This is a genomic window from Ruegeria arenilitoris, from assembly GCF_013030985.1.
Classification (GTDB): domain Bacteria; phylum Pseudomonadota; class Alphaproteobacteria; order Rhodobacterales; family Rhodobacteraceae; genus Ruegeria; species Ruegeria arenilitoris_B.
Map to the genome: position 1 here is coordinate 1,128,057 of NZ_WPYP01000001.1, position 46,771 is coordinate 1,174,827.

44 protein-coding genes (1 of these 44 running past the window's edge) are annotated in these 46,771 nt (G+C 60.5%); 26 read left to right on the forward strand and 18 right to left on the reverse strand.

The features are described 5' to 3' along the window. On the forward strand, positions 1-694 hold the 3' end of the coding sequence (locus GOX88_RS05625) for a glucan biosynthesis protein (protein ID WP_170400158.1). It extends 806 nt beyond the left edge of the window; 694 of the gene's 1,500 nt are visible here — the last part of the coding sequence; its start codon lies beyond the left edge, outside the window; its stop codon occupies positions 692-694. Next, complete coding sequence (gene mdoH, locus GOX88_RS05630) at positions 691-2,559, forward strand: glucans biosynthesis glucosyltransferase MdoH (RefSeq protein WP_170400160.1); 1,869 nt, start codon at positions 691-693, stop codon at positions 2,557-2,559. Before GOX88_RS05625 ends, mdoH begins: the two co-directional genes overlap by 4 nt. A gap of 98 nt (positions 2,560-2,657) precedes the next feature. Here mdoH and GOX88_RS05635 read toward each other — a convergent pair whose 3' ends face one another. Beyond that, positions 2,658-3,473, reverse strand: a complete 816-nt coding sequence (locus GOX88_RS05635; protein WP_170400162.1) for an alpha/beta hydrolase family esterase — start codon at positions 3,471-3,473, stop codon at positions 2,658-2,660. Then, complete coding sequence (locus GOX88_RS05640) at positions 3,470-3,943, reverse strand: rhodanese-like domain-containing protein (protein WP_170400163.1); 474 nt, start codon at positions 3,941-3,943, stop codon at positions 3,470-3,472. The genes GOX88_RS05635 and GOX88_RS05640 overlap by 4 nt, the downstream gene beginning before the upstream one ends. Positions 3,944-4,167: 224 nt before the next feature. Between GOX88_RS05640 and GOX88_RS05645 the strand changes: the two genes are divergently transcribed. The 7 genes from GOX88_RS05645 to selD are packed head-to-tail and all read left to right on the forward strand — an operon-like array spanning position 4,168 to position 12,254. Continuing rightward, positions 4,168-7,038, forward strand: a complete 2,871-nt coding sequence (locus tag GOX88_RS05645) for a monovalent cation/H+ antiporter subunit A (protein ID WP_170400165.1) — start codon at positions 4,168-4,170, stop codon at positions 7,036-7,038. Beyond that, on the forward strand, positions 7,038-7,397 hold the full coding sequence (locus GOX88_RS05650) for a Na+/H+ antiporter subunit C (protein WP_170325456.1): 360 nt from the start codon (positions 7,038-7,040) through the stop codon (positions 7,395-7,397). Before GOX88_RS05645 ends, GOX88_RS05650 begins: the two co-directional genes overlap by 1 nt. Then, positions 7,394-8,932: a monovalent cation/H+ antiporter subunit D gene (locus GOX88_RS05655; protein WP_170400167.1), complete on the forward strand. Its 1,539-nt coding sequence runs from the start codon at positions 7,394-7,396 to the stop codon at positions 8,930-8,932. Before GOX88_RS05650 ends, GOX88_RS05655 begins: the two co-directional genes overlap by 4 nt. After that, complete coding sequence (locus tag GOX88_RS05660; protein WP_170400266.1) at positions 8,932-9,429, forward strand: Na+/H+ antiporter subunit E; 498 nt, start codon at positions 8,932-8,934, stop codon at positions 9,427-9,429. The genes GOX88_RS05655 and GOX88_RS05660 overlap by 1 nt, the downstream gene beginning before the upstream one ends. Then, positions 9,426-9,695, forward strand: a complete 270-nt coding sequence (locus GOX88_RS05665) for a K+/H+ antiporter subunit F (protein WP_170400169.1) — start codon at positions 9,426-9,428, stop codon at positions 9,693-9,695. Before GOX88_RS05660 ends, GOX88_RS05665 begins: the two co-directional genes overlap by 4 nt. Positions 9,696-9,702: 7 nt before the next feature. Then, complete coding sequence (locus GOX88_RS05670) at positions 9,703-10,089, forward strand: Na+/H+ antiporter subunit G (RefSeq protein WP_170400171.1); 387 nt, start codon at positions 9,703-9,705, stop codon at positions 10,087-10,089. A gap of 5 nt (positions 10,090-10,094) precedes the next feature. Beyond that, complete coding sequence (gene selD, locus GOX88_RS05675) at positions 10,095-12,254, forward strand: selenide, water dikinase SelD (RefSeq protein WP_170400173.1); 2,160 nt, start codon at positions 10,095-10,097, stop codon at positions 12,252-12,254. Here the strand turns inward: selD and mnmH are convergent. Continuing rightward, positions 12,245-13,297: a tRNA 2-selenouridine(34) synthase MnmH gene (gene mnmH / locus GOX88_RS05680; RefSeq protein WP_170400175.1), complete on the reverse strand. Its 1,053-nt coding sequence runs from the start codon at positions 13,295-13,297 to the stop codon at positions 12,245-12,247. The two genes, selD and mnmH, sit on opposite strands and share 10 nt — an antisense overlap. Positions 13,298-13,341: 44 nt before the next feature. Continuing rightward, positions 13,342-14,007, reverse strand: a complete 666-nt coding sequence (locus tag GOX88_RS05685) for an SOS response-associated peptidase (RefSeq protein WP_170400177.1) — start codon at positions 14,005-14,007, stop codon at positions 13,342-13,344. Between the two features lie 55 nt (positions 14,008-14,062). On the opposite strand from GOX88_RS05685, the gene GOX88_RS05690 reads away from it, so the two are divergent. Further along, positions 14,063-15,715, forward strand: a complete 1,653-nt coding sequence (locus GOX88_RS05690) for a tetratricopeptide repeat-containing sulfotransferase family protein (protein ID WP_170400179.1) — start codon at positions 14,063-14,065, stop codon at positions 15,713-15,715. A gap of 64 nt (positions 15,716-15,779) precedes the next feature. Here the strand turns inward: GOX88_RS05690 and GOX88_RS05695 are convergent, their stop codons facing one another. Next, a complete protein-coding gene (locus tag GOX88_RS05695; RefSeq protein WP_170400181.1) occupies positions 15,780-17,357 on the reverse strand; it encodes a bifunctional metallophosphatase/5'-nucleotidase in 1,578 nt (525 codons plus the stop codon). Between the two features lie 108 nt (positions 17,358-17,465). Here GOX88_RS05695 and GOX88_RS05700 point away from each other — a divergent pair, with 108 nt between their 5' ends. Genes GOX88_RS05700 through arsC form a run of 4 tightly spaced genes read left to right on the forward strand, consistent with a single transcriptional unit; the run spans position 17,466 to position 19,625 of the window. Beyond that, on the forward strand, positions 17,466-17,804 hold the full coding sequence (locus tag GOX88_RS05700) for a DUF952 domain-containing protein (protein ID WP_170400183.1): 339 nt from the start codon (positions 17,466-17,468) through the stop codon (positions 17,802-17,804). Further along, on the forward strand, positions 17,801-18,232 hold the full coding sequence (locus GOX88_RS05705; RefSeq protein WP_170400185.1) for a DUF1330 domain-containing protein: 432 nt from the start codon (positions 17,801-17,803) through the stop codon (positions 18,230-18,232). Before GOX88_RS05700 ends, GOX88_RS05705 begins: the two co-directional genes overlap by 4 nt. Continuing rightward, positions 18,229-19,287 (forward strand): quinone-dependent dihydroorotate dehydrogenase, encoded by a 1,059-nt coding sequence (locus GOX88_RS05710; RefSeq protein WP_170400187.1) that lies wholly within the window; start codon positions 18,229-18,231, stop codon positions 19,285-19,287. Before GOX88_RS05705 ends, GOX88_RS05710 begins: the two co-directional genes overlap by 4 nt. Then, positions 19,284-19,625 carry an arsenate reductase (glutaredoxin) gene (gene arsC / locus GOX88_RS05715; protein ID WP_170400267.1) on the forward strand — a complete coding sequence of 114 codons (342 nt, stop codon included), beginning with the start codon at positions 19,284-19,286 and terminating at the stop codon, positions 19,623-19,625. The genes GOX88_RS05710 and arsC overlap by 4 nt, the downstream gene beginning before the upstream one ends. Here arsC and GOX88_RS05720 read toward each other — a convergent pair. Genes GOX88_RS05720 through GOX88_RS05730 form a run of 3 tightly spaced genes read right to left on the reverse strand, consistent with a single transcriptional unit; the run spans position 19,622 to position 21,882 of the window. After that, positions 19,622-20,938, reverse strand: a complete 1,317-nt coding sequence (locus GOX88_RS05720) for an MATE family efflux transporter (protein WP_170400189.1) — start codon at positions 20,936-20,938, stop codon at positions 19,622-19,624. The two genes, arsC and GOX88_RS05720, sit on opposite strands and share 4 nt — an antisense overlap. Before the next feature lie 6 nt (positions 20,939-20,944). Then, positions 20,945-21,463, reverse strand: a complete 519-nt coding sequence (locus tag GOX88_RS05725; RefSeq protein ID WP_170400191.1) for a PaaI family thioesterase — start codon at positions 21,461-21,463, stop codon at positions 20,945-20,947. Further along, entirely contained in the window at positions 21,463-21,882 is a 420-nt protein-coding gene (locus GOX88_RS05730; RefSeq protein ID WP_170400193.1) for a PaaI family thioesterase, read from the reverse strand. The genes GOX88_RS05725 and GOX88_RS05730 overlap by 1 nt, the downstream gene beginning before the upstream one ends. A 113-nt stretch (positions 21,883-21,995) precedes the next feature. On the opposite strand from GOX88_RS05730, the gene GOX88_RS05735 reads away from it, so the two are divergent. The 8 genes from GOX88_RS05735 (at position 21,996) to GOX88_RS05770 (ending at position 29,819) form a co-directional block, all read left to right on the forward strand. Continuing rightward, a complete protein-coding gene (locus GOX88_RS05735; RefSeq protein ID WP_170329415.1) occupies positions 21,996-22,364 on the forward strand; it encodes a MerR family transcriptional regulator in 369 nt (122 codons plus the stop codon). A 283-nt stretch (positions 22,365-22,647) separates the two neighbouring features. Next, positions 22,648-23,049 (forward strand): MerR family transcriptional regulator, encoded by a 402-nt coding sequence (locus GOX88_RS05740; protein WP_170325475.1) that lies wholly within the window; start codon positions 22,648-22,650, stop codon positions 23,047-23,049. A gap of 46 nt (positions 23,050-23,095) precedes the next feature. Further along, a complete protein-coding gene (locus GOX88_RS05745) occupies positions 23,096-24,877 on the forward strand; it encodes an acyl-CoA dehydrogenase C-terminal domain-containing protein (RefSeq protein ID WP_170400194.1) in 1,782 nt (593 codons plus the stop codon). Between the two features lie 53 nt (positions 24,878-24,930). Beyond that, the gene (locus GOX88_RS05750; RefSeq protein WP_170400195.1) at positions 24,931-25,143 is read left to right on the forward strand and encodes a hypothetical protein; all 213 of its coding nucleotides are present in this window, start codon (positions 24,931-24,933) and stop codon (positions 25,141-25,143) included. Between the two features lie 132 nt (positions 25,144-25,275). Further along, positions 25,276-25,914 carry a glutathione S-transferase family protein gene (locus GOX88_RS05755; protein WP_170400196.1) on the forward strand — a complete coding sequence of 213 codons (639 nt, stop codon included), beginning with the start codon at positions 25,276-25,278 and terminating at the stop codon, positions 25,912-25,914. Positions 25,915-25,925: 11 nt separating this feature from the next. Then, complete coding sequence (locus GOX88_RS05760) at positions 25,926-27,137, forward strand: acetyl-CoA C-acetyltransferase (protein WP_170349305.1); 1,212 nt, start codon at positions 25,926-25,928, stop codon at positions 27,135-27,137. Next, entirely contained in the window at positions 27,137-27,625 is a 489-nt protein-coding gene (locus GOX88_RS05765; protein WP_170400197.1) for a cupin domain-containing protein, read from the forward strand. The genes GOX88_RS05760 and GOX88_RS05765 overlap by 1 nt, the downstream gene beginning before the upstream one ends. Continuing rightward, positions 27,618-29,819, forward strand: a complete 2,202-nt coding sequence (locus GOX88_RS05770) for a 3-hydroxyacyl-CoA dehydrogenase NAD-binding domain-containing protein (protein WP_170400198.1) — start codon at positions 27,618-27,620, stop codon at positions 29,817-29,819. Before GOX88_RS05765 ends, GOX88_RS05770 begins: the two co-directional genes overlap by 8 nt. 65 nt (positions 29,820-29,884) lie before the next feature. Here the strand turns inward: GOX88_RS05770 and GOX88_RS05775 are convergent, their stop codons facing one another. Together GOX88_RS05775 and GOX88_RS05780 are read right to left on the reverse strand one after the other, a co-directional pair. After that, entirely contained in the window at positions 29,885-30,643 is a 759-nt protein-coding gene (locus tag GOX88_RS05775; protein WP_170400199.1) for a Hint domain-containing protein, read from the reverse strand. A 256-nt stretch (positions 30,644-30,899) separates the two neighbouring features. Continuing rightward, positions 30,900-31,820, reverse strand: coding sequence for a DMT family transporter (locus GOX88_RS05780; RefSeq protein ID WP_170400200.1), 921 nt, complete (start codon positions 31,818-31,820; stop codon positions 30,900-30,902). A 140-nt stretch (positions 31,821-31,960) separates the two neighbouring features. On the opposite strand from GOX88_RS05780, the gene GOX88_RS05785 reads away from it, so the two are divergent. After that, the gene (locus GOX88_RS05785) at positions 31,961-32,977 is read left to right on the forward strand and encodes a hypothetical protein (protein ID WP_170400201.1); all 1,017 of its coding nucleotides are present in this window, start codon (positions 31,961-31,963) and stop codon (positions 32,975-32,977) included. A 3-nt stretch (positions 32,978-32,980) separates the two neighbouring features. On the opposite strand, the gene upp is transcribed toward GOX88_RS05785, so the two are convergent. From upp to GOX88_RS05820, 7 genes are all read right to left on the reverse strand, one after another. Next, positions 32,981-33,613: a uracil phosphoribosyltransferase gene (gene upp / locus GOX88_RS05790; RefSeq protein WP_170325485.1), complete on the reverse strand. Its 633-nt coding sequence runs from the start codon at positions 33,611-33,613 to the stop codon at positions 32,981-32,983. After that, a complete protein-coding gene (locus tag GOX88_RS05795) occupies positions 33,610-34,596 on the reverse strand; it encodes an adenosine deaminase (RefSeq protein ID WP_170400202.1) in 987 nt (328 codons plus the stop codon). Before GOX88_RS05795 ends, upp begins: the two co-directional genes overlap by 4 nt. Next, positions 34,593-35,804, reverse strand: coding sequence for a phosphopentomutase (locus tag GOX88_RS05800; RefSeq protein ID WP_170400203.1), 1,212 nt, complete (start codon positions 35,802-35,804; stop codon positions 34,593-34,595). Before GOX88_RS05800 ends, GOX88_RS05795 begins: the two co-directional genes overlap by 4 nt. Further along, positions 35,801-37,108: a thymidine phosphorylase gene (locus tag GOX88_RS05805; RefSeq protein ID WP_170400204.1), complete on the reverse strand. Its 1,308-nt coding sequence runs from the start codon at positions 37,106-37,108 to the stop codon at positions 35,801-35,803. The genes GOX88_RS05800 and GOX88_RS05805 overlap by 4 nt, the downstream gene beginning before the upstream one ends. Before the next feature lie 4 nt (positions 37,109-37,112). Then, entirely contained in the window at positions 37,113-37,505 is a 393-nt protein-coding gene (locus GOX88_RS05810; protein ID WP_170400205.1) for a cytidine deaminase, read from the reverse strand. Positions 37,506-37,591: 86 nt separating this feature from the next. Further along, complete coding sequence (locus tag GOX88_RS05815; protein WP_170400206.1) at positions 37,592-38,692, reverse strand: cupin domain-containing protein; 1,101 nt, start codon at positions 38,690-38,692, stop codon at positions 37,592-37,594. Beyond that, positions 38,661-39,359, reverse strand: a complete 699-nt coding sequence (locus tag GOX88_RS05820) for a hypothetical protein (RefSeq protein WP_170400207.1) — start codon at positions 39,357-39,359, stop codon at positions 38,661-38,663. The genes GOX88_RS05815 and GOX88_RS05820 overlap by 32 nt, the downstream gene beginning before the upstream one ends. A 180-nt stretch (positions 39,360-39,539) precedes the next feature. Between GOX88_RS05820 and GOX88_RS05825 the strand changes: the two genes are divergently transcribed. The 3 genes from GOX88_RS05825 (at position 39,540) to GOX88_RS05835 (ending at position 45,510) form a co-directional block, all read left to right on the forward strand. Beyond that, positions 39,540-41,813 (forward strand): NADP-dependent malic enzyme, encoded by a 2,274-nt coding sequence (locus GOX88_RS05825; RefSeq protein WP_170400208.1) that lies wholly within the window; start codon positions 39,540-39,542, stop codon positions 41,811-41,813. A 273-nt stretch (positions 41,814-42,086) separates the two neighbouring features. Continuing rightward, the gene (gene prpE / locus GOX88_RS05830; RefSeq protein ID WP_170400209.1) at positions 42,087-43,976 is read left to right on the forward strand and encodes a propionate-CoA ligase PrpE; all 1,890 of its coding nucleotides are present in this window, start codon (positions 42,087-42,089) and stop codon (positions 43,974-43,976) included. 94 nt (positions 43,977-44,070) lie between these two features. After that, positions 44,071-45,510 (forward strand): amidase family protein, encoded by a 1,440-nt coding sequence (locus GOX88_RS05835; protein ID WP_170400210.1) that lies wholly within the window; start codon positions 44,071-44,073, stop codon positions 45,508-45,510. Between the two features lie 255 nt (positions 45,511-45,765). Here the strand turns inward: GOX88_RS05835 and GOX88_RS05840 are convergent, their stop codons facing one another. Next, positions 45,766-46,527 carry an NAD kinase gene (locus GOX88_RS05840; protein WP_170400211.1) on the reverse strand — a complete coding sequence of 254 codons (762 nt, stop codon included), beginning with the start codon at positions 46,525-46,527 and terminating at the stop codon, positions 45,766-45,768. Positions 46,528-46,771 lie beyond the last annotated feature (244 nt).

Consider the following 46,771-nt stretch of genomic DNA (forward strand, 5'->3'; position numbering starts at 1 on the left):
GTTCGACGATTTCCGCCCCGCCGTGCATGACAGCGACGGTCTACTGATCCGCAACGGCGCCGGAGAGGTGCTGTGGCGCCCGCTGGCCAACCCCACGCGGCTGCAGTTTTCATCCTTTGTCGACATGAACCCGCGCGGGTTTGGCCTGATGCAGCGCAAGCGTGAATTCTCGGACTACGCGGATCTTGAGGCGAATTACCACAAGCGCCCAGGCCTGTGGGTCGAACCCAATGGCGATTGGGGCAAAGGGGCCGTCACTCTGGTTGAGATTCCGGCCGATCAGGAAATCTATGACAACATCGTTGCCTACTGGCGGCCTGCCGAACCCTACGCGGCAGGTAGCCAGGTCGATCTGTCCTACCGCCTGATCTGGGGCGAGGAACCCCAGCGCACGCCGATGCCACGCGTGATCAACACCGCGATGGGTGAGAACACCTTTGGCGAAGGGCGTCTGGCGGTTATCGACTTTGAGGAAAGTGAGCTGTTCGACGACCCCGAGGCGATGACGATCTTTGTCGACTCGCCCCATGCCGAAACCTCCGAAGGCGTACTGCAGCACAACCCGGACACCGGCGGGCTGCGGTTGGCGTTTTCGTTCCAGCCGGGCGACCGCAATCACGTGGAACTGCGCGCGCAGTTGCTGAAAGACAAACAACCGGCCTCTGAGGTCTGGCTTTACCGTTGGACCGCATGACCCAGGATTTGCACATAATGCCCCCCGAGGCACCCCTGGCCATGCCCGCGCAGAATTTCAGCACGGACTTCCGGGATGCGCAGGTGCCAGCGGGCCAGCGCCCCTCGGCCGGGTTCTGGCGCACGTTGGCATTTTCCCCGGCCATGGCGGCCACGCTGGGCCTGCTGTGGGTCATGAGCGATTGGTTCGGGGCCGAAGGGATCAACCTGATCGAGGGCATCCTGCTGGCACTGATCTCGTTCAACTTCTTCTGGATTTCCTTCACGGTCTGCACTGTGTTGCTGGGCATGGTGTCTCTGTCGCGACAGGAACAGCCGAAACGCGAAACCCGCCCGCAGCCACTGCGCGTGGCACTGCTTACACCGGTCTACAACGAGGTGCCGTGGAACGTGCTGGGCAACGCCCGCACGATGCTCGAGGATCTGCGCGCGCGGGGTGGTCAGCACCACTATGCCATGTTTATCCTCTCCGACACCCGCGACCCCGAGATCGCGGCGCAGGAACAGGCCAGTGTCGAGGCTTTGCGCACCACCCTCGCCCCCGGTCTTGAGCTGTATTACCGTCGGCGTGAAGATAACACCGACCGCAAAGTTGGTAACATCGCCGATTGGGTCAGCCGTTGGGGGGCCGATTGGGATGCGATGCTGGTACTGGATGCCGACAGCCTGATGACAGGCCGCGCCATCCTGCGTCTGACGGACTCGCTGGCGCGCGATCCCGGTGCGGGTCTGATCCAGAGCTATCCGCAACTGATCGGCGCACAGTCGGTCTTTGCCCGGATGCAGCAGTTCGCCAACGGCGTCTACGGCATCGCCTTTGCCGAAGGTCTGGCGCGCTGGTGCGGGCAGGAAGGCAACTACTGGGGCCATAACGCCATCATCCGCACACGGGCCTTTGCCACAAGTGCGGGCCTGCCAAAACTGCGGGCCTACAACGGTCAGGAAAAGCTGATCATGAGCCACGATTTTGTCGAGGCCGGTCTGTTGCGCCGCGCCGGTTGGGGCGTGCGCTTCCTGCCGCGTATTCGGGGCTCGTACGAAGAAACTCCGCCCACGCTGATCGATCATGCCCTGCGGGATCGTCGCTGGTGCCAGGGCAACCTGCAGCACCTGAAATTGCTGGGCTCGACAGGTTTCCGTGCCGTGTCGCGCTTTCACATGTTCCACGGTGCGGTCGGTTACCTGATGTCGCCGCTGTGGTTCGCGCTGCTGGTGATGTGGGCGCTGATTGGTCAGGGCGAGGATGCCTCGGTCCTGCATTATTTCAGCCCTGACAACCCGATGTTCCCACAGTGGCCCGAGATGTCGGAAACCCGTCACGTGCTGATCATTCTGGTGATGTACGCGATGCTGCTGGCCCCCAAGGTGCTGGGCGTTCTGGCCCTGCCCCTGAGCGGGGTGCGCTATGCCGAGTTCGGCGGCGGGTCCAAGTTCGTGACGTCCTTCCTGGCCGAGGTGATCCTGTCGATCCTCTATGCACCGATCCTGATGGTGCAGCAGATGATTGCGGTGTTCCGCACGGCGCTTGGCATTCAAAAGGGCTGGTCCCCGCAGGCGCGCGACGGCGGCACCTATACCCTGCGCACCCTGATCCTGTGCCACACATTGGAAACCATTAGCGGCGTCGCGCTGAGCGTTGGTATCCTGTCCGGCCTCGTCTCGGTCTGGCTGGCGCCGATCGCGATCAGCCTTGCGCTGGCCATCCCTCTGTCCGCGCTCAGCGGTGTTTCGGCTGGCGCGGCGCGGCGCATGGTCGGCATGAGAGAGGACTTCCGCGAGCCCGCGATCACCCGCTCGGCCCGGCGTCACCGGGACGAACTGAAGCGTCTGATCGAGGGCAAAGGTGTGATGACCCCGGCAGAGTAAAGCGCTTTGCGTTTCATTCGAGTTTCGTATCGAAATGCGCGTTCGACCGAAGGGAGAGGCAGCGTATTTCGATGCAAGTCATACGCAAAGCGCTTGGATCAACCGCCGGGCAGACCTTCATACCAGTCGACCATCATGTCCGCCCAACCCTTGGGCACACCATGACCGCCGGGGAACAGCGCGAATTCCAGCGCGCTACCCTCGGCGCATCCGGTCCAATAACGTCGCATGAATTGGCCGGTGGTGGAAAACCCGCTGGGTTTGGTGTCGACGCATTCGTTGGCAACGCGCCAAATCTCAAGACCGGCGAAGATGTCCCCTTGATGGAACCGACCGCCGCCCAACAGCCGCCCCTCCAACGGCACCACATTGTCGGTCCAGCCATGGGTGTGGAACATCCGTATCGGGCCTTCACAGGCTTCGGGATGCGGACGCCAGAAGCCGCCCGACACCGGAACATAGGCCGAAAACGTGTCCGGCGCGGCGCAGGCGAGGTAATAGACCATGAATGCACCAGCAGAAAACCCGCCCAGTACCACCCGGTCGGCATCCACCCCGAACCGGTCCGAGGCGTCCTGAACCACTTCGACCAAAAACGTCGTTTCATCGCGCCCTTCCCATCCGGGAAAGAAGTTCCAGCTTTGGCGACCATTGCGCTCGGACCCTTCCGGCGCCATCACAGCGTACCCCCGCGCCAGCAATGGTTCGACCATATTGCGGTTTTTCAGGGTACCGGCGGCCGTGCCGCCATAGCCGTGCAGGAATACCACCAACGGCGGGTTTTCCGCCTCGGGCAGTTCGATGTGATAACCGCCCGAGGCGGTTTTGCACATGCCCTCCTGGTCGGCACACGCGGCAAGGCCAGCCTGCGCCGCCAGCACCAGCCCGGTTGCCAGCGTCAATTCCCGGATCATCCAGTCTCTCCTGTATTGTGCTGAACCGGCAACCCGGCGCGCACCCATCCCGGCCCTGCGGCCGACCCCAGCATCCCCTCAGGCACATCTATGATATTGGTGAATCCGGCCTCGGTCAGCCGATTGCTCAGACGGGCCGAACGCACCCCACGAGCGCAGATCAGCGCAACCGGAATAGTGCGGTCCCCGCCGGTCAGTTGCGCCAGCACCTGCTCGAAATCATCGCGACGCATATCCAGCGGGTACGCGCCCTGGCCAACACCCGTGGCCTTCCACTCGCGCGGGGTTCGGATATCCACCAACAGGACATCGCCCGACAGCGCCTGCTGATGGGCATCCTCGACGCTCAACTGGCCGCCTGTGTAATCCGGAGGGATCAGGCGATACTGCCGGATGGCAAAACCGGTGACGACGACAGCGCCACCTCCCAACAAAACCCACCTTCGGGCTCGGTTCACTGTTTCTGCCATACAGCACCCTCCTGCGCAGACAGGCTGGTTCTATCACAATCGCCGGTCTGGCGCTGTGCTGAAATCCACCCCGAAGATCAAGTTCGCGTCATTATTTCGCACCTGAAACGCCACCTGTTCCATAGCCCTAGAGCGCAGTGAAATTCTTGCAATAGCTGGACAGTCGGAAAATTATCTTTACAAAATCAGGACTACTATTGACCGCTCAGACCGGAGTATCGCACTTGTCCCTATTCCTCATCGCGGCCCTTCCCTTCCTCGGAGCTGTATTCCCAGCCCTCCTGATCCGGGCAGGACGAAACGCAGCCGCCTCGGCGGCGGGCTTGACTACATTCCTGGCGCTCATGGGACTGTTGATCCACATCCCCTCGGTCATGCGCGGAGAGGTCGTGACCGCCCGGTTCGAGTGGATACCCGCGCTGGGTCTGAATGCGAATTTCATGCTGGACGGACTGGGATTTCTGTTTGCCCTGCTGATCCTCGGCATCGGACTGCTGATTATCCTTTACGCACGGTTCTACCTGTCGCGCGAGGACCCGATGGGGCAGTTCTACACCTATCTGCTGCTGTTTCAGGGCGCGATGGTTGGGATTGTTCTGTCTGACAATATCCTTCTTTTGCTTATTTTCTGGGAGCTTACGTCGCTTAGCTCATTCCTTCTGATCGGCTATTGGAAGCACCTGCCCGCAGGTCGTCAGGGCGCGCGGATGGCGCTGGCCGTTACCGGTTCCGGCGGGCTGGCGATGATTGCCGGGATGCTGATCCTTGGCAATATCGTGGGGTCTTATGACCTGAGCGTGATCCTGCAGAACAAGGAACTGATCCAGGCGTCGCCCTATTACATGCCGGCGCTGATCCTGATCCTGCTGGGCTGTTTCACCAAATCGGCGCAGTTCCCGTTCCACTTCTGGCTGCCGCACGCGATGGCCGCACCGACGCCGGTTTCGGCCTATCTGCACTCGGCCACGATGGTGAAGGCCGGGCTGTTCCTGATGGCGCGGATGTGGCCGGTTCTGGCGGGGACCGATGCGTGGTTCTATATCGTTGCGACCACGGGTCTGGTGACCATGCTGATCGGCGCCTGCATCGCGCTGTTCAAGGACGACCTCAAGGCGCTGTTGGCGTTTTCGACCGTGTCGCATCTGGGTCTGGTGACGATGCTGCTGGGGTTCGGCACCAAGATTGCCGTCGTGGCCGCTATCTTCCACATCATCAATCACGCGACTTTCAAATGTGCGCTGTTCATGGCCGCCGGGATTGTGGATCACGAAACCGGAACGCGGGATATCAAGCGATTGGGCGGGCTGCGGCAACTAATGCCGATCACCTTTACCATCGGCACGATTGCCGCCCTGTCGATGGCGGGCCTGCCGCCGCTGAACGGCTTCCTGTCCAAGGAAATGATGCTGGAAGAGACGGTTCACACCACGTGGCTGCACTCGCACTATCTGGTGCCGGGGCTGGCACTGCTGGCGGCGCTGTTCTCGGCGGCCTATTCCTTCCGCTTTGTCAGCCATGTCTTCCTTGGCCCGCAACGCACCGATTACCCGCACCACCCGCATGACCCACCTGTCGGGCTGTGGCTGGCCCCGGCTTTCCTTGTGGTGCTGGTGGTTCTGATCGGGCTGTATTCGGCGGCTATTGTCGGGCCCTTGGTTGCGGTTGTGTCCAGCGCTGTGATCGGTGGTGAGAAACTGCCCTACTACTCGCTGAAACTGTGGCATGGATTCACGCCTGCGCTTTACATGTCGGCCGTGGCCACACTGGGCGGCCTGTTCCTGCTTGCGCTGCACCGCCGGGGAGAGGCGCTTTGGAATGCCCTGCCCCGTCCCGAGGCCAAGACGATCTTTGACGCCGTGATCGGCGCCTTGACCACGCTCAGCCGCTGGCTCACCGACACGTTGCACAATGGTGTGATCAGCCGCTATGCGATCATCCTGATCGCCTTCACCGTCGGACTTGGCTACTACGCCTATACAACCGGAACGATTGGTCCGGAAACGCGCGAGCCCTTGCCGATTCAGATCATCCCGTTCATCGGCTGGATCTGTCTGGTTGCCGCAACGCTGGCGATCATGTGGTTCCACCGCAACCGCCTGTTGTCACTGGTGCTGATCGGTGTGGTCGGCCTGATCGTCTCAATGGCGTTCAACTATCTGTCGGCTCCGGACCTGGCGTTGACGCAGATCTCGGTCGAGGTGGTGACGATGATCCTGTTGCTGCTGTCGCTGAACTTCCTGCCCACCGAAACGCCGTGGGACAGCAGCGCCGCACGACGCTGGCGCGATGCGGCGATCTCGGTCGTGGCGGGTCTTGGCACCGGCGGGCTGATCTATGCGCTGATGCTGCGGGATTTTGCCTTCCCGACGATTTCGGACTTCCATCTGGCGAACTCGTATAAAGGCGGTGGCGGCACCAACGTGGTCAACGTGATCCTGGTCGACTTCCGGGGCTTTGATACCTTTGGTGAGATCATCGTTCTGGGCATCGCCGCCCTGATCATCTTTGCATTGACCGAGGCTGTTCTGGGCTCGAACGTCCGTGCCTATCTGCTGAACCGCAAGCCGCATTGGCCGCAATCGGGGGACTCGCACCCGCTGATGATGGTGGTGGCGACCCGCGTGATGATGCCCATTGCCCTGATGGTTGGTGCCTACATCTTTTTCCGCGGACACAACCAGCCGGGTGGCGGGTTCATCGCCGGGCTGATCGTCGCCATTGCGTACCTGATGCAATACATGGCCAGCGGCTACACCTGGGCCATCGAACGGCAGCGCTTCTATTACCACGGAACAATCGGCTGGGGTGTTCTGATCGCCGCCGCAACCGGTCTGGGCGCGTGGTTCAACGACCGTCCCTTCCTGACCAGCGACTTCGGCTATATCCACTGGCCACCGTTGGAAGAGTTCGAATGGGCGACCGCTATCCTGTTTGACACCGGCGTGTTCCTTGCGGTTCTGGGCGCGGTGATGCTGGCGCTGGACAGCCTTTCGCGCTTTGCATGGCAGCCGGGCATGGCACAGGAATTCCCGATGGATATCAACCCGCTGCGGGATAACCCTCGGGACGAAGAACAAGAGAAGGAGCAGGCCTGATGGAAGCGCTCGTAGCCTCAGCCGTAGGCATTCTGACCGCTGCCGGGATTTTCCTGATCCTGCGCCGCCGGACATTTCCCGTGATCCTGGGCCTGTCACTGATCACCTATGCGGTGAACGTGTTCCTGTTCGCCACCGGGCGGCTGGCGCTGGACGCGCCCGCCGTTCTGAACAAATACGAAGACGTCCCCTATACCGACCCGCTGCCACAGGCGCTGGTGCTGACGGCCATTGTGATCTCGTTCGGGATGACGGCGGTGATCGTGATGATCGCGCTTTCGGCCTACTTGTCCTCGAAGGATGACCATATCGACATGACCGCGCAGGACAGCGTGGACGCGCCGGGAGAAGACGCATGAACCACTGGATCGTAGCGCCGATCGTCCTGCCCGCGATCCTGGCCCCGTTCATCATCATGGTCCTGCGATATCACCTGGACCTGCAACGCATCTTCTCGGTTGCTGGTGTCATTGGCCTACTGGGGATCGCCCTGACCATCACCGCGCAGGCGTCTGGCGGCGATATTCAGGTCTATGAACTGGGCAACTGGCCTGCACCGTTCGGCATCGTGATGGTGCTGGATCGGCTGTCGGCCATGATGGTCCTGCTGACCGCCCTGCTGGCCCTGCCCATTGTGCTCTATGCCATTGCCTCGGGCTGGGACGAGAGGGGCAAGCACTTTCACGCGCTGTTCCATTTCCAGCTTATGGGTGTCTGCGGTGCGTTCCTGACCGGTGACGCATTCAACCTGTTCGTGTTCTTCGAAGTCCTGCTGATCGCATCTTACGGCCTGATGACACATGGCGGTGGTGCGGTGCGTCTGAAGGCGGGCGTTCAGTATGTTGCCTACAACCTGCTGGGCTCGACCCTGTTCCTGTTTGCGCTGGGAACGCTCTACGGTGTGACCGGGACGCTGAACATGGCCGATATGGCAATGCGTGTGGCCGAACTGCCCGCCGACGATACGGCGCTGCTGCGTGTGGGGGCCGTGCTGCTGCTGCTGGTGTTCTGCATCAAAGCCGCCGTTCTGCCGCTGCACTTCTGGCTGCCTGCCAGCTATGCCAACGCGCCCCTGCCGGTCGCCGCACTGTTTGCGATCATGACCAAGGTCGGCGCTTATTCGATCCTGCGGATGTACACGCTGGGCTTCGGCCCCGAGGTCGAGGCGACGCAAGGGCTGATCGGTGCATGGCTGCAACCGGCTGCGCTGGTGACACTGGCCATTGGCACCATCGGCATTCTCGGCACGCAGCACATCGCGCGGATGGTCGCCTTTTGCGCCATCGCGTCGATGGGGACACTGTTGATTGCCATTTCGCTGTTCACGGAAACCGCCACCGCTGCGGCGCTCTACTACATCTATCATTCAACCCTTGCGACGGCATTGCTGTTCCTTGTGGCTGACTTTGTGATGGAGCGTCAGGGCGGCTCCATCGAACCCAAAACACCCATGCCGCAGAGCGGTCTGATCTCGGCCCTGTTCTTTGTCGGTGCCATCGCGCTGGCGGGGATGCCGCCGCTGTCGGGCTTCATTGGCAAACTGCTGGTTCTGGACGCGTCCCGCGACGCGCCGGATGCAAACGCGATCTGGGCCGTGGTTCTGATAGGGTCGTTTGTCACCATCGTCGGGCTGGCACGCGCAGGTTCGCTGATTTTCTGGAAAAGCCACGACGCCCAACACAACCCAACGCCAGAAGCGGAAGAGAAGATCCTCGCCCAACCCGCGCCGGAGCCAAATGCAGGGCTGGCCTTTACGTCCGTCTTTGGGCTGGTGCTGGGCCTTGTCATGCTGACCCTGTTCGCGGGTCCAGCTCTGAATTATGCTGGCAAAACCGCTGAGCAGCTGTTCACACCCGAACACTACATCTCGGCCGTTCTGGGAGGAGAAGAATGATGAGACTTCTGCACCGGATTTTCCCGCACCCTCATCTGACCATCCTGCTGACAATTGTGTGGGTTCTGCTTGCCAATGAACCCTCGCTGAACTCGCTCGTCTTCGGCCTGATCCTTGGGATTATCATCCCGTTCGTCACACAGCCCTACTGGCCCGACCGCCCCAAGCTGCGCAACTGGCCGATGGTGGTGGAATATATGCTGGTGGTGCTGTGGGATATCGTGATTGCCAATATCACGGTGGCAAAGATCATCCTGTTCAAACGCGATGCCGACCGGCAACCCAACTGGATTTGCGTCCCGCTGGAACTGCGCACGCCCGAGGCGATCACGGTTCTGGCCGGAACCATCACCATGACCCCGGGCACGGTCAGTTCGGACCTTTCGGCACAAGGGCATAACCTGCTGGTTCACTGCCTGGATGCGCCCGACCCGGATGCTGTGCGGGATCAGATCAAACAGCGCTATGAACGTCGCCTGAAGGAGATTTTCGAATGATCGAGGTTGCGATCTGGTTTGCCTTCGCCTGTTTTGGTACGGCCATCATGCTGTGCCTGTATCGGATCATTTCGGCCGAAGGTGTCGGCACCCGCGTTCTTGCGCTGGATACGATGGTGATCAATACCATCGCCCTGATGATCCTGTACGGGCTGCATCTGGGAACCGAGATTTTCTTCGAGGCCGCCATGATCATCGCCATGCTCGGCTTTGTTTCAACCGTGGCTTATGCGCGCTTCATGCTGCGCGGCAATATCATCGAGTGAGGGCGGTATGGAGTTCCTTTTTGAAATTCTGATCGCCTTCTTCCTGATCATCTCGGGCATCTTCGGCTTTGTCGGGTCGTTTGGGATGATCAAGCTGAAAGACCCGATGTCCCGCTTGCACGCCCCCACCAAGGCGACCACGCTGGGCGTCGGCGGCGTGTTGCTGGCCTCGATCTGCCACTCGATCCTGATCGAGCAGCACCTGTCGATGCACGAACTGCTGATCACCCTGTTTTTGTTCCTGACCGCGCCGATCACGGCCCTGTTCATTGCCAAATGGCACATTCACCGCCATGAAAAGCCCAGCGATCTGCCGGACGCGGGCGAGGATGAGCTATGGGCCACCCACGCGGTCGAACAGGTCGAAGACGTCCCTGAACACACAGCGAACTGACACACATGCATACCCCCCCACTGCCCCTGACCCGTGATCTGGTTCTGATTGGCGGTGGGCATACACATGCACTGGTGCTGCGAAAATGGGGGATGAACCCGCTGCCGGGGGCACGGGTGACGGTGATCAATCCCGGCCCCACTGCGCCCTATTCCGGGATGCTGCCCGGCTTTGTCGCGGGACACTATGAGCGCGGTGAACTGGATATCGACCTTGTGCGTCTGGCCCGTTTCGCCGGTGCGCGCGTCATTCTCGGCCCGGTCGAAGGGATCGACATTGATCGGCGTCTGGTTCACGTGCCTGATCGCCCTCCGGTGGCGTTCGACGTCGCCTCGGTCAATGTGGGCATCACCTCGGACATGCCCGCCCTGCCCGGTTTTGCCGACCATGCGATCCCGGCCAAACCGCTGGGGCCTTTCGCGGCTCGGTGGGCCTCGTATTTGCAGGGCACCGGCCCCGCGTCGGTCGCGGTAATCGGCGGCGGCGTGGCGGGGGTTGAACTGGTGATGGCTATGGCCCACGCCCTGCGCGCCAAAGGCCGCGCGGCGCGGGTGACACTGATCGACAGCGCCCAAGCCCTGACCGCTACAAAGCCAAAGGCGAGCGCGACCATTCGCAAGGCAATGGCTGATCTGAACGTTGATCTGATCGAAAACACGCCCATTTCCCGCATCGAGGCCGATCATGTTGTTCTGGAGGATGGCAGTGAGATTCCAGCCGCTTTCGTAACCGGCGCCGCCGGTGCCCGCCCCTATGACTGGATCGCCCAAACGGGCCTTGACCTGCAAGACGGCTACATCCGCGTGAACGGGTTCCTGCAATCCAGCGACCCAGTGATCTTTGCCGCCGGGGATTGCGCCCATCTGTCGGAGAACCCGCGCCCCAAGGCGGGGGTTTACGCGGTCCGAGAGGCTCCGGTCCTGTTCGACAACCTGCGCGCCGCATTGGGGGCAGGACGGATGCGGCGGTACAAGCCGCAGAAGGATTACCTGAAACTGATTTCTCTGGGTGGAAAATCCGCACTGGCCGAGCGGCTGGGCACCTCGTTCAGTGGGCCGCTGATGTGGCGCTGGAAGGACCATATCGATCAGACCTTCATGAACAGGTTCCGCAACCTGCCCGAAATGGCGCCCCCACCGCTGCCGCGCTTTCACGCATCGGGATTGCAAGAGGCACTGGGCAAGAAGCCCATGTGCGGCGGTTGCGGTGCAAAAGTCGGGCGCGGCGCGCTGCAAGCAGCGCTGCACGACCTGCCCGCGCCAGCGCGCGCCGACATCACTCCCCTGCCCGGCGATGACGCAGCCCTGCTGACGACCGGCAGAGCGCGGCAGGTTTTGACCTCGGACCATTTGCGCAGCTTCACCAATGACCCGGTGCTAATGACCCGTATCGCCGCCGTTCACGCGCTTGGGGATATCTGGGCCATGGGCGCCAGCCCGCAAGCGGCAACTGCAACAATCATCCTGCCGCGCATGTCGCCGGCCTTGCAGCACCGAACGATGGCCGAGATCATGACCACGGCGACCGAGGTCATGCACGACGCCGGGGCCGAGATCGTGGGCGGTCACAGCTCAATGGGCGATGAGATGACCATTGGCTTCACCCTCACCGGTCTATGCGAGACCGACCCGATCACCCTGTCGGGTGCCCATCCAGGCGACGCGCTGATACTAACAAAACCTTTGGGCAGCGGCGTGTTGATGGCCGCTGAAATGGCGGTCAAAGCCCGGGGCGAATGGGTTGTCGATGCCTTCCGGCAAATGGTTCAGCCGCAAGGAGAAGCCTCCCGCATTCTGGCAGGGGCCCATGCGATGACCGACGTGACGGGCTTTGGTTTGGCCGGACATCTGTTGGGCATGTGCGAGGCCTCGGACTGCGGCGCAATGCTGGATCTGGACGCAATTCCGCTGATGGCTGGCGCGCTGGAGCTGAGTACGCAAGGCGTCCGATCAACGATTTTCGGCGAAAACCGGTCCATTGCCCCTGACCTTCCGTTTGGCGACAAGGCCGATCTGTTGTTTGACCCGCAAACCGCCGGAGGGCTGTTGGCCGCCGTTGCGCCCGATCAGGCGCAGGGGCTGTGCGAAAAGCTGAGGCACGCGGGCTATCCGGCGGTCATCATCGGGCACATATCCGACACACCGGGTCTGCGCCTTCAAAGCTGATCCAAAATCCTCTCGATCCGCGCGGCCGTGTCTTTCTGGCCTGCATCGTCAAGTGTGGCCGCATCGACTTGCGCCACAACCTCGGCCCTGCGGGCCCGGCTGGACTTGGCATAGGACGGGTCATAATGCTGCTCCATCAACGCCTGCGTCAGCGCCTGTTTGTCACCGGCGTCGATTAGGGAAAGCCAGCCATCCACAACTTCATGGCCCCGATGGAACCGCAGCGGAGAAAGCCGGTCTCGCAAACGGTCCGCATCCGACAGAATGTCGTCATAGGCGTTGACCAGATAAGCGGTGCGCGCCTTGATCGAAGCCTGGACCTGAATACGCGGTGCGTTGCGCAGCGCGGTCCACAGACTGGGCGGAAGGATCAGTGTTCCGATTTTTGACGATTCCGCCTCAACCACAACCGGGCGCGCGGGATCAAGCCCGCACAGTGCCGCGGCCAGAGTGGATTCAAACGCCTTCTGGCTGGGTTGCCCACCTGGCATCTCACCCAGCAATGAACCGCGATGATTGGCCAGCCCTTCAAGGTCCAGAACCTGAACGCCGCGCCTATTCAGATGTACTAGAAGGTCTGTCTTGGCCGTGCCCGTATAGCCGTCCAACGCGATCAGACGATGCGGCAAGGGGTCCTGATACAGAAACCGGTTTACCAGGCGCCGATAGGTGCGGTACCCGCCCTTGACCACCTCGGCCCGCCATCCGATCTGTTGCAGCATCCAAGTGAATGACCCCGACCGCTGCCCGCCCCGCCAGCAATAGACCAGAGGTTTCCAGCCACCTTCGTGATGCGCCAGGCTGTGTTCGATGTGGTTGGCTGCATTGCGGAATACCAGCGCCGCGCCCAGTTTGCGGGCCAGAAACGGGCTTTCCTGCACATAGATCGTGCCCACCCGCGCGCGTTCCTCATTGTCCAGAACCGGAAAGTTGATGGCCCCGGGCAGATGATCCTCGGCAAACTCTGCCGGGCTGCGCACATCGATCACCGTATCGAAGTCATGCGCATAGAGGCCGGGCAGGTCGGTGAAGTTCAAAGCCATATCAAGGGTCTATCCTGCAAAGGCTGCATTGAAAAGGCACACTGTCATACCGGGATCGGCTGGATCAGATCAGACCCGCTGGCGCGGTTCGAATTCACTGCCGGGTCAACGCGGTAAAAGTCCAGCACATCCTCGGCACCGGGTCGCATCAGGCGCGCGGCCCCCTTCCCGGCCTCACCCAGCCAGAGCGGCCAGTCGTCAGGTTCAAGGATCAGCGGCATCCGATGGTGAATGGCACTGAGATGATTGTTGGCAGGCGTCGTCACGATGGCACAGGTACCTTGCCGGGCTTCATCTGCGCCCCAGTCCTGCCAGACCCCCGCAAAAGCGATCGGCGCGCCGTCGTTGCGATGAATATACCAAGGCAAGCGCGTGCCCTGTTCGGTTTTGGTCCATTCGTAAAACCCGGTCGCCACGATCAGGCACCGCCGTTCGCGACAGGCGGCGCGGAACGCAGGTTTTTCGGCCAGCGTCTCGGCCCTCGCATTGATCAGCAAAGGACCGGCCGTTTCGGTCTTGTACCAATGCGGCAGAAACCCCCAGCGCAGCGGGTCCAGCCTGCGCCCGCTCTCTCCGGCCCGGACCACGTGCACCTGGTTTGTTGGACAGACGTTGAAATTCGGCACCGGTGGTAGCGTGTTGGCCGGGCGTGCAGAAAACAGCTGCGCCATCGCATCATTGGGAAGGGTTATTGCAAACCGTCCGCACATGGGTAATGAACCATCAATAGTCGTATCAAACAGGCACAAGATGTCACGGGGTCTCATGCAAAATCAAACAGCGAAAACCCTCAAAGGCAAGGCCGTGGCAGCTCTGGAGGCAGGAAAGCTGCAACAGGCGCTGAAAAAGGCACAGCTGGGCGTCAAGAAATTTCCGAAGGATTCAGATTTCCACGCCATCTCAGGCTTTGTTCTGACCGAGATGGAACAGTACAAGAAATCGATCCCGCATTTCGTTGAAGCATCCCGCATGAAACCGGACGATCCGCAATTCGTGGAAAACCTGGCGAATGCGCTGATGCAGACCGGACAGATTTTCAAAGCGCTGGAATACACCGAGCAAAAACTGGAGCAGTTTCCCAACAACAAGGAACTGAACCGCGTTCTGGATGAGATCCACCTAAAGGGTGAAAACTGGCGGATGATCATCGAACATGCCAGCAAAAGGCTGGAAAACGGGCCTGATGATGTGGACCTGCTGGTCAAACGTGCCCGCGCTTATTCGAAGATCGGATTTGTCAACGAGAACTCACGGGACATCGACCGCGCCTATAAGCTGGAGCCGGAAAACACAAAGATCGCGTTCCACAAATCGGTGAACCTGCATCAAAGCGGTGAAAAGGACAGATCGAAAGAGATCCTTTGGCGCATTCTGGATGAAATACCGGATCATGCTGCATCACTGCTGCAATTGTCGATAATAGCTTCCAAGGAGGATGCTCCAAAACTGCTCGACTCTGTCGAGAGCGCTATCTCTCTCAGTGACAATGACAATCTGGAACTGGAATTCGCCAAAGCGCATCTGATCTCGGCAATTGAAGGTTTGGCCGCGGCCATGCCTCAATTTGCGCGCGCCAACGCGATTCAACATGACGGCAACCCCTATAATGTCACCGCGGAAGAGGAAAAACTGGACCGGATCACCGGCCTGTTCCCTGCTGGCGCAAAGCTGCCGGACTCTGGCCTGAGTGACGTGCCGGTTCCGATCTTCGTTCTGGGTCAACCCCGCTCAGGCACCACCCTGATGGAGATGATGCTGAGCTCGCCCCCCGATGTCGCAGGCTGTGGAGAGTTGACGCTAGGCGCTGACTTGTCGCACAAGTTTGGAAACGACGACCAAGTTTTCAAAGTCACAGATGCCACGGAAATCGCCGAGCAGTTCCGCGAGCTGATGCCACCGGTCCCCGAAGGGTCTGTCGCCTTTGTCGATAAGATGCCGCACAACTATCAGCGCGTCGGCTTCCTGTTGGCCGCATTCCCCAATGCCAAAATAATCAACATGCTGCGGGATCCGCGCGACGTCGGACTATCGAAATGGATCAGGAGGTTCCCGGCGGGCGGGATGCGTTATGCTTCGAATCTCGCCTCCATTGCCCATTCGGCGAATATGTATCGTCGCTACATGGCCCACTGGGACGCCGTGTTCGGAGATCGCATTCTGACCGTGCCATACGAAAAACTGGTGGCTGACCCGAAAACCTATAGCCAACAGGTGGCTGCCTTCTGTGAGCTGGAATGGACTGAGACCATGATGCGCCCCGAAGAAAACAAAAAACAGGTCAGAACCGCCAGCATCGATCAGGTCCGCAACAAGATTTCGACCAAATCGATCGGTGGATGGCAGAGCGTGTCTGAACATCTAAGCCCGATGCTGGACGGATTCGACCCGGCGCTCTGGCCGGAATACGACCTCGGCTGAGCACGCTGGAATAAGCAAAGGCCGCATCGGGTGATGCGGCCTTTGTTGTTAATGGGTCGCAGAGTTATTTCTGCTTGATGCGGCCGTCCAGATAGGGCTGATACGGCGCGTTTTCGGCCAGGTATTCCGCCGTCACATCGGCCAGATCAGGCCCATAGTCGTAGGCGTTCTTGTCATCGCCTTCGAACATGGAATAGCCATCACCGCCGTTGCGGACATAGTTGTTGGTGACCACCAGATACGTGGCAGACGGATCGATGGGCACAAACCCATCCCCTGCGGCCACCATCACCTCGGTGATGCGCCCTTCGTTCGGTGCAACCGACGGATCCCAGGTGAAGGTCAGGCCAGCAACCTGCGGGAAGCGGCCCTTGACCTCTTCGACCTGGCTGACGCCGTTTTCCAGCGCGTCGATGACGGTCTGACCGCTGATCTCAAAGGTCGAAAGCGTGTTCTGGAAGGGCAGCACGGTCAGCACCTCGCCCATTGTCACGTCGCCCGGATCGATCGAGGCTCGCAACCCGCCCGAGTTGGCTATCGCGATCTGCGCGCCCTGATCGGCAACCCGCGCCAGCATGGCGTCGGCGACCAGATTGCCCATCTCGCATTCCTGCACGCGGCAGACAGCGCGGTCACCTTCGATTGAATCCGCGGCATTCGCCACCACCTTGTTGCGGATTTCCTCCAGCGGAACGGCCAGTTCCGCGATGCGGTCCAGCGCGGCCTGATCCTCTGTCACGGTGTTGTCCATGATCAGCGGCTCGCCCACGGCTTCGACCACGTTGCCGTCATCATCGAAGGTCACGTTCAATTCACCCAGGAACTTGCCATAGGCATAGGCCTGCACGATCTGAACGCCATTGACGAGGGTCGGATACGGACCAGCCGCCTTGTCAGATACGTTCGACAGGTAGGTGTTCGAATGGCCGCCCACGATGACATCCACGCCGGTGGTTTCCTGCGCCACGCGTTGATCGACACCATAGCCCGAGTGGCTGAGCACGATAATCTTGTTCACCCCCTCACCGGTCAGTTTGTCGACCTCGGCCTGCACCGCCGGAACCGGATCCGAGAAGGTGATGTTGGGCCCGGGCGAGGCAAGATCATGGGTGTCTTCCGGGGTCAGACCGATCAGACCGATCCGTTCTCCGCCCACCTCGATAACCGTCGATTTCTTGATCTTGTCGGTCAGCAGTTCTTCGTCACGTATATCCGCGTTCGACATCAATACCGGGAAATCCACCGAGTCGATGAACCCGCGCAGCACTTCGGGGCCGTCATCGAATTCGTGGTTGCCCACGGTCATCGCATCATAGCCCAGCTTGTTCATGAACTCAGCCGCGACCTTGCCCTTGTAGTAGGTGTAGAACAACGAGCCCTGAAACTGGTCTCCACCATCGACGAGGATTGAGTTTCCGGCCCGCCCTCGCGCTTCGTTCACGGCCGTAACAAGACGGGCAGAACCGCCGAAACACTTGCCTTCTGCGTTGTCTTCCGCATCGCATCCGCTGTCATATTTGTTGATCGGCTCAAAGCGCGCGTGAAAATCGTTTGTATGCAGAATCGTCAGCTTATACTCCGCCGCGGCCATGCCTGCGGTCAGGCCCAGAACAGCCACTGACGCCAGAAAACGGGTGAACATATTTATACTCCCTGTATTTGATTGGCGTGATGGTGCGCTCAGCGGCAGGAAGAGTCAAAGGGGGAAATCCGGCTTGATTCTGCCCGTCACGCGGGGCATCACCACCTCATGCTGATTTACAAGATTTTCCGGGCCAGTGAATGGGCCATTTTGCAGGATCAGGGTGCGTCGGACGGTGCGCCGATTGATGTATCCGACGGCTATGTCCATTTCTCGACCGCCGAGCAGGCCGCCGAAACTGCAGCCAAGCATTTTGCCGGGGTTGAGGGGTTGATCCTGCTGGCCTGCGACGCGGACGCGATGGGTGAAGACCTGAAATGGGAGCTGTCGCGTGGCGGTGCCCTGTTCCCGCATCTTTACCGCCAGATTCGCATAACCGATGTTGTGTGGTCGCGCCTTCTGCCCTTTGACGGGCAAGCGCACCAGTTCCCGGCAGAGATGGTATGACCGCGTTCATCGACCCCGACCGCGCCCAGTTCGAGGCATTCAAGGCACTGGACCGCGACCACCCGATCGAAATGTTGAATCTGGTGAAGTTCCGCGCCAAAGCGGAATACCCGGCGGGGCACGAACTGGCAGAGGCCGGGCTGACCGGCGCTCGGGCCTATCGCAATTATGGCGCAGAAACCGCTCCGATCATTGTTCGGTTGGGCGCGTCGATCCTGTGGCGCGGCGTGTATCAGACCACTCTGATCGGCCCGCAGGATGAGGCATGGGATGAGGTGTTCATCGCCCGCTATCCAACCGCACACGCGTTCCTTGAGATGGTGACGGACCCGGTTTACCGGGCAGCCGTCATACACCGGCAGGCGGCGGTTGAAACCTCACGCCTGATCCGCTGCACACCCACCCAAAGCGGAGAGGCTTTCGGATGAAACTGACCGAGAAACTGGGGCTTGCTATCCTGCACAAGATGAACCCCGAAACCGCCCATGGCATGTCGATCAAGGCGTTGAAGGCCGGGCTGGCCCCGATGCCGGGGCCGGTGACCTCGCCGCGGCTGAAAACCAACGTGGCCGGGCTGAACCTGCCCAATCCGGTGGGACTGGCGGCAGGGTTCGACAAGAACGGAGAGGTTCTGACCCCTCTGTCCCGAACCGGGTTCGGGTTTATCGAAGTCGGCGCGGTCACCCCGCGCCCGCAACCCGGCAACCCGAAACCCCGCCTGTTCCGCCTGTCCGAAGACAAGGCCGCCATCAACCGTTTTGGCTTCAACAATGAAGGCATGGAGGTGATGGCAAGCCGTCTGGCCAACCGCCCCAAAGACGCGGTGATCGGCCTGAACCTTGGTGCAAACAAGGACAGTGATGATCGGCCCGGCGACTTTGCCAAAGTGTTGGCCCACTGCGCCGCGCATCTGGATTTCGCCACAGTCAATGTCTCGTCCCCCAACACCGAAAAGCTGCGGGATTTGCAGGGCAAGGCAGCGCTTGGCGCGTTGCTGGGGGGCGTGATCGAAACACGCAACACGCTGTCGCGCCCAATCCCGATTTTCCTGAAAATCGCCCCGGATCTGACCGAGGCGGAATTGCAGGACATCGCCGAAGTCGCCTCGGAATCCGGTGTGGACGCGGTGATCGCCACCAACACCACCCTGTCCCGCGACGGGCTGCGCAGCACCCATCAGGGCGAGACCGGTGGGTTGTCCGGTGCCCCGCTGTTCGAGAAGTCGACGCGGGTTCTGGCTCGTCTCAGCCACCTGACCGAGGGGAAGATTCCCATGATCGGCGTAGGCGGGATCAGCAACGCAGAGCAGGCCTATGCCAAGATCTGCGCCGGGGCCTCTGCCGTGCAGTTTTACACGGCGCTGGTCTATGGCGGGATATCTCTGGCGGCAGAAATCGCGCAGGGCTTGGATGAATTGCTGGCACTAGACGGGTTCAACTCTGTCGCGCAAGCCGTTGGAAGCAAACGAGAGGATTGGCTGTGATCGCATATTGGCACAACCCGCGCTGTTCGAAATCCCGCGCCGGTCTGGCGCTGCTGGAAGAGAACGGCGCGCAGATTGAGATTCGCAAATACCTTGAGGACGCGCCCTCGGCGGACGAAATCCGCGCGGTGCTGGACCGGTTGGGCATCGATGCCATCGACATGATGCGGACCGGTGAAAAACGGTTCAAAGAGTTGGGCCTGACCAAGAACACGCCCGCAGATGACCTGATCGCTGCAATGGCCGAGAACCCGATCCTGATCGAGCGCCCTCTGGCCATTTCTGGCGACAAGGCCGCCATAGGGCGTCCGCCCGAGAACCTGCTGGCGCTGCTTTAAGCCACCTGCGCCTCAAGCCGGGGATAGCGCCAGCCCAGCGTGATGCCGCGCGCGATGTTCAGAACCATCAGCGCGGCCCACAGCCCGTGATTGCCCAGCGTCGGCACCAGAACAAACAGCGCGGCAACATAGATCACGACCGACTGGACCATCGCGTTGCGCATGGCGCGGGTCCATGTGGCCCCGATATAGATGCCGTCGAACATCCAACTCGCCACCCCGATCGCCGGAGCCAAAGCGGCCCAGATCAGGTAATCCCGCGCGGCCAGCCGAACTTCGGGCGAGGTGGTCATCAGGTCGATCAGGGCCGGTCCGGCCAGATAGAACACAGCGCCCAGCGCAAAGGCTCCGCCCACGCCCCATTGCGACGCCATGATCGACGCGCGACGAACCTGATACCGGTCGCGCGCACCCACGGCACTGCCGACCAAGGCCTCGGCAGAGAAGGCAAAGCCATCCAGCGCGAAGGCGGTGATCTCAAGAAATTGCAGCAGCACCTGATTGGCTGCGAGGTTCACGTCGCCCAGATCGGAGCCGACGAACAGAAAGGTGGTGAAAGCCCCTGTCAGCAGGACTGAACGGATCATGATATCCATGTTCACCTGCATCATCCGACGCAGCCGGGACGCATTGAAAATGCGCGGCCAGTCGCACCACTGGTTTCCACCAAACGCATTGCGGCACAGCCACAAGCCCAGCGCCAGACCGGTCCATTCTGCGATCAGCGTGGCGATGGCGACACCTTCGACACCCCAGCCAAGACCAAGCACGAACCACAGGTCCAGCAGGATGTTCAGCCCGTTCATCCAGACCTGCAACAGGAACACACCGCGCGTTCGCTCAATCGCGATCAGCCAGCCTGTCACCGCGAAAAGGGCAATCGTCGCTGGCGCCCCCCAGATGCGGATTTGCAGGTAATCCCGCGTCAGCGACTCGACCTCGGGGCTGGCGGGTGACAGGGCAAACGCACCCCAGAACACCCAGATCTGCGTCAGGATAAAGAATAACCCCGCCGCGCCACCCAGCAGCAGCCCGCGCATCAAGAGCGCACCGGTCTCGGCAGTATCTCCGGCCCCGCGCGCCTGCGCCGCCAGCCCAGTGGTGCCCATGCGCAGGAAGCCAAAGATCCAATAGAACGCCGCCAGAATAACCGCGCCCATGCCCACGGCGCCGATGGGCGCTGCCTGCCCCAGCTGCCCGACCACTCCGGTATCCACAGCCCCCAGAATAGGCACCGTGGCATTGGACAGCACGATCGGGAACGCGATCTTCAGCACCCGTTTATGGGTGAGAGGTGCCGAGGCGGTCTGCACGATAAGTTACCCCGTTTTGGGTTTGGACTGCGGCATCAGGAAATGCCCGGTCGCCTGCGCTATCGGACGCGCGTGATTGTCCTGCCATGCCTCGACCCGGACCGACGCATAGCGCCGACCGGACCGGCTGACAAAAGCGCGGGCATAGGCATCGCGCGGCAGGCCCGAACGCAGGTAATCTACCGTGAAATCCACGGTCTTGGGAAACCGCACCGAGTCGGCCTTGAACAGCTCTTCCGCTTCGATCTCACCGCTTTCGATCTTGGGAAAGAAAAACTCCCAACTCAGCGTGATGACGGCGGTGACCTCAAGGAACGCCGCCGTCACCCCGCCATGCAGCGCGGGCAATAGGGGGTTGCCGATCAGCTTGTCATCGAAATTTAGGACTCCGGTCAGCTCATCACCGCGTCGGTCGAAGGTGATATTCAGGAACCGGATATACGGCACCCCTTCGACAATTGCGTTCAGGGCCGCATCACGGCGTTGCTTGACCACCTGCATGGGTTCGGGACGGGAACGCGCCATCACAGACCCTCCACCGTAAAGGAACCCGCGGCGGTTGCGACCGGCAAATCCTGATTCTCGTCCATCGCCGTGGCCCGGACAAAGGCGACGTTGCGAGTGATGTGATAGCAGGTGGCATGCGCAGTGATGCTCTGCCCTGGTGTCGCGGCGCGCATGTAGTCGATCCTTAAATCAATCGTGGCAGTTCCACCGGGGGCCGATGGGTGGGACATCACAGCAGCACCACAGCAGGTGTCCAACGCAGCAAACACGGCACCGCCATGGATGACACCGGTTCGGGGGTCTCCGACCAGATCGGCGTTGTACGGCATAGAGATCGCGGCCTCACCATCACTGATTTTGGTAAGCTTTAGCCCAAGCGCCTTGGCGTGCGGGATCGCTTCGATGAACCGGCGCGCAATTTCTACTTTATCGACCATGTCGTGTGCCCCACTTGATTTCCTTCTTTATGAGCCTGTGGCTTGCAAAAGAGCAAGAGCGCCTGTTGCGCTTGCCGTCACGACGGCCTAGTTTGCAGCCAAGGAGATCGAAAATGACCGACAACCGTTTGTCATTAAACGAGATGTGCGAAGAGTTCGACGTAACCAAGCGCACCTTGCGTTACTACGAATATATCGAGCTTTTGCAGCCGGAACGCGAAGGCCGCAGCCGGTATTATGGCCCCCGTGAATGCGCGCGGATGAAGCTGATCATGCGCGGGCGGCTGTTTGGATTCTCGCTGGAAGAGATTCGCCAGTGGCTGTTGATCTATGAAGATCAGGGCAATCAGGCGCAGATGGCCGAGTTTATAAAACTGGCGGACCGGCAGATGCCGGAACTGCAGAAGCAACGGCAACAACTGGATGAGGCGATGGACGAGCTTCAGCGCCTGCGCGACCAGACCGCCAAGTCCCTGCGTTAAACCCACCCCTTTTTCATTCTAAATTGTTTGAAGCCCGGGCATTGCAGCCTTGGGCTATCCGGTCGTGTTTCCGCATCGGATGCCCGGTGCCCTTTTTTTAGTGAAATTCCGTTACGTCAATTCCGAAAACCCGGACATCAGGCACCTTGACGCGAAAGGATGCTACGTCAACTTTCAATGTGACGTAGCGTTTGCATTACGTGAACGTCATCTACGTGTTGTAACGTGCGCATCGACTGCGCACCTGACTTTTATAGACGCCAGTGACGAGAGTGCTGAAACCATGACCGAAGATCTGATGACCATCCGTGAAATGTGCGAGACCTACGAGGTCACGCCGCGCACCTTGCGTTTTTACGAGGCAAAGGAACTTTTGTTTCCGATCCGCGAGGGCCAGAAACGCCTGTTCACCAAACGGGACCGGGCGCGCCTGAAGCTGATCCTGCGCGGCAAGCGTTTCGGCTTCAGCCTGGAAGAGATCCGGCAGTTGCTGGACCTGTACCATGTGGGAGACCAACAAAAGACCCAGATGATCCGCACGATTGAAATCGCGCGGGAGCGTCTGGCCGACATGGAAGCCCGTCGCGAAGAGCTGACACAAGCCATTGACGATCTGAAGGAACAGTTGCGCTGGGGCGAGAAAGTCATCGCCTCGATAAATCACGAGAAAAAAGCCGCCGGGTAACCCTCGCGGCTCAATCCCCGGACATCTGAATTTAAGGGAGCTTCAAATGCCCGTCTACAACGCGCCAACCAAAGACACTCAGTTCATTCTGCACAATGTGTTGAATGTCTCGGAATCCGATATTCCAGGCTATAGCGAACTGGAGGCCGAATTTACCGGCGCGGTTCTGGAAGAAGCCGGCAAGGTTGCTACCAACGTTCTGCATCCGCTGAACGTGGTGGGCGACACCGAAGGATGCCGTTTGGAAAATGGCATCGTCTACACCCCTACCGGGTTCAAGGACGCCTTCGAGCAGATGAAGGAAGGTGGTTGGACTGGCCTCGACATGCCGGAAGAGTATGGCGGCCAGAACATGCCCTACGTGATCGGCACCGCCGTGGGCGAGATGTTCTCGGGCGCGAACCAGGCGTTTGTTATGTATCAGGGTCTGACCCACGGCGCCGCCTCTGCCATTCTGGCGCATGGCACCGAAGAGCAGAAGAACACCTATCTGCCCAACATGGTCAGCTGCGAGTGGACCGGCACCATGAATCTGACCGAACCGCATTGCGGCACCGATCTGGGCCTGATGCGCACCAAGGCGGAACCGCAGGGCGACGGCAGCTACAAGATTTCCGGTCAGAAGATCTTTATCTCGTCTGGCGATCACGACATGGCCGACAACATCATTCATCTTGTTCTGGCCAAAATCCCCGGCGGCCCCGAGGGCATCAAGGGCGTGTCGCTGTTCATCGTGCCCAAATTCATCGTCAACGAAGACGGCAGCCTGGGTGAGCGCAACGGCGTTTCGGTCGGCAAGATCGAAGAAAAGATGGGCATTCACGGCAACTCGACCTGCGTCATGAACTATGACGAGGCCACTGGCTGGCTGCTGGGCGAGGAACACAAAGGCATGCGCGCCATGTTTACCATGATGAACGAAGCGCGTCTGGGCGTGGGGATGCAGGGCCTGTCGCAGGCCGAGGCCGCGTTCCAGAACGCTCTGGAATATGCCAAGGATCGTCTGCAGGGTCGCGATGTGACCGGCGTGAAGAACCCCGATGGCCCGGCCGACCCGCTGATCGTACACCCGGACATCCGTCGCAACCTGATGGATCAAAAAAGCTTCACCGAAGGCGCGCGCGCGTTCATCCTGTGGGGCGCAACCATGATCGACAAGGCGCACCGCTCGGGTGACAAGGATGCGGACGGGCTGATCTCGCTGCTGACCCCGGTCATCAAGGGCTTCCTGACCGATCAGGGTTACGACATGACCGTTCAGGCGCAGCAGGTTTATGGCGGTCACGGCTACATCGAAGAATGGGGCATGTCGCAATACACTCGCGACGCCCGGATCGCGATGATCTACGAAGGGGCAAACGGCGTTCAGGCGCTGGATCTTGTGGGCCGCAAGCTGGCACAAGATGGCGGCAAGCACGTCATGGCCTTTTTCGACATGGTCAAAACCTTCTGCAAGGAGAACGGCGGCAAGGACGAAGCCTATGACAAGGCCTTCATCGAGCCGCTGAAAGCTGCGTCCAAGGACCTGCAGGCTGCGGGCATGTATTTCATGCAGGAAGGCATGAAGAACCCGAACAACGCGCTGTCCGGTTCTTATGACTTCATGCACATGTTCGGCCATGTTTGCCTGGGCCTGATGTGGGCGCAGATGGCCAAAGCCGCACAGGATGCGCTGGACGGTGGTGCATCGGACAAAGAGTTCTACGAGACCAAGATAAACACCGGCCGCTTCTACATGGCTCGCCGCCTGCCCGCCACGGCGCTGCATCTGTCGCGCATCCAGACCGGCGCGGATACGGTCATGGCGTTGGAGGCCGCGAACTTCTGATCATTCTCCGGTTCCGGGGCCCTGCCCCGGAGCCGGTTTTCGGAGGAGACACAATGCCAAAACGCTTTCGCCTGACCCGCCGCTTTCCGGTCGCAATGACCGAGGACGGCTACCGCAAGCTCAGGGCTTTTGCCCGCGAAGCTGGACTGGACGAAGGTGAAGCACTGTCTTTCCTGTTCGAAAACTTCAACAGCGTCACAAATGAGGAGAAGCTGACGCGCCGACTGCGCGAATTCAATACCGAGCTTGAGGCGCGCAAACGCTGACGGTTCCATTCACACACGCTTTGGGCGTGCGTGTTTTCAGAAAGATGAACGGCAGATCGCGGTCAAACGTTCACCTTTCTTGAAATACGCGAATTGCAGCACGGCACCATGCGCCACGGGAGGGGCGAACACATGACCATCAAACTTCACTGTTTTGGCGAAAGTGGGAACTCGTACAAAGCCGCACTGGCACTGGAAATGTCCGGGCTGGACTGGGAACCGGTCTTTGTCGATTTCTTCAACGGTGTAACGCGCAGCCCCGAGTTCCGCTCGGAAGTCAACGTGATGGGCGAAGCGCCCTTCATGATCGACGGTGACTTCCAAACCTCCCAATCTGGGGCCATTCAGGCCTACGTCACCGAGAAATCGGGCAAATTCGGCGGCAAGGATCGGGATGAGAATTATGAGATTTTCCGCTGGGTGCTGTGGGACAACCACAAGCTCAGCTCTATGGCGGGGCTGACCCGCTTTCTGATCAACTTCCTGCCTGAAAAGCACCGCAACCCGGATGTGATCGCCTTTAACCAGGGGCGCCTCAAGGCAGCATACGCGGTCCTCGACTCCCACCTGGATGGGCGCGACTGGATCGTCGGCGACGGCGTGACCAACGCCGATCTCAGCTGCTGTGGCTACCTTTATTACCCTGAACCATTCGGCTTTGACCGCGCCGACTGGCCCCATATCGACGCCTGGCTGACCCGCTTGTCGGAACAGCCCGGCTGGAAACACCCATATGACCTGATGCCCGGCAAACCGTCGGATCGAGCTTAAGGAGAAGACCCATGACCGAAGCTTACATTTATGACGCCCTGCGCACTCCGCGCGGCAAGGGCCGCAAGGATGGCAGCCTGCACGAGGTAACCTCGGTGCGCCTGTCCGCCCTGACCCTGAACGCGATGAAAGAGCGTAACAACCTCGAAGGCCACGCCGTCGAGGACGTGATCTGGGGCAACGTTACGCAGGTGATGGAGCAAGGCGGCTGTCTGGCGCGCTCGGCGGTTCTGGCATCGGATTTGGATCAGTCGATCCCCGGTCTTGCAATCAACCGCTTCTGCGCATCCGGCATGGAAGCCGTGAACCTGGCGGCAAACCAGGTCAAGGGCGGCGCTGGCGAAGCCTATATCGCAGGCGGTGTTGAGATGATGGGCCGTGTGGCCATGGGCAGTGACGGTGCCGCGATTGCCGTTGACCCGACGCTGGCGATGGACACCTATTTCGTGCCGCAGGGTATCTCGGCCGATATCATCGCGACCGAGTATGGTTTCAGCCGTGACGACGCCGACGCGCTGGCGGTGGAATCGCAGAGACGTGCGGCAGAGGCATGGGAAGACAACCGGTTCGAGAAATCGGTCATCACCATCAAGGACCAGAACGGCCTGACCATTCTGGACCGCGACGAATACATGCGCCCTGGCACCGATATGCAGAGCCTCGGCTCGCTGAACCCATCCTTCGCGATGATGGGTGAGCAGATGCCCGGCTTCGACAAGGTGGCGATGCTGAAATACCCGCACCTTGAGCGGATCAACCACATCCACCACGCGGGCAACAGCTCGGGCATTGTGGACGGCGCTGCTGCTGTTCTGATCGGCAACAAGGAATTCGGTGAGAAGTACGGCCTGAAACCGCGCGCCCGGATCAAGGCGACCGCAAAGATCGGCACCGACCCGACCATCATGCTGACCGGCCCGGTTCCGGTGACCGAAAAGATCCTGGCCGATAACGGCATGAAGATCAGCGATCTGGACCTGTTCGAAGTAAACGAGGCCTTCGCCTCGGTCGTGCTGCGGTTCCAGCAGGCGTTCGATGTCGATCCTGCGCTGGTCAATCCCAACGGCGGCTCAATCGCTATGGGTCACCCGCTGGGTGCAACCGGTGCGATGATCATCGGCACACTGCTGGACGAACTTGAGCGTCAGGACAAGGAAACCGGTCTGGCCACGCTCTGCATTGCGTCCGGCATGGGTGCGGCAACCATTATCGAGCGGGTCTGATGCCCAAGCTGGATCTCTCTCAGATCCCGTTCAAGGGGGGCTCAGCCTATCCCGGCAAGCTGGCCGAGGCGACCGCAGGTCGTTTCGTCCAGCGCGTGGGCGACGCAGGCGGGCTGACCCAATACGGGGTCAATATCGTGCGGCTGGAACCGCAGGGCATGTCTTCGCTGCGTCACTACCACATGAAGCAGGACGAGTTTGCTATCATGCTCAGCGGCACCTGCGTGCTGATAGATGACGATGGCGAGCATGAGATGCAGCCCGGCGACTGCGCCGCTTGGCCAGCAGGTGAGGCCAACGGCCATCACCTTGTGAACAAAACCGATGCGCCCGCGACCTTTCTGGTGGTGGGCACACGGACCCCGACCGAGACCGGCTTTTACAGCGACATAGACATGATGGTGAAGGATGACGAGAACGGATTCGCCTTCACCCGCAAGGATGGCAGCCCGCTGACGGCTGACCAGATTGGAGATGACAATGACTGATTTCACTCTGAGCAAAGACGCGGACGGCGTCGCCTTTGTTACCTGGGATGCCCAGGGCAAATCCATGAACGTGCTGACGCGCGAGGCCTTTCAGGAGGTCAGCCAACTGATCGATCAGGCCCTGAACGATGACGAGATCAAAGGTATCGTCATCACCTCGGGCAAAGAAGGCTCATTCGCGGGCGGTATGGACCTGAACACGCTGGCCACCATCCGTCAAGAAGCGGGCGAGGAACCTGCACAGGCGCTGTTCGATTTCGTCATGGGCGGCCACCACATCCTGCGCAAGATGGAATTGGCGGGCATGGACCCCAAGACCAAAAAGGGCGGCAAGCCGATCGCCTGTGCCATCAACGGCACCTGCGCCGGTATCGGGACCGAGATCGCGCTGGCCTGTCACCACCGTGTCATGACCTCGAACCCCAAGGCCAAGATCGGTCTGCCGGAAATCATGCTTGGCATCTTCCCCGGCGGCGGCGGCACCATGCGTTTCAGCCGTATGGTTGGCGCGATGGCAGCGGCCCCGGTCCTGCTGGAAGGCAAGATGATGGACCCGGCCAAGGCCAAGGGCGCGCAGCTGATCGACGCTGTGTCGGACGACCCGGTTGCTGCGGCGAAAGAGTGGGTTCTGAACGCCAAGGACGCCGATCTGGTCAAGCCTTGGGACGCCAAGGGCTACAAAATGCCCGGTGGTGCGCCCTATCACCCTGCCGGCTTCATGACCTTCGTCGGCGCCAATGCGATGGTGAACGGCAAGACCCAAGGCGCCTTCCCGGCGGCCAAAGCCCTGCTGAGCTCGATCTACGAAGGTGCGCTGGTCGACTTTGACACCGCTCTGAAAATCGAAGCGCGCTGGTTCACCAGTGTTCTGATGAACCCGTCCTCATCTGCGATGATCCGGTCTCTGTTCCTGAACAAAGAAGCGCTGGAGAAAGGCGCGGTCCGTCCCAAAGGTGTTCCCGATCAGCGTGTCCAGAAGGTCGGCGTATTGGGCGCTGGCATGATGGGTGCCGGTATCGCTCTGGTCTCGGCGCAGGCTGGGATGGAGGTCGTTTTGATCGACCGTGATCAGGAAGCGGCTGACAAGGGCAAGGCCTATTCCGAGACCTATCTGGACAAGGGTATGAAGCGCGGCAAAGTCACGGCTGAAAAGAAAGAGGCCATGCTGGCCCGCATCACTGCGACTCCGGATCTGGACAACCTCAAAGGCTGTGACCTGATCATCGAAGCCGTGTTCGAGGACGTGGGTGTCAAGGCCGAGATGACCAAGAAGGTCGAGGCAATCATCCCCGAGGATTGCATCTTTGCTTCGAACACCTCGACCCTGCCGATCACCGATCTGGCCAAAGCCTCGGCTCGGCCCGAACAGTTCATCGGCATCCACTTCTTCTCGCCGGTTGAAAAGATGTTCCTGGTCGAAATCATCAAGGGCAAGGAAACCGGGGATCGCGCAGTCGCCAAGGCGCTGGACTATGTCCGCCAGATCCGCAAAACGCCGATCGTGGTCAACGATGCGCGCTTCTTCTACGCCAACCGCTGCATCATACCGTACATCAACGAAGGTGTGCGGATGATCGCCGAGGGTGTGAACCCTGTGCTGATCGACAACGCTGCGCGTCAACTGGGCTTCCCGGTAGGCCCGATCCAGCTGACCGATGAGACCTCGATTGATCTGGGTGCCAAGATCGCGCGTGCGACCAAAGCGGCGATGGGCGATGCCTACCCGGAAAGCCCCTCGGATGATCTGATCTTCTGGATGGAGGAACAGGGCCGTCTGGGGCGCAAGGCCAACGCGGGCTTCTTCGACTATGACGAAAAAGGCAAGCGTGTCGAATATTGGAAGGGTCTGCAGGACAAGTACCCGCATGCCGAAGACCAACCTGATCTGATCGAGGTGCAGGAGCGTCTGATGTTCGCACAGGTTCTGGAAGCGGTCCGCGCGTTGGAGGAAGGTGTGCTGGAAGACATCCGCGAAGGCGATGTGGGCGCGATCCTGGGCTGGGGCTTTGCACCTTGGTCGGGCGGCCCGCTGAGCTGGCTGGACATCATAGGCACGCCTTACGCGGCCGAGCGTTGCGATCAACTGACCGAGGCGTATGGCGAACGCTTCGCCTGCCCGCCGCTGCTGCGTGAGATGGCCGAAAAAGGCCAGAGCTTCTACGGCCGCTTCGCACCCGAAGCCAAGGCTGCCTAAATAAAAACGCTGGCGCATGCCCCCAATGCGCCAGCGTTACCTTTTTGTCTCAGATAGCTTCCCGCTCAGATCATCATCACTGGCCGACCCGGCCGGCCGGGCCGACGCGCGCCCCTAACCGGCCTCACCGGAACAATGGGATGATCAAAAACCGGCGCAGGAACCGAGCCCAGCGAATTTGCCAGGACACCAATGTCACCGTTTCTTGTCGTCAGATAAATTAGATCCGCTGCGGCCTCACCCGCGACGACCTCATACGGCGACGCACCATAGATGCCGCCAGACCCAAAACGGCCCGCCGGGCAAAAGGCCCGAAATCCACCTTCGATATAGATCACCTCGTCCTGATCGAAAAACAGAGTGCTGATGTCGAAATAGGACGCTGGCACATCCGAGGTTATCCGGAACATGCCGCTCAGCAATCTGGCGGACACAATCGGCATACTGACGGGCAATGTGATCGGATCATGATTCAACTTGGTGCTGTCCAGTGCGACACCCTGCTCGGGCATCAGCCAGACCGGACGGCCGTTGTAGGCCGCGTTTGACGGCACCCGGATCGGCATATTTTCGGCATTGGTTTCGCCGGGTGGCACCGTGATGCAATCTGTCGCAACGCGACTTACCGGTCTGAAACCATTATCCAATGTTCGAACAAAATCACCGGCCCGCAACTCTTCGACCAGCTTCCATCCGGCCTTTGTCGCAACTCTGGTCCCATGTACCAGCCCACCGCGGCGCGCGTTCAGCGCAGCCTGTGGCTCGGCGCCCCCTTGGTATTCGGACCTTTCCGCAAAATCTATTACACTCTCTACCTTTAACAAGAACCCACCCACCTATTACACACAACAACTAAGATTCATGCGTATCACAGGATTTAGCGGCGCGACTTATTTTTGACATATTATGGCCCAATTTGGACCATTTCAGGCCCCTTAAGCGCCCGAAATATAAACAACAATCAAATTGGTAATAGAATTGGACTCAATATGGAAACTATGCACCACAAGGTGGATCAATAGCCTACCCGAATCCGGCGATGTCCTCGGCACAGGCACTGGCAAAGCCCGCGCAACAGGATCACACCGTTTCTCCCAACGCGGCGGCACGCCTTGATCGCCACCCCAGCAACGCCCCGGCTGCGGCGATCAGCCCGATCCCGGCGATCTGCATGACGCCGATCACTTGCCCCAGCGCGACCCAGGCAAATAGCGGACCGAAAATCATCACCGAGTATTCGAACACAGCAACATAAGAGGTTTCTCCAATCTGATAGGCTTTGATCAGCATGAAAACTGCAATCGTCGACCCGACCGCCTGCACGACGATCCATTTCAGCGCCGGCTGCATGTCCCAGACCATGCCCCGCGTCACGAAACCATCGGGCAATGAAAGCATCGAGAACACGACCAGGCCAAGCGCCCCGGCCAGCCCAAGGGTCAAGATCATGGCCGCCAACAGCGCTACGGTGCTTTCCTGCGCGCAATGGCTGCGCGTCATGATCGCGCTGAGCGCATAGAAAAACCCTCCGGCCACCGGCAGCAAGGTTTGTGCATCGAATTCATAGGGATTGGGCTGCAGCACGCAGAGGATACCGGAAAACCCGATCAGAACGGCCAGAATGCGCCACGGGCCGATCCTATGCCCCATCGCAAGGGCCGAGATCAACAGCACAAAGATCGGTGAGGTGAACAGCCCCGCCAGCGCCTGCGCAATCGGCATCAGCGCCAGCGAGGCAAAATAGAACAGCATCGCCAGCGTGATCAGAACGCTGCGCAGAATGACCGGCCCCAGCCGTTGCGGGCGCAAACTGCCCATCCCCAACAAGGAAAGGCCGCCGATCAGCGGCAACATCAGCAGGGCGCGGCTCAGGTGGAATTGCCACAGGCCGACCGTCTCGGCCAGCAGGATCACCACGTTGTCGATCACCCCGATGATCGCCATTGCGCTGACCATCAGGACCGAGGCCAAAATCGGTGAGGTCTGAGAGTCCGCCTGCATTCTGTGCCCCGGTTACAAAGCGGCGGTGATTGCCGCGCATCGTGTTATCCAGCACATTTCACAATCCGGGCGCAACAGGTTTGCGCCTGCGGATTTTACCATGCTAAGCTGAGCCAAAATAATCACGAGCATACCTCACCTTGAAGACGGCACTCAAACAGTACCAACGGATCGAAGCCACCGGTCTGTGGCGCCCCTCGCCCGATGTGCAGCGGCGAGAGGTCGTGGTGTCGCTTGGTGAAGCCACGCTGACCATCTCGGATTTCAACGAACAGGCGCTGACTCATTGGTCTCTGGCAGCGTTAGAACGGCAGAATCCGGGCGTCTTCCCGGCTGTCTTCAACCCCGATGGTGATCGGGACGAAACGCTGGAGTTGGAGGACTCCGAGACCACGATGATCGAAGCCATCGACCGGCTGCAACGGGCCATCGACCGGGCGCGGCCCCATCCGGGCCGGTTGCGTTGGTTCAGCGTCGCCGGTGTGGTGGCCGCCGTGGCGTCACTGTTGCTGCTATGGATGCCGTCGGCATTGCAAAACCACGTTGTCTCGGTCGTGCCCGAGATCAAACGTCAGGATATCGGCAACGCGATTCTGCACCGGATCGAGAGGGTCTCGGGGCGGGCCTGCACGTCTGAGGACGCAGAAGCGGCGCTGGATCAGTTGGCCACGCGTACCGGGGTTCGAAAGGTCATCATTCTGCCCGCCGGGGTGCAAACCAGCCTTAGCCTGCCAGGCGGCATCGTGCTGCTGAACCGTGCCTTGGTCGAGGACCACGAAGACCCCTCGGTCGCTGCGGGCTACATCATCGCCGAACGCGCAAGGGCCGAGGCACATGATCCGCTGAACGATCTGCTGGACCGCACCGGTGCCACGACAGCCTTCCGCCTGCTGACGACCGGAGAGCTGACACCCGAGAATGTGGACGCTTACACCGAGCAGGTTCTGTCGGAACCTCGCCCCACCCTGCCCGATGATGATTTGCTTGAGGTCTTCGCCCAAGCCGCGCTGCCATCGACCCCTTATGCTTATGCGATGGATGTCACCGGCGAGACGGTGTTGGGCCTGATCGAGGCCGACCCGATGGCGGGTCGCCCCCTGCAACAGGTTCTGCCGGACCGCGACTGGGTCCGGCTGCAGAATATCTGCGGAGAATAAGCGTTACTTGGTGCCGAACATCCGGTCCCCGGCATCCCCGAGACCGGGCATGATGTAACCCTTCGAATTCAACTCGCGGTCCAGAGACGCGGTGACGATTTTCACATCCGGATGCGCCTCTTTCATGCGCGCGACGCCTTCGGGCGCGGCCAGCAGGCAGAGGAAACGGATATCGGTCGCGCCTGCCTCTTTCAGCAGGTCAATTGCCGCGGCCGAGCTGTTGCCGGTGGCCAGCATCGGATCAACGGCAATAACCAGACGGTCTTTCAACCCTTCGGGTGCCTTGAAGTAATACTGCACCGGCTTCAGGGTTTCTTCGTCGCGGTACAGGCCGACAAACCCGACACGCGCCGAGGGGACCAGTTCCAGTACACCGTCCAACATCCCGTTGCCCGCACGCAGGATCGACACCAACGCCAGTTTCTTGCCAGCCAGAATTGGCGCGTCCATCTCCTCCATCGGGGTTTCGATATGGCGGGTGGTCAGAGGCATCTCACGCGTGACCTCATAGGCCAGCAACAGCGTGATCTCGCGCAGAAGCTGCCGGAATTCAGCGGTCGAGGTGCCCTTGTCCCGCATGAGCGTAAGTTTGTGCTGGACCAGCGGGTGGTCAACGACGGTCAGGTGTTCGCTCATGATCTCTCCAGTCTTTTCTTGACCCGCGCGCGGGTGTCATCATCGCAGAAGGCCGCGTTCAGGGCGGTTTCATTCAGGGCAGCAAAGTCTTCGGCCTCCCAGCCAAAGGCTTGGCTTAACATCTCATATTCGCGCCGCATGGTGGTGTGAAAAAACGGCGGGTCGTCGGTTGATACAGTGACGTTGACCCCGTGGTCGCGCAACCGGGCAATCGGGTGCGCTGCGAAATCGGGGAACAGGCCCAGAACCACGTTCGAGCCCGGACACACTTCAAGCGTCACCTCACGGTCGACCAGTTCGCGGATCAGGTCGGGGTCTTCGATGGCGCGGACGCCGTGGCCAACACGCTCTACCCCCAGATCGCGCACGGCATCGCGCACGCTTTCGGGGCCACCGAATTCACCGGCATGAGTGGTCAGCCGCAACCCGGCTTCGCGGGCGCAGTCGAAGGCCCATTTGTAATCGCCTTGCGTGCCGACGGATTCGTTGCCGCCCATACCGAACCCCGTAATCCAATCTCCGGCGGTTTCGGCAGCGCAATGGGCGCTGTGTTTGGCCTGCTCGGACCCGAAATGGCGCACGCAAGTCACGACGCCACGCAGCGTGATGTCATATTTGCGCTCGGCCTCATCCGCCGCGTCCTGAATGGCACTCAGGTAATCGCGCCAGGCGGGCAGATCCCCGCCGCCACAGAAATCGGGGCTTAGGAAGGTTTCGGAATAGACCACACCATTGGCGGCACTTTCTTCGAGGATCGCCAGCGTCAGGCGGCGGAAATCCTCGGGTGATTTCAGCACTTCGCAAGCGGCCTCATAGACGCTGAGGAAATGGGTGAAGTCGCGGAAGTCGTAGCTGCCGTCAGGCTTGAAAATCCCACTCAGGTCAATGCGCTTTTCATGCGCCAACTGACGGATGAAGGCAGGCGGGGCCGCACCTTCGTGGTGCAGGTGCAATTCAATCTTGGGTAAGTCTGCGACGGTCATAGAAAACTCTTCCCCGGTCCTTGAGCCGGAATGTTCAGATGATGCGCGATGCTGGCGGCAACGTCGGCGAAATTGATCGCGCCGATCTGCCCGGCACCCTGCCCGGCGATCAGAACGGGAACCTGTTCGCGCGTGTGATCGGTACCGATCCAGCTGGGATCATTGCCGTGATCGGCGGTCAACAGCAACAGGTCGCCGGGGCGCAGACGCGACAGGATCGCGCCGAGCTCTCGGTCGAACCACTCCAGCGCGCGGGCATATCCGCTGATGTCGCGGCGGTGGCCATAGAGGCTGTCGAACTCGACGAAATTGGCGAAGGTCAGGCTGCCTTCTTCGGCCTCATCGGCCAGATCCGACAGGTGGCCCATCAACTCGGCATCCGAGCCTTTGCGTAGGGTGTCGATCCCCTGCATCGAGAAGATATCGCCGATCTTGCCCACCGCATGAACCCGCCGCCCGGCATCCTGCGCCCAGTTGGTCAACACCGGCGCAGGCGGCAGGATGGCAAAGTCCTTGCGGTTGGTGGTGCGGGTGAAACCCTCTTCCGGCGAGCCGACAAAGGGCCGCGCGATGACTCGGCCCACCTTCATCTCATGCAGTCGCGGGGCCAGTGCCTTGCACATGTCCAAGAGACGATCGAGACCAAAACTCTCCTCATGCGCCGCGATCTGGAAAACGCTGTCGGCTGAGGTGTAGCAGATCGGCCAGCCGGTCCGCATATGCTCGGCCCCCAGTTCGGCGATGATCGCCGTGCCCGAGGCGTGGCAATCCCCCAGAATGCCCTCAACCCCTGCGGCCTCGGCAGCCGCGCGGCTTAAGTCGTCCGGGAAGGATGGTGTCGTGTCCGGAAAATAATGCCAGTCCCACGGCACCGGCAGCCCGGCCAATTCCCAGTGCCCCGAAGGCGTGTCCTTGCCCGGTGAATGCTCGCGCGCGCAGCCCCAAAGACCCGAGGGGTCGGCCTGCAGTCCGGGCGTATCCGCGCCCGAGGCCAAACGCGTCGCGGCCCCCAAGCCCAGTGCATCAAGGTTGGGCAGATGCAGCGGACCTGACCGTCCGTCCTCGGCACGCCCTTCGGCGCAGGCCTGCGCGATGTGCGCCAGAGTGTTCGCACCGGTATCCGGGACTGCGCCGTTAAAGAACCGATCCGCATCTGGCGCGCCGCCGATACCAACCGAATCCATCACAACAAGAAAAGCGCGGGTCACGGCGTGATCCTTTCGTGAACAAGCGTCGGCATCGGCCCCGCATCCGGACCGATCGTTATGGCCATTTTCACCGCTTCAGATGCCTGTTGTGCGGCGTCTTCACGGGCTGCGTGGACAACCGCCAAAGGCGCGCCCTTTTCGATCCTGTCACCCAGCCTGACGATTCCAGACAGACCAACCGCCGGATCGATCACATCATCCTCGACCTGCCGACCGCCGCCCAGCGCCACCACGGACAGGCCCAGCGCCTCGCCATCTATTGCGGTGATGTAACCGCTGGCATCCGCAGAAACCTCAAGGATCACGCTGGCTTCGGGCAGGTAGCGGGACCAGTTGTCGACAAACTGCAACGGCCCTCCCACGGCGGACATCATGCGACCAAACCTTTCAGCCGCGCGGCCGTCGCGGATGACGTCGGTGATCTTGTCGCGCCCTTCGTCAGCGGTTGCGAACATGCCCGCATCGGCCAGCAGCACTCCGCCCAGCTCGGCCGAGATTTCGGCCAGCGGTTCGTTATACGCCTTGGTCAGAACCTTCATCACCTCGGCCACTTCCAGCGCGTTGCCCAACGCAGGCGCCAAGGGTTGATGCATATCGGTGATCACAGCCGAGGTCCGGCATCCCGCCGCGTTGGCGGTTTCCGTCAGGGCCTGCGCCAGGCTGCGGGCATCCTCAAGCGTCTTCATGAACGCGCCAGAGCCGACCTTGACGTCCAGCACCAGCGCCTCGGGGCTGGCGGCCAGTTTCTTGGATAGGATCGAGGCGGTGATCAGGTCCAAGCTTTCCACCGTCGCCGTCACATCGCGGATCGCATAAAGCCGCTTGTCCGCGGGGGCAATCTGCCCCGTTGCACCGACAATGGCCGCACCGGTATCGCGCAGGATCTGAGCCAGACGTTCCTGCCCGATCTGGGTGCTGACGCCCGGAACGGATTCCAGTTTGTCCAGAGTTCCGCCGGTATGGCCCAGCCCGCGGCCCGAGATCATCGGAACATACGCACCGAGTTCGGCCAACGCCGGGGCCAGCACCAGTGAGACGCTGTCGCCCACCCCTCCGGTCGAGTGTTTGTCGATCACCGGACCATCGAAATCCCAGCTCAGCACGTCACCGCTGTCGCGCATGGCCACGGTCAGGTCAGCGCGCCCCTGCGCGCCCAGCCCGCCCATGCAGACAGCCATGGCAAAAGCCCCGGCCTGCGCGTCACTGACGCCACCATCGGCCAGACCCTGCGCGAACCATGTCAGTTCCTCACCGGTGGGCACCTGCCCCCGGCGTAGCTTTGCGATGATCGAACGAGCGTCCATGGGCTCAGGCGTCCTCCATATGCGAGGCGTCGAAGGCCCCTGGCAGCAGGTCGCCGATGGTGGTTTCGAACTCGGCCCCGTCGACCGTGGCCAGTGTCACCTTGACGTCGCGCTTGCCAAACTCGGCCAGCTTCTGACGGCATCCCCCGCAGGGCGGCACCGGTTGCGGAGAGGACGCGACCACGTAAACCTCGGTCAGGGACTGCTCTCCCGCAGCAACCATGGCGGCGATGGCGCCGGCCTCGGCACAGGTGCCTTCTGGGTACGCCACATTTTCAACGTTGCAACCGGAAAAGACCGCGCCCGACATCGACCGGATCGCCGCGCCAACTTTGAAGTTTGAATAGGGCGCATATGCTTTTTCCCGGACGGACAGTGCGGCGTCTTTCAAAGTCATGTCGATTCCCCAATTTTTGATCATCTGGTCAGAAATTTACACCCTAGCGGAAACCAACCAGAGAGGTGAAGCCCCGGACAGAAGATTTATCGGTCCAGCGTGGTAGAGAACGTACCGGGCAGCGTGACCTCAAGCAATTCGACATCGTCCGAGGGGTCGGCCAAACGGGTGCGCATGCCGGGCGGGATGACAAAGGCATCCCCCTGTTCAAGCCGGAACGGATCGCGGCCTTCGCCCTCAAGCGTGACCTCCCCGTTCATGACAAAGGTGAAGTGAATATCCGTATCGTGGGCCGCCCAGACGGGATCGCCCTGCCCTTTGCGCACGACATGCACCCCGGCAACGCCCTTGGTGTTCTCGGCAATAGTCGTGTCGCGGCAGATATAACCCGGCAGACGGAACGGAACCCATTCGGCACCTTCGGCCTGATTGAAGACGAACCGCTGGCCCTGCCACTCCCGATCCGGGCGATAGTGAGGCGTGGGCAACTCCATCTCATGATCGATCTCGGTGACATGTTCGGCGGGAACGCCGATCTCGATCACTTGCACATTGTCCGAAGCCTCAAGCACGCGGTGGCGGATTTCCGGCGGCTGGATAAAGCAATCGCCCGCGGTCAGGCGCATCTTGTCGCCCTGATCTTCGTAGACCACATCGACCCAGCCATGGATGCAGAAGATCAGCTGAAATCCGACCTTGTGAAAATGCACCATATCCGGCACGGGGCCACCGTCGGGAATACGAATATGGCTGGCGATGATCGAGCCGCCCAGCCGGTCCGGCACCAGATCGCGATAGTGCATTCCTGCCCGGCCTATGATCCACGGCGCCTGATCCTTGAGCCTGCGCACCACGAAGGAATGCACCGTTTCCGGCATGACCAGAGGCGGGTTCAACTCGTCGATCTCAACGCGGGTGCCGTTGGGAGCCACAATGCTGCGCTGACCGTCCGCAAATTCATCCGGGCTATCCGTCAGAATGCGCAATGTGCCGGGCGGTTCGGGCGCGTCTTTTTCGACCCGCAGTCGCAGGCCATGACCCGAGAACACGGCGATACGCGGATCATCGGCGGGATAGATCATATCCATCCGCATCCCCAGAACCTTGGTGAAAAAAGGGATGTCGTCACGCAATTCCTGCGTGGGCAGGCGGATTTCAGCTTGGGTCTGGCTGTATGAATTGGTCATTGGGGGTCTCATCGGCCTTGGCTTTTGGCCATCCGATCAGAACCGCGGCCAAAATGCCAATCGAAAAGAACATCTCGAGCGTTTCTTCCAGCGCGAACAGACGGGTCGCCATGACAGCCGTCATGTCCGCACCGATGGCACTGCTGACTTCTTCCAACCCCTGCGCGATGACGGCACACATACCGGCCAGAAAGAACACCAGAAGAAACGGCGCCCGCTCCTTCAACGCTCGCCAGGCGTTAGGCACCCCGTGCAGGACGAGCCCGCCCAGCACAATCACCGCGAGCACAACGCGCACCACCGTCATATCCAGCAGGGCATCCAGACTGTGCAGAACAACGTAAGGCACGCTGTCCACGGCATAACTATCGGCCTCAAGCTCGCGCTCAGCCAACAACAGCAAAACCACACCAATATACAGTCGGCTGATCCCACGATGCCGAATGAGAGCCACCAAACCAGCGACCAGCAAAGCCACGGCCGAGCCGGTTTCGATCAGACCGCCCTCTTGGTTGAACACTGCCGCCTGCATCGGCCACAAAGAGATGCCGCACAGGATCGCGGCGGCCAAAACGATGGTCGCACGAAAAGCGAAATGGTCGGTGCCAAATTTGCCTGTATTCGGCGAGAGGGCCACGCCCGTCTCGACGTCTTTCTGATAGCTCATGCCAGTCTTCTCATTACGAAAGAGGATAGGTGCAAAAGTTGCGGGAACATAGGTATTTTGAAGCGGAAATCAAGCACAGCGGCAAAACAGCCCGTTCCGCGTTCTCAAGTGACGCAACGTAGCCAAGCTGAAAAAAATAGTTTAAGGCTAAATCAAATTTCAGAAGGGAGCTGAATTTCGATGTCGGATACACCCAGTTTGCGGCAGGCCGCGCTTGAATATCATGCCCATCCAAAACCCGGGAAGCTGGAAATCAAGGCGACCAAGCCGATGGCCAACGGCCGTGATCTGGCGCGTGCATATTCGCCCGGCGTGGCCGAGGCCAGCCTCGAGATCAAGGCGGACGCATCCAACGCGGAACTCTACACCGCGCGCGGCAACCTTGTGGCAGTTGTTTCGAACGGGACGGCGGTTCTGGGGTTGGGCAATATCGGCGCGCTGGCCTCGAAGCCGGTGATGGAGGGCAAGGCGGTCCTGTTCAAGAAGTTCGCCGGTATCGACTGTTTCGACATCGAAGTCGACCAGCCTGACCCGGAAAAGCTGGCCGATATCGTCTGTGCGCTGGAGCCGACTTTCGGAGCCATCAACCTGGAAGACATCAAGGCTCCCGATTGTTTTACCGTCGAAAAGCTGTGTCGTGAACGGATGAACATTCCGGTCTTTCACGACGATCAGCACGGCACAGCCATCGTGGTCGGGGCCGCCGCCAAGAACGCGTTGCATGTGGCCGGAAAGAAGTTCGAGGACATCAAGGTCGTCTCGACCGGTGGTGGCGCAGCGGGGATCGCCTGCCTTAGCATGCTAGTGAAACTGGGCGTCAAGCGCGAGAATATCTGGCTGTGCGACATTCACGGGCTGGTCTACGAGGGCCGCGCCGAGGATATGAACCCACACAAGGACCAGTTCGCACAGAAATCCGACCTGCGCACATTGGATGATGTGATTGGCGACGCCGACCTGTTCCTCGGCCTCAGCGGTCCCAATGTGCTCAAACCCGAGATGGTCGAGAAAATGGCCAAGCGCCCGATCATATTCGCGCTGGCCAATCCGACGCCCGAGATTCTGCCGCAGGCCGCGCGAGAGGTTGCACCGGATGCGATCATCGCCACTGGTCGCAGCGACTTTCCCAACCAGGTCAACAACGTTCTGTGCTTCCCCTTCATCTTCCGGGGTGCGCTGGATGTGGGGGCGACCGAAATCAATGACGAAATGCAAATCGCCTGTGTCGATGGCATCGCCGAGATGGCCCGCGCCACCACCAGCGCCGAAGCCGCCGCGGCCTACAAGGGCGAACAACTGACCTTTGGACCGGACTACCTGATCCCGAAACCGTTTGATCCGCGTCTGGTGGGCGTCGTGTCCTCATCCGTGGCCAAGGCGGCGATGGAGAGCGGCGTCGCCAAGCGCCCGATCGACGATATCGAAGCGTATAAGGAACGCCTGAACCAGACCGTTTTCAAATCCGCCCTGCTGATGCGCCCTGTGTTCGAAGCCGCCGCCGCCGCGTCGCGCCGGATTGTCTTCGCCGAGGGTGAGGATGAACGTGTGCTGCGCGCCGCACAGGCTATTCTGGAAGAGACCACCGAAACACCGATCCTGATCGGTCGTCCCGATGTTATCAAAGCCCGCTGCGAACGGCTGGGCCTGACGGTTCGCCCTGGCGAGGACTTCCAGATCGTGAACCCGCAGGATGATCCGCGGTACTATGACTACTGGAATTCGTATCATACGATCATGCAACGCCGTGGCGTGACACCCGATCTGGCCAAGGCGATCATGCGCACGAACAACACCGCGATCGCTGCCATCATGGTGTATCGGGGTGAGGCCGACAGCATGATCTGCGGCACCTTCGGCGAGTACCGCTGGCATCTGAACTATGCGCAACAGGTTCTGGCCGATGGCGACCTGCGCCCCCATGGCGCGCTGTCGTTGATGATCCTCGAAGATGGCCCGTTGTTCATCGCGGACACCCATGTGCGGCAATTGCCGACGCCTGAAGAACTGGCCGAATCCACAGTCGGGGCCGCGCGCCACGTGCGCCGGTTTGGGATCGAACCCAAGATTGCCTTCTGCTCACAATCGCAATTCGGCAATCAGATGGAAGGATCGGGCAAGCGCTTGCGCGCCGCGCTGGAGATCCTCGATTCCGAACCACGCGACTTCACTTATGAAGGAGAGATGAACCTCGACCTGGCGCTGGACCCAGAGCTGCGGTCGCGGATTTTCCCGAACTCACGCCTGGAGGGCACGGCCAATGTTCTGATCTTTGCCCATGCGGATGCGGCCAGTGGCGTACGCAACATTCTGAAGATGAAAGCGGACGGGCTGGAAGTTGGGCCGATCCTGATGGGGATGGGCAACAAGGCCCATATTGTGACGCCATCCATCACCGCACGCGGGTTGCTGAACATGGCCGCCATTGCCGGAACTCCGGTGGCGCATTACGGCTAACGCCGAAAACAGATGCTCGGGTGCCCGCGTTGGCACCCGAGCGCATTTCGAATGCCAGTGATTCTTTGCACGCAGAACTTTGCAGATTTGCAAACGATGGCACTCCATGCGTGCAAATTTACCCCCTCCAGTCACTTTGCAAAACTTTGCAGTCGATTTTGACTCATTCTGCAAATATTTTGCGATAAAGTGACGCCCCGTTATTTCCCTCGCTTGTGCGCAGCCCCCTGCCCACCTTACACACATCGCAAGGGATTTAAGGAGGAGACCAACGTGGCCTATCAGGACGTTTACGAAAGCTGGAAATCCGATCCGGAGGCATTCTGGATGGAGGCCGCAAAAGGGATCGATTGGGTCCAACCTCCAACCAAAGCGCTGTTTGACGACAACGCGCCGATGTATGAATGGTTCTGCGACGCCAAGGTCAACACCTGCTGGAACGCAGTGGACCGCCACGTCGAAAACGGTCGCGGAGAGCAGACGGCCATCATCTATGACAGCCCGATCACCCACACCAAGCGCGAGATTTCTTATGTCGAGCTGCGCAACCGTGTCGCCAATCTGGCCGGGGCGCTGCGGGCCAAGGGCGTCGAAAAAGGTGACCGGGTCATCATATATATGCCGATGATCCCCGAAGCGCTCGAGGCGATGCTGGCCTGCGCCCGACTGGGCGCCGTGCACTCGGTCGTATTCGGTGGGTTCGCCAGCAACGAACTGGCCGTTCGCATTGACGACGCCAAACCCAAGGCGATCATTGCCGCGTCCTGCGGGATGGAACCGGGCCGCGTGGTCCACTACAAGCCCCTGCTGGACGGCGCCATCGAAATGGCCAATCACAAGCCCGATTTCTGCGTCATCTTCCAGCGCGAACAGGAAGTGGCACAGCTGGTCGAGGGCCGTGACTTTAACTGGCACGGGTTCCAATACGGTGTCGAACCGGCAGAATGTGTGCCGGTGGACGGCAGCGATCCGGCCTATATCCTTTACACCTCGGGCACCACTGGCGCGCCCAAAGGCGTCGTGCGTCCGACTGCGGGCCACCTGGTTGCGCTGAACTGGACGATGAAGAACATCTATGATGTCGATCCCGGCGATGTGTTCTGGGCGGCATCCGATGTAGGCTGGGTCGTTGGGCATTCCTACATCTGCTATGCCCCGCTGATCCACGGCAACACCACCATCGTGTTCGAGGGAAAACCGGTCGGCACCCCCGACGCGGGCACCTTCTGGCGGGTGATTTCCGAGCACAAGGTCAAAAGCTTCTTCACCGCTCCCACCGCCATCCGCGCCGTAAAGCGCGAAGATCCGAAAGGCGAGATGCTGGCAAAATACGATCTGTCCAGCCTGCGCGCACTGTTCCTGGCGGGCGAACGGGCCGACCCGGACACTATTGAATGGGCGCAGGACGCGCTGAAGGTTCCGGTGATCGACCACTGGTGGCAGACGGAAACCGGCTGGGCCATCGCTGGCAACCCGCTGGGGATCGAGGAACTGCCGGTCAAGCTGGGCTCTCCGGCCAAGCCGATGCCGGGTTATGACGTGCAAATTCTGGACGAGGGCGGCCATCCGATGAAGCCGGGCGAGCTCGGTGCGATTGCGGTCAAACTGCCGCTGCCTCCGGGCACCTTGCCGACGCTGTGGAACGCAGAAGAACGCTTCAAAAGCTCGTATTTGAACCACTTCCCCGGCTACTACGAAACCGGCGATGCGGGCATGATTGATGAGGACGGCTACCTCTACATCATGGCGCGCACCGATGACGTGATCAACGTCGCAGGCCACCGCCTGTCCACCGGCGGGATGGAAGAGGTTCTGGCCGCCCACCCCGACGTGGCCGAATGCGCGGTGATCGGCGTGACCGATCAACTCAAAGGTCAGATGCCGGTTGGATTCCTGTGCCTGAACACGGGCTGCGACCGGGACCATGGCGACGTCGTGCAGGATGTGGTCAAGCTGGTCCGCGAAAAGATCGGTCCGGTGGCCGCCTTCAAACAGGCCGTCGTGGTGGATCGCCTGCCCAAGACCCGCTCGGGCAAAATCCTGCGCGGCACGATGGTATCGATTGCGGACAGCCAGGACTACAAGATGCCCGCAACCATCGACGATCCGGCCATTCTGGACGAGATCACCGTGGCGCTGAAATCCATCGGCTACGCCCAGTAAACATGCTGCGGGCGGTCTATGGCCGCCCGCCTTGCGCCTTTCCCTTGCAACCGGGAACAGGGCCCCTACTGTCTGACCAAGACAATGAGGCCGCATGACACATTCCGACATCTGGCGACTGAGCGCCACCGACCTGACCGCCCTCACCCGCAGCGGAGACCTGAGCGCCGAAGACGCGGTGCGCGCATCCGTTGACAGGATGCATCGGGTCAACCCGGACCTGAACGCAGTGGTTGAGGACCTGAGTACCGAGGCGTTGGACCGCGCTCGCGAGCTGGATCAGGCCCGGGCGAAAGGATCGCCAACCGGGCCGCTGCATGGTGTCCCGGTGACCATCAAAATCAACGTCGATCAAAAAGGTCATGCCACGTCGAACGGTGTGGTTGCTTTGAAAGACGTGGTCGCCCCCGATGACGCTCCGGTCGTGCGCAACCTGCAAAACGCCGGGGCCGTTGTGATCGGGCGCACCAACACGCCCGAGTTCTCGTTCCGCGCCGACACCGACAACCCGCTGCACGGGCGCACGCATAACCCTTGGGGGCGGCATATTTCACCCGGCGGATCTTCGGGCGGTGCCGCGGCAGCTGTGATGGCCGGCGTCGGCGCGCTGGCGCATGGCAATGACATTGGCGGCAGCCTGCGTTTTCCGGCGGCTGCGAACGGAGCGGTGACCGTAAAGCCGGGCTTGGGCCGCGTTCCGGCATGGAACCCCAGCCAACAGGCCGAGCGTGGTCTTCTGGCGCAATCCATGTCGGTGCAGGGACTGATCACACGCTGCGCCGCAGATCTTCACCTGTCGATGCCCAGCCTGATCGCGGCCGACCCGCGCGATCCCTTCCATGTGCCGATGCCCTGGCGCGGCGAACCATTGGACGGTCCCATCAAGGTCGCCTTCACCAAGGACACCTTTGGCTATGCCCTGCACCCCGAGGTCGACAAGGCGCTGGATACGGCACGCGATGCTCTGATCGATGCGGGCTATCGGGTTGAAGAAGTCAGCCCGCCCGACGTGTTCGACTGTAGCCGAACGGGTTACCGCACGCTAATGGGTGAGGTCCTGACCCTGCTGAAGGGCGATATCGAGGCAGCCGGGTCCGAGACTATTCGTGACATCTTTGACGTCTATTTTCAGGAGTTCCCGCCCATCACCGGCACCGACATGGTGCAGATGTTGGCCAAACGCACCCACTATGCGCGGGAATGGTCGCTGTTCATGCAGGATTACCCTCTGATCCTGTCCCCCTTCCTTCCGCAACCATTCTTCAAACCGGACCGCGATACCGAAGGCGTCGAAGGTGTGCACGAGGTTCTGGGCTGCGCGGTGTATTCCTATGCGATGAACTTTCTGGGCTTGCCCGCCGCCAGCGTTCCCGCGCGGCTGGCCGATCTGCCGCAAGGGCCGCAACCGATCAACATTCAGATCGCCGCCCGCCGCTGGCGCGAGGATATGGCCGTAGACGCCGCCGCCGCGATCGAGGCGCGCGTGGGCCAGATGTGCCTGCCGCTTTGGGACAAGATGGAGGTGGCCAAATAGGCCGGATCAAAAAAATAGACCCCGGGTTTTTGTGCCCGGGGTCCTCTTGCTTAAATAAACCCGGAAATCGGTCAACGAGCGTAGCACCACCTACCCCCGCCGGCGCGAAAACTGCGCAATCATTCGACAACGCCGCTTGGTGGCCACTCACTCCCACCTAGGCGTGTTCTCCGGGCAAGTTAAGATTAACAAAAGTTGAACGAGACGCCTGTGAACTGGATCACATAAGCCGCAAAAAGCCTTGGTTCCGAAGCGTCAGGTGAACTGTTCCGAGATCAGGCGCTCTTCCAGCCCATGCCCCGGGTCGAACAGGATACGGTGCTGAATGGACGGCTCCGAGCGAATCTCGACCCAGTCGATATCTGCGAACGAAACCGAATCCGCGTCTGCCATGACCGGGCGCTTTTCAGCGTCCAGTACATCAAATCGAACCTTTGCGATCTTGGGCAAAAGCGCCCCGCGCCATCGACGGGGACGAAACGCAGCAATCGCCGTCAGGGCCAGCACATCAGACCCGATGGGCAGAATTGGCCCATGCGCCGAGTAGTTGTACGCTGTCGATCCGGCTGGCGTCGACAGCAAGGCACCGTCACAGACCAGTTCAGGCATCCGCACCCGCCCATCGACGCTGATCTTCAGCCGCGCCGCCTGCGGACCGGCGCGCAACAGCGACACCTCGTTGATAGCCAGCGCCTCATGCAGCTTACCGGATTGATCCATGGCCTGCATGGCCAGAGGGTTGATCACCTCTTCTTCGGCATCGGCCAGGCGCTCCAACAGGTCGTCTTCGTGAAACTCATTCATCAGGAACCCGATGGTGCCCCGGTTCATGCCATAGACCGGTGTGTCCAGGTGCTGCATGTTGTGCAGCGTGTGCAACATGAACCCGTCCCCGCCCAGGGCGACCACCACATCCGCATCCCGGGGGGCCGCATTGCCGTACAGTTTCACAAGGCTGTCCCGCGCGGTTTGCGCCACTTTGATGTCGCTGGCGAGAAAGGCGATTCTCTTTGTCATGTTTTCCGGTTTCCGGTCTTGCACATTTGGTTCCGAAACAAACATACCTTTCCCCGATAGGCCAGTCTTGACGCCACAGCGGGCCAAATCGTCGCTTTACAGCTTTTGCAGATGTGCCGTTTCCGATAGGAAATCCGCAAGATAATTCCTGCCATGTGGAGCCCCCATGAACGCCAATCTTCGTGATACCGGTTTTTTCACCCAGTCCCTCGCCGACCGTGATCCTGAGCTTTTTGGCTCGATC

Bases quoted from the DNA above. Each gene is read 5' to 3' on its own strand.
- GOX88_RS05815 (WP_170400206.1), bottom strand. From the start codon at position 38,692: ATGACCAATTCATACAGCCAGACCCAAGCTGAAATCCGCCTGCCCACG.
- GOX88_RS05670 (WP_170400171.1), top strand. From the start codon at position 9,703: ATGGAGTTCCTTTTTGAAATTCTGATCGCCTTCTTCCTGATCATCTCG.
- GOX88_RS05650 (WP_170325456.1), top strand. From the start codon at position 7,038: ATGGAAGCGCTCGTAGCCTCAGCCGTAGGCATTCTGACCGCTGCCGGG.
- GOX88_RS05690 (WP_170400179.1), top strand. From the start codon at position 14,063: ATGCAAAATCAAACAGCGAAAACCCTCAAAGGCAAGGCCGTGGCAGCT.
- GOX88_RS05805 (WP_170400204.1), bottom strand. From the start codon at position 37,108: ATGGACGCTCGTTCGATCATCGCAAAGCTACGCCGGGGGCAGGTGCCC.
- mdoH (WP_170400160.1), top strand. From the start codon at position 691: ATGACCCAGGATTTGCACATAATGCCCCCCGAGGCACCCCTGGCCATG.
- selD (WP_170400173.1), top strand. From the start codon at position 10,095: ATGCATACCCCCCCACTGCCCCTGACCCGTGATCTGGTTCTGATTGGC.
- upp (WP_170325485.1), bottom strand. From the start codon at position 33,613: ATGAGCGAACACCTGACCGTCGTTGACCACCCGCTGGTCCAGCACAAA.
- GOX88_RS05780 (WP_170400200.1), bottom strand. From the start codon at position 31,820: ATGCAGGCGGACTCTCAGACCTCACCGATTTTGGCCTCGGTCCTGATG.
- GOX88_RS05635 (WP_170400162.1), bottom strand. From the start codon at position 3,473: ATGATCCGGGAATTGACGCTGGCAACCGGGCTGGTGCTGGCGGCGCAG.
- GOX88_RS05810 (WP_170400205.1), bottom strand. From the start codon at position 37,505: ATGACTTTGAAAGACGCCGCACTGTCCGTCCGGGAAAAAGCATATGCG.
- GOX88_RS05700 (WP_170400183.1), top strand. From the start codon at position 17,466: ATGCTGATTTACAAGATTTTCCGGGCCAGTGAATGGGCCATTTTGCAG.
- GOX88_RS05695 (WP_170400181.1), bottom strand. From the start codon at position 17,357: ATGTTCACCCGTTTTCTGGCGTCAGTGGCTGTTCTGGGCCTGACCGCA.
- GOX88_RS05740 (WP_170325475.1), top strand. From the start codon at position 22,648: ATGACCGAAGATCTGATGACCATCCGTGAAATGTGCGAGACCTACGAG.
- mnmH (WP_170400175.1), bottom strand. From the start codon at position 13,297: ATGGCTTTGAACTTCACCGACCTGCCCGGCCTCTATGCGCATGACTTC.
- GOX88_RS05705 (WP_170400185.1), top strand. From the start codon at position 17,801: ATGACCGCGTTCATCGACCCCGACCGCGCCCAGTTCGAGGCATTCAAG.
- GOX88_RS05760 (WP_170349305.1), top strand. From the start codon at position 25,926: ATGACCGAAGCTTACATTTATGACGCCCTGCGCACTCCGCGCGGCAAG.
- GOX88_RS05735 (WP_170329415.1), top strand. From the start codon at position 21,996: ATGACCGACAACCGTTTGTCATTAAACGAGATGTGCGAAGAGTTCGAC.
- GOX88_RS05710 (WP_170400187.1), top strand. From the start codon at position 18,229: ATGAAACTGACCGAGAAACTGGGGCTTGCTATCCTGCACAAGATGAAC.
- GOX88_RS05730 (WP_170400193.1), bottom strand. From the start codon at position 21,882: ATGGTCGATAAAGTAGAAATTGCGCGCCGGTTCATCGAAGCGATCCCG.
- GOX88_RS05660 (WP_170400266.1), top strand. From the start codon at position 8,932: ATGAGACTTCTGCACCGGATTTTCCCGCACCCTCATCTGACCATCCTG.
- GOX88_RS05750 (WP_170400195.1), top strand. From the start codon at position 24,931: ATGCCAAAACGCTTTCGCCTGACCCGCCGCTTTCCGGTCGCAATGACC.
- GOX88_RS05745 (WP_170400194.1), top strand. From the start codon at position 23,096: ATGCCCGTCTACAACGCGCCAACCAAAGACACTCAGTTCATTCTGCAC.
- GOX88_RS05820 (WP_170400207.1), bottom strand. From the start codon at position 39,359: ATGAGCTATCAGAAAGACGTCGAGACGGGCGTGGCCCTCTCGCCGAAT.
- GOX88_RS05825 (WP_170400208.1), top strand. From the start codon at position 39,540: ATGTCGGATACACCCAGTTTGCGGCAGGCCGCGCTTGAATATCATGCC.
- GOX88_RS05655 (WP_170400167.1), top strand. From the start codon at position 7,394: ATGAACCACTGGATCGTAGCGCCGATCGTCCTGCCCGCGATCCTGGCC.
- GOX88_RS05685 (WP_170400177.1), bottom strand. From the start codon at position 14,007: ATGTGCGGACGGTTTGCAATAACCCTTCCCAATGATGCGATGGCGCAG.
- GOX88_RS05640 (WP_170400163.1), bottom strand. From the start codon at position 3,943: ATGGCAGAAACAGTGAACCGAGCCCGAAGGTGGGTTTTGTTGGGAGGT.
- GOX88_RS05770 (WP_170400198.1), top strand. From the start codon at position 27,618: ATGACTGATTTCACTCTGAGCAAAGACGCGGACGGCGTCGCCTTTGTT.
- GOX88_RS05765 (WP_170400197.1), top strand. From the start codon at position 27,137: ATGCCCAAGCTGGATCTCTCTCAGATCCCGTTCAAGGGGGGCTCAGCC.
- GOX88_RS05755 (WP_170400196.1), top strand. From the start codon at position 25,276: ATGACCATCAAACTTCACTGTTTTGGCGAAAGTGGGAACTCGTACAAA.
- GOX88_RS05725 (WP_170400191.1), bottom strand. From the start codon at position 21,463: ATGGCGCGTTCCCGTCCCGAACCCATGCAGGTGGTCAAGCAACGCCGT.
- GOX88_RS05795 (WP_170400202.1), bottom strand. From the start codon at position 34,596: ATGACCGTCGCAGACTTACCCAAGATTGAATTGCACCTGCACCACGAA.
- GOX88_RS05840 (WP_170400211.1), bottom strand. From the start codon at position 46,527: ATGACAAAGAGAATCGCCTTTCTCGCCAGCGACATCAAAGTGGCGCAA.
- GOX88_RS05835 (WP_170400210.1), top strand. From the start codon at position 44,071: ATGACACATTCCGACATCTGGCGACTGAGCGCCACCGACCTGACCGCC.
- GOX88_RS05665 (WP_170400169.1), top strand. From the start codon at position 9,426: ATGATCGAGGTTGCGATCTGGTTTGCCTTCGCCTGTTTTGGTACGGCC.